Annotated in this window: 56 protein-coding genes and 1 pseudogene (2 of these 57 cut by a window edge); 35 read left to right on the top strand and 22 right to left on the bottom strand. The window is 47.2% G+C overall.

All coding sequences use genetic code 11. The features are described 5' to 3' along the window. Together prlC and rsmJ are read left to right on the top strand one after the other, a co-directional pair. Positions 1-1,454, top strand: partial view of an oligopeptidase A gene (prlC, locus tag EKN56_RS19215; protein ID WP_130593259.1) — the 3' portion only. Its footprint begins 589 nt before the window's first position; the window shows 1,454 of its 2,043 coding nt (coding positions 590-2,043); its start codon lies off the left edge, out of view; it ends in the stop codon at positions 1,452-1,454. A gap of 8 nt (positions 1,455-1,462) precedes the next feature. Beyond that, a complete protein-coding gene (rsmJ, locus tag EKN56_RS19210) occupies positions 1,463-2,209 on the top strand; it encodes a 16S rRNA (guanine(1516)-N(2))-methyltransferase RsmJ (RefSeq protein ID WP_130593258.1) in 747 nt (248 codons plus the stop codon). 152 nt (positions 2,210-2,361) lie between these two features. Here rsmJ and EKN56_RS19205 read toward each other — a convergent pair whose 3' ends face one another. From EKN56_RS19205 to pitA, 4 genes are all read right to left on the bottom strand, one after another. After that, on the bottom strand, positions 2,362-2,763 hold the full coding sequence (locus EKN56_RS19205) for a hypothetical protein (protein ID WP_130593257.1): 402 nt from the start codon (positions 2,761-2,763) through the stop codon (positions 2,362-2,364). A 72-nt stretch (positions 2,764-2,835) separates the two neighbouring features. Continuing rightward, the gene (gdhA, locus tag EKN56_RS19200) at positions 2,836-4,179 is read right to left on the bottom strand and encodes an NADP-specific glutamate dehydrogenase (protein WP_130593256.1); all 1,344 of its coding nucleotides are present in this window, start codon (positions 4,177-4,179) and stop codon (positions 2,836-2,838) included. Positions 4,180-4,666: 487 nt separating this feature from the next. Then, positions 4,667-5,098, bottom strand: coding sequence for a universal stress protein UspA (gene uspA / locus EKN56_RS19195; protein ID WP_130593255.1), 432 nt, complete (start codon positions 5,096-5,098; stop codon positions 4,667-4,669). Between the two features lie 287 nt (positions 5,099-5,385). Then, the gene (gene pitA, locus EKN56_RS19190) at positions 5,386-6,876 is read right to left on the bottom strand and encodes an inorganic phosphate transporter PitA (protein ID WP_130593254.1); all 1,491 of its coding nucleotides are present in this window, start codon (positions 6,874-6,876) and stop codon (positions 5,386-5,388) included. Positions 6,877-7,083: 207 nt separating this feature from the next. Between pitA and EKN56_RS19185 the strand changes: the two genes are divergently transcribed. Further along, a complete protein-coding gene (locus EKN56_RS19185; protein ID WP_246019889.1) occupies positions 7,084-8,352 on the top strand; it encodes a BaiN/RdsA family NAD(P)/FAD-dependent oxidoreductase in 1,269 nt (422 codons plus the stop codon). On the opposite strand, the gene EKN56_RS19180 is transcribed toward EKN56_RS19185, so the two are convergent. Further along, positions 8,353-9,993, bottom strand: a complete 1,641-nt coding sequence (locus tag EKN56_RS19180) for an ABC1 kinase family protein (protein ID WP_130593253.1) — start codon at positions 9,991-9,993, stop codon at positions 8,353-8,355. 448 nt (positions 9,994-10,441) lie between these two features. Between EKN56_RS19180 and EKN56_RS19175 the strand changes: the two genes are divergently transcribed. Continuing rightward, positions 10,442-11,338: a PHP domain-containing protein gene (locus tag EKN56_RS19175; protein ID WP_210405315.1), complete on the top strand. Its 897-nt coding sequence runs from the start codon at positions 10,442-10,444 to the stop codon at positions 11,336-11,338. Between the two features lie 6 nt (positions 11,339-11,344). Here the strand turns inward: EKN56_RS19175 and EKN56_RS19170 are convergent, their stop codons facing one another. After that, complete coding sequence (locus EKN56_RS19170) at positions 11,345-12,253, bottom strand: LysR family transcriptional regulator (RefSeq protein ID WP_130593252.1); 909 nt, start codon at positions 12,251-12,253, stop codon at positions 11,345-11,347. A gap of 210 nt (positions 12,254-12,463) precedes the next feature. Here EKN56_RS19170 and EKN56_RS19165 point away from each other — a divergent pair, with 210 nt between their 5' ends. Next, positions 12,464-13,732: an MFS transporter gene (locus EKN56_RS19165; RefSeq protein WP_130593251.1), complete on the top strand. Its 1,269-nt coding sequence runs from the start codon at positions 12,464-12,466 to the stop codon at positions 13,730-13,732. 18 nt (positions 13,733-13,750) lie between these two features. Here EKN56_RS19165 and EKN56_RS19160 read toward each other — a convergent pair whose 3' ends face one another. After that, on the bottom strand, positions 13,751-14,017 hold the full coding sequence (locus tag EKN56_RS19160) for a DksA/TraR family C4-type zinc finger protein (RefSeq protein WP_130593250.1): 267 nt from the start codon (positions 14,015-14,017) through the stop codon (positions 13,751-13,753). A gap of 541 nt (positions 14,018-14,558) precedes the next feature. On the opposite strand from EKN56_RS19160, the gene EKN56_RS19155 reads away from it, so the two are divergent. The 5 genes from EKN56_RS19155 to EKN56_RS19135 all read left to right on the top strand — a co-directional run bounded on the left by EKN56_RS19155 (position 14,559) and on the right by EKN56_RS19135 (position 20,295). After that, positions 14,559-16,304, top strand: coding sequence for a sensor histidine kinase (locus tag EKN56_RS19155; protein WP_130593249.1), 1,746 nt, complete (start codon positions 14,559-14,561; stop codon positions 16,302-16,304). Between the two features lie 167 nt (positions 16,305-16,471). Further along, entirely contained in the window at positions 16,472-17,005 is a 534-nt protein-coding gene (locus EKN56_RS19150) for a DedA family protein (protein ID WP_130593248.1), read from the top strand. 130 nt (positions 17,006-17,135) lie between these two features. Continuing rightward, on the top strand, positions 17,136-18,641 hold the full coding sequence (gene rmuC, locus EKN56_RS19145) for a DNA recombination protein RmuC (RefSeq protein WP_130593247.1): 1,506 nt from the start codon (positions 17,136-17,138) through the stop codon (positions 18,639-18,641). A gap of 91 nt (positions 18,642-18,732) precedes the next feature. Continuing rightward, a complete protein-coding gene (ubiE, locus tag EKN56_RS19140) occupies positions 18,733-19,488 on the top strand; it encodes a bifunctional demethylmenaquinone methyltransferase/2-methoxy-6-polyprenyl-1,4-benzoquinol methylase UbiE (protein ID WP_130593784.1) in 756 nt (251 codons plus the stop codon). A gap of 240 nt (positions 19,489-19,728) precedes the next feature. After that, entirely contained in the window at positions 19,729-20,295 is a 567-nt protein-coding gene (locus tag EKN56_RS19135; protein ID WP_130593246.1) for a DUF4291 domain-containing protein, read from the top strand. Positions 20,296-20,311: 16 nt separating this feature from the next. Here EKN56_RS19135 and EKN56_RS19130 read toward each other — a convergent pair whose 3' ends face one another. Together EKN56_RS19130 and EKN56_RS19125 are read right to left on the bottom strand one after the other, a co-directional pair. Continuing rightward, complete coding sequence (locus tag EKN56_RS19130; RefSeq protein ID WP_130593245.1) at positions 20,312-20,644, bottom strand: hypothetical protein; 333 nt, start codon at positions 20,642-20,644, stop codon at positions 20,312-20,314. A 75-nt stretch (positions 20,645-20,719) separates the two neighbouring features. After that, positions 20,720-20,911, bottom strand: coding sequence for a hypothetical protein (locus EKN56_RS19125; protein WP_130593244.1), 192 nt, complete (start codon positions 20,909-20,911; stop codon positions 20,720-20,722). Positions 20,912-21,317: 406 nt separating this feature from the next. Here EKN56_RS19125 and EKN56_RS19120 point away from each other — a divergent pair, with 406 nt between their 5' ends. The 8 genes from EKN56_RS19120 to hemB all read left to right on the top strand — a co-directional run bounded on the left by EKN56_RS19120 (position 21,318) and on the right by hemB (position 28,349). Then, positions 21,318-21,638, top strand: a complete 321-nt coding sequence (locus EKN56_RS19120; protein WP_130593243.1) for a DUF7677 family protein — start codon at positions 21,318-21,320, stop codon at positions 21,636-21,638. A gap of 353 nt (positions 21,639-21,991) precedes the next feature. Next, complete coding sequence (ubiJ, locus tag EKN56_RS19115; RefSeq protein ID WP_130593242.1) at positions 21,992-22,600, top strand: ubiquinone biosynthesis protein UbiJ; 609 nt, start codon at positions 21,992-21,994, stop codon at positions 22,598-22,600. Then, positions 22,597-24,228, top strand: a complete 1,632-nt coding sequence (gene ubiB, locus EKN56_RS19110; protein WP_130593241.1) for a ubiquinone biosynthesis regulatory protein kinase UbiB — start codon at positions 22,597-22,599, stop codon at positions 24,226-24,228. Before ubiJ ends, ubiB begins: the two co-directional genes overlap by 4 nt. Before the next feature lie 97 nt (positions 24,229-24,325). Further along, the gene (gene tatA, locus EKN56_RS19105) at positions 24,326-24,607 is read left to right on the top strand and encodes a Sec-independent protein translocase subunit TatA (RefSeq protein ID WP_130593240.1); all 282 of its coding nucleotides are present in this window, start codon (positions 24,326-24,328) and stop codon (positions 24,605-24,607) included. 3 nt (positions 24,608-24,610) lie between these two features. After that, complete coding sequence (tatB, locus tag EKN56_RS19100; RefSeq protein WP_130593239.1) at positions 24,611-25,138, top strand: Sec-independent protein translocase protein TatB; 528 nt, start codon at positions 24,611-24,613, stop codon at positions 25,136-25,138. 3 nt (positions 25,139-25,141) lie between these two features. Continuing rightward, complete coding sequence (tatC, locus tag EKN56_RS19095; protein ID WP_130593238.1) at positions 25,142-25,939, top strand: Sec-independent protein translocase subunit TatC; 798 nt, start codon at positions 25,142-25,144, stop codon at positions 25,937-25,939. Positions 25,940-26,458: 519 nt separating this feature from the next. Then, positions 26,459-27,241, top strand: coding sequence for a 3'-5' ssDNA/RNA exonuclease TatD (gene tatD, locus EKN56_RS19090; protein ID WP_130593237.1), 783 nt, complete (start codon positions 26,459-26,461; stop codon positions 27,239-27,241). A gap of 85 nt (positions 27,242-27,326) precedes the next feature. Continuing rightward, entirely contained in the window at positions 27,327-28,349 is a 1,023-nt protein-coding gene (gene hemB / locus EKN56_RS19085) for a porphobilinogen synthase (protein ID WP_130593236.1), read from the top strand. Between the two features lie 154 nt (positions 28,350-28,503). On the opposite strand, the gene rfaH is transcribed toward hemB, so the two are convergent. Next, on the bottom strand, positions 28,504-28,995 hold the full coding sequence (gene rfaH / locus EKN56_RS19080) for a transcription/translation regulatory transformer protein RfaH (protein ID WP_130593235.1): 492 nt from the start codon (positions 28,993-28,995) through the stop codon (positions 28,504-28,506). A gap of 214 nt (positions 28,996-29,209) precedes the next feature. Here rfaH and pepE point away from each other — a divergent pair, with 214 nt between their 5' ends. The 4 genes from pepE (at position 29,210) to EKN56_RS19060 (ending at position 33,203) form a co-directional block, all read left to right on the top strand. Continuing rightward, positions 29,210-29,935, top strand: coding sequence for a dipeptidase PepE (pepE, locus tag EKN56_RS19075; protein WP_130593234.1), 726 nt, complete (start codon positions 29,210-29,212; stop codon positions 29,933-29,935). A gap of 80 nt (positions 29,936-30,015) precedes the next feature. After that, positions 30,016-31,503, top strand: a complete 1,488-nt coding sequence (gene ubiD / locus EKN56_RS19070) for a 4-hydroxy-3-polyprenylbenzoate decarboxylase (RefSeq protein ID WP_130593233.1) — start codon at positions 30,016-30,018, stop codon at positions 31,501-31,503. 54 nt (positions 31,504-31,557) lie between these two features. Beyond that, on the top strand, positions 31,558-32,259 hold the full coding sequence (gene fre / locus EKN56_RS19065) for an NAD(P)H-flavin reductase (protein WP_130593232.1): 702 nt from the start codon (positions 31,558-31,560) through the stop codon (positions 32,257-32,259). 155 nt (positions 32,260-32,414) lie between these two features. Further along, complete coding sequence (locus tag EKN56_RS19060) at positions 32,415-33,203, top strand: tyrosine-protein phosphatase (protein ID WP_130593231.1); 789 nt, start codon at positions 32,415-32,417, stop codon at positions 33,201-33,203. A gap of 62 nt (positions 33,204-33,265) precedes the next feature. On the opposite strand, the gene asd is transcribed toward EKN56_RS19060, so the two are convergent. From asd to EKN56_RS19045, 3 genes are all read right to left on the bottom strand, one after another. Continuing rightward, on the bottom strand, positions 33,266-34,378 hold the full coding sequence (asd, locus tag EKN56_RS19055) for an aspartate-semialdehyde dehydrogenase (protein WP_130593230.1): 1,113 nt from the start codon (positions 34,376-34,378) through the stop codon (positions 33,266-33,268). A 189-nt stretch (positions 34,379-34,567) separates the two neighbouring features. After that, positions 34,568-35,194, bottom strand: a complete 627-nt coding sequence (gene rhtB / locus EKN56_RS19050; protein WP_130593229.1) for a homoserine/homoserine lactone efflux protein — start codon at positions 35,192-35,194, stop codon at positions 34,568-34,570. Between the two features lie 198 nt (positions 35,195-35,392). Next, positions 35,393-36,190: a HEAT repeat domain-containing protein gene (locus EKN56_RS19045; RefSeq protein WP_130593228.1), complete on the bottom strand. Its 798-nt coding sequence runs from the start codon at positions 36,188-36,190 to the stop codon at positions 35,393-35,395. Positions 36,191-36,337: 147 nt separating this feature from the next. Between EKN56_RS19045 and pldB the strand changes: the two genes are divergently transcribed. Together pldB and yigL are read left to right on the top strand one after the other, a co-directional pair. Further along, a complete protein-coding gene (gene pldB, locus EKN56_RS19040) occupies positions 36,338-37,339 on the top strand; it encodes a lysophospholipase L2 (protein WP_130593227.1) in 1,002 nt (333 codons plus the stop codon). Positions 37,340-37,388: 49 nt separating this feature from the next. Continuing rightward, on the top strand, positions 37,389-38,177 hold the full coding sequence (gene yigL, locus EKN56_RS19035; protein ID WP_130593226.1) for a sugar/pyridoxal phosphate phosphatase YigL: 789 nt from the start codon (positions 37,389-37,391) through the stop codon (positions 38,175-38,177). A 66-nt stretch (positions 38,178-38,243) separates the two neighbouring features. On the opposite strand, the gene EKN56_RS19030 is transcribed toward yigL, so the two are convergent. From EKN56_RS19030 to glpT, 3 genes are all read right to left on the bottom strand, one after another. Continuing rightward, positions 38,244-39,167 carry a hypothetical protein gene (locus tag EKN56_RS19030; protein WP_130593225.1) on the bottom strand — a complete coding sequence of 308 codons (924 nt, stop codon included), beginning with the start codon at positions 39,165-39,167 and terminating at the stop codon, positions 38,244-38,246. Between the two features lie 134 nt (positions 39,168-39,301). Then, positions 39,302-40,393 carry a glycerophosphodiester phosphodiesterase gene (gene glpQ / locus EKN56_RS19025; protein WP_130593224.1) on the bottom strand — a complete coding sequence of 364 codons (1,092 nt, stop codon included), beginning with the start codon at positions 40,391-40,393 and terminating at the stop codon, positions 39,302-39,304. A gap of 234 nt (positions 40,394-40,627) precedes the next feature. Further along, positions 40,628-41,986 (bottom strand): glycerol-3-phosphate transporter, encoded by a 1,359-nt coding sequence (gene glpT, locus EKN56_RS19020; RefSeq protein ID WP_130593223.1) that lies wholly within the window; start codon positions 41,984-41,986, stop codon positions 40,628-40,630. A 376-nt stretch (positions 41,987-42,362) separates the two neighbouring features. Here glpT and glpA point away from each other — a divergent pair, with 376 nt between their 5' ends. From glpA to glpC, 3 genes are read left to right on the top strand one after another with little or no spacing between them, the layout of a single operon-like run. After that, entirely contained in the window at positions 42,363-44,006 is a 1,644-nt protein-coding gene (glpA, locus tag EKN56_RS19015) for an anaerobic glycerol-3-phosphate dehydrogenase subunit A (protein WP_407656500.1), read from the top strand. After that, positions 43,996-45,258 (top strand): glycerol-3-phosphate dehydrogenase subunit GlpB, encoded by a 1,263-nt coding sequence (gene glpB / locus EKN56_RS19010; RefSeq protein WP_130593782.1) that lies wholly within the window; start codon positions 43,996-43,998, stop codon positions 45,256-45,258. Before glpA ends, glpB begins: the two co-directional genes overlap by 11 nt. Beyond that, positions 45,255-46,457, top strand: coding sequence for an anaerobic glycerol-3-phosphate dehydrogenase subunit GlpC (gene glpC / locus EKN56_RS19005; RefSeq protein WP_130593222.1), 1,203 nt, complete (start codon positions 45,255-45,257; stop codon positions 46,455-46,457). The genes glpB and glpC overlap by 4 nt, the downstream gene beginning before the upstream one ends. A 108-nt stretch (positions 46,458-46,565) precedes the next feature. Here glpC and EKN56_RS19000 read toward each other — a convergent pair whose 3' ends face one another. Continuing rightward, a complete protein-coding gene (locus EKN56_RS19000; RefSeq protein WP_130593221.1) occupies positions 46,566-47,123 on the bottom strand; it encodes a DcrB-related protein in 558 nt (185 codons plus the stop codon). A gap of 101 nt (positions 47,124-47,224) precedes the next feature. Next, positions 47,225-47,890, bottom strand: coding sequence for a 7-cyano-7-deazaguanine/7-aminomethyl-7-deazaguanine transporter (locus EKN56_RS18995; RefSeq protein WP_130593220.1), 666 nt, complete (start codon positions 47,888-47,890; stop codon positions 47,225-47,227). A 351-nt stretch (positions 47,891-48,241) separates the two neighbouring features. Between EKN56_RS18995 and tusA the strand changes: the two genes are divergently transcribed. Further along, a complete protein-coding gene (gene tusA, locus EKN56_RS18990) occupies positions 48,242-48,490 on the top strand; it encodes a sulfurtransferase TusA (protein WP_130593219.1) in 249 nt (82 codons plus the stop codon). Positions 48,491-48,520: 30 nt separating this feature from the next. On the opposite strand, the gene EKN56_RS18985 is transcribed toward tusA, so the two are convergent. Beyond that, entirely contained in the window at positions 48,521-49,147 is a 627-nt protein-coding gene (locus EKN56_RS18985) for a lysoplasmalogenase (protein WP_130593218.1), read from the bottom strand. Positions 49,148-49,334: 187 nt separating this feature from the next. Here EKN56_RS18985 and EKN56_RS18980 point away from each other — a divergent pair, with 187 nt between their 5' ends. Next, positions 49,335-49,658, top strand: coding sequence for a DUF1820 family protein (locus EKN56_RS18980; protein ID WP_130593217.1), 324 nt, complete (start codon positions 49,335-49,337; stop codon positions 49,656-49,658). A gap of 19 nt (positions 49,659-49,677) precedes the next feature. Here the strand turns inward: EKN56_RS18980 and EKN56_RS18975 are convergent, their stop codons facing one another. The 3 genes from EKN56_RS18975 to ydeE all read right to left on the bottom strand — a co-directional run bounded on the left by EKN56_RS18975 (position 49,678) and on the right by ydeE (position 51,867). After that, on the bottom strand, positions 49,678-49,956 hold the full coding sequence (locus tag EKN56_RS18975) for a DUF1145 family protein (protein ID WP_130593216.1): 279 nt from the start codon (positions 49,954-49,956) through the stop codon (positions 49,678-49,680). Next, a complete protein-coding gene (rsmD, locus tag EKN56_RS18970) occupies positions 49,953-50,564 on the bottom strand; it encodes a 16S rRNA (guanine(966)-N(2))-methyltransferase (RefSeq protein WP_130593215.1) in 612 nt (203 codons plus the stop codon). The genes EKN56_RS18975 and rsmD overlap by 4 nt, the downstream gene beginning before the upstream one ends. 124 nt (positions 50,565-50,688) lie before the next feature. Beyond that, positions 50,689-51,867 (bottom strand): efflux MFS transporter YdeE, encoded by a 1,179-nt coding sequence (ydeE, locus tag EKN56_RS18965; protein WP_130593781.1) that lies wholly within the window; start codon positions 51,865-51,867, stop codon positions 50,689-50,691. Positions 51,868-52,061: 194 nt separating this feature from the next. On the opposite strand from ydeE, the pseudogene eamA reads away from it, so the two are divergent. The 6 genes and pseudogenes from eamA to glpE all read left to right on the top strand — a co-directional run. Continuing rightward, positions 52,062-52,960, top strand: a pseudogene (gene eamA / locus EKN56_RS18960) (O-acetylserine/cysteine exporter). A gap of 188 nt (positions 52,961-53,148) precedes the next feature. Beyond that, positions 53,149-54,654: a signal recognition particle-docking protein FtsY gene (ftsY, locus tag EKN56_RS18955; protein WP_130593214.1), complete on the top strand. Its 1,506-nt coding sequence runs from the start codon at positions 53,149-53,151 to the stop codon at positions 54,652-54,654. A 4-nt stretch (positions 54,655-54,658) separates the two neighbouring features. Beyond that, positions 54,659-55,333 (top strand): cell division ATP-binding protein FtsE, encoded by a 675-nt coding sequence (gene ftsE, locus EKN56_RS18950; protein ID WP_130593213.1) that lies wholly within the window; start codon positions 54,659-54,661, stop codon positions 55,331-55,333. Then, positions 55,320-56,297: a permease-like cell division protein FtsX gene (gene ftsX / locus EKN56_RS18945; RefSeq protein WP_130593212.1), complete on the top strand. Its 978-nt coding sequence runs from the start codon at positions 55,320-55,322 to the stop codon at positions 56,295-56,297. The genes ftsE and ftsX overlap by 14 nt, the downstream gene beginning before the upstream one ends. A 241-nt stretch (positions 56,298-56,538) precedes the next feature. Further along, positions 56,539-57,396, top strand: a complete 858-nt coding sequence (gene rpoH / locus EKN56_RS18940; protein WP_130593211.1) for an RNA polymerase sigma factor RpoH — start codon at positions 56,539-56,541, stop codon at positions 57,394-57,396. Positions 57,397-57,591: 195 nt separating this feature from the next. Continuing rightward, positions 57,592-57,671, top strand: the start of a protein-coding gene (glpE, locus tag EKN56_RS18935) for a thiosulfate sulfurtransferase GlpE (RefSeq protein WP_130593210.1). The gene runs 244 nt beyond the window's last position; only the first 80 of its 324 coding nucleotides appear in the window; it begins with the start codon at positions 57,592-57,594; the stop codon falls past the right edge of the window.

Here is a 57,671-nt window from a genome sequence, read left to right as displayed (position 1 = left end):
CCGCTCGTGAAATGGCAAAAGCCAAAGAGCAGGACGGCTGGTTGCTGACATTAGATATCCCAAGCTATCTGCCGGTAATGACTTACGGTGATAACCGCGAGTTGCGCCATGAAATGTATCAGGCATTCAGTACACGCGCATCGGATCAGGGTCCAAATGCCGGTAAATGGGATAACACCCAAATTATTGAAGAGCTATTGGCATTGCGTTATGAACTGGCGCAACTGCTGGGCTTTAACAGCTATGCCGATAAATCCCTGGCAACCAAAATGGCAGAGAATCCGCAGCAGGTGTTGGATTTCTTGAATGATTTAGCCAAACGTGCACGTCCACAGGGTGAGAAAGAGCTGGCGGATCTGCGGGCATTTGCTAAAGCGCATTTTGGTAAAACCGAGCTTGAGCCTTGGGACATCAGCTATTACAGCGAAAAACAGAAGCAGCATCTTTACTCCATCAGCGATGAACAACTGAGACCTTACTTCCCGGAAGCGCGGGTCATGCAGGGGCTGTTTGAGGTACTGAAACGCGTATTTGGTATGACGGCGAAAGAGCGTAAAGACGTTGATTTCTGGAGCCCTGAGGTTCGTTTCTTTGATCTGTTTGATGCCAGCGGTGAACTGCGTGGTAGTTTCTATCTGGATCTGTATGCCCGTGAACATAAACGTGGCGGAGCCTGGATGGATGATTGTGTTACCAGCCTGCGTTATGCCGATGGTCATCTGCAAAAACCAGTAGCGTACCTGACCTGTAACTTTAACCGTCCGGTAGGGGATAAGCCGGCTCTGTTTACTCATGATGAAGTGACTACGCTGTTCCATGAGTTTGGTCACGGCATTCACCATATGTTGACGAAGATTGATACCGCCGGCGTTTCTGGTATTAACGGTGTTCCATGGGATGCAGTCGAGTTACCAAGTCAGTTTATGGAAAACTGGTGCTGGCAGCCTGAGGCATTAGCCTTTATCTCCGGTCATTATCAAACCGGCGAACCTTTGCCGCAGGAAATGTTAGATAAGATGCTGGCAGCGAAAAACTATCAGGCTGCGCTGTTTATTCTGCGTCAGTTAGAGTTTGGGCTGTTTGATTTCCGTCTGCATTATGAGTATCAACCGCAGAAGGGTGCCCAAATTATGGAAACGCTGGCGGAAGTGAAAAAGCTGGTGGCGGTAATGCCTTCACCAAGCTGGGGCCGTTTCCCGCATGCGTTTAGTCATATCTTTGCCGGTGGTTATGCCGCAGGTTATTACAGTTATTTGTGGGCTGAAGTGTTATCTGCGGATGCCTTCTCCCGTTTTGAAGAAGAAGGTATCTTCAACGCTACAACCGGTCAGTCTTTCCTGGATAACATTCTGTCTCAGGGCGGTTCTGATGAGCCAATGACGTTGTTCAAAAATTTCCGTGGTCGTGCGCCAGAGCTTGATGCCATGCTGCGCCACTATGGCATTAAGGGATAACGACTCTCGTGTCAGTGTGTTTAATCTGTGAAGCAGGCGCCGATTCCGGCGCCTTATCACTTTTAGCCGAACGTTGGGCGTTGGTATCCGACGAACAGGCCATTATGGCGCTGGTGTTAACGCCAGATCGCCTTGAATTACGTAAGCGTGATGAACCTAAACTGGGTGCTATTTACGTTGATTTTGTTGCCGGAGCGATGGCCCATCGACGTAAATTCGGCGGTGGTCGTGGCGAGGCGGTCGCAAAAGCGGTTGGTATCAAAGGTGATTATCTGCCTGACGTGGTGGATGCCACCGCAGGTTTAGGTCGTGATGCCTTCGTATTAGCCTCTGTAGGCTGCAAGGTGCGAATGCTGGAACGTAATCCGGTCGTGGCGGCACTGTTGGACGATGGTTTACAACGGGCCTATGCAGACGCTGAAATTGGTGGTTGGTTACAACAACGCCTGACGCTGCTGCACGCTTCCAGTCTGACTGCGTTATCCTCGATTCAGCCTGCTCCTGATGTGGTTTATCTTGACCCGATGTTTCCTCACCGGCAAAAAAGCGCATTGGTAAAAAAAGAAATGAGAGTGTTCCAGTCGCTGGTGGGTGAAGATTTAGATGCCGACGGTCTGCTGGAACCCGCCTGTCAACTGGCCAAAAAACGCGTGGTGGTAAAACGCCCGGATTATGCTCCGCCATTGGCAAACGTTAAGCCGCAGGCGTCGATTAATACCAAGAGCCATCGGTTTGATATGTATGTGACGTTATAGCTCATGAGTGGATTGTTGTAGATTTAAAATTGGCATTTGAGGGTATTCCGGCCGTAATAACAATGTGTGTATATAACTATTGTGCTCGGCCGGAAGGGCCGATGCTCTCTTGACTCAATTGCCGATACGAAAACCACCACTAAAACAAAAACTCAGTCCTCATCCGGTTCCAAAAATATCAACTCCTCCATATCCTCCCAATAAACAAAGGCTCCGCCGTTAAAATAGTGGGGAAAACTTTCAATCATTAACTTACGGTGTTCTTCGCTTTGTTGCTCAAACGGCAGGGTAATATCGATATCAGGATGGTCTGTTTTGAGTTTTTTCAGGCGGGATTGCAGTTCTTCCTGCACTTTCATCTGGGTTAAGGTTTTTTCTCTGGCAGCTGCAGCTTTCAGCAAAGAGAAGTGATCGGCAGGGGTATCCGTGGTTTGTGCAACCAATTGTTCAGCAGTAAAATGTCTTGTTTGAATGGGTTCCCGTTGAGCGGAGGGAGGATTATTGCGGGTGTTATCAACAACAAGTCTTAAATGGTTACGCCTGGCTTTAGTCATCAGCATTTCCTCTTGTAGTACTGCGATAACAGTACGGCGACCACGCGGGTGCGTAGCCGCCTCAGAGTATTGTTATAACACGCCTTGTCCTAACATGGCATCAGCCACTTTCACAAAACCGGCAATATTTGCGCCACTGACGTAGTCAGTTTGGGCTTTTTCGCCGCCATAATTAACACAGGCTTCATGAATATCGTGCATGATGTGCTGCAGACGTAAATCAACTTTCTCTGCTCTCCAACTGACGCGACCGGCGTTTTGCGCCATTTCCAGACCAGATGTGGCGACGCCACCTGCGTTGGCCGCTTTGCCTGGAGCAAACAGCACGTTAGCGGCCATCAGCGCCTCTGTGGCATCAATGGTGGTTGGCATGTTGGCGCCTTCAGCAACGGCCTTCACCCCGTTTTGGATCAACAGTTTGGCATCAGCCAGTTCCAGCTCGTTCTGAGTAGCGCATGGCAGAGCGATATCTACCGGAACGCCCCAAGGGCGCTGGCCTTCCAGATAGGTTAATCCGCGCTCGTTAGCATAGTCTTTGATACGGCCATAGCGGCTATTTTTGATATCAATCAGGTGAGCCAGTTTATCGGTAGTGAAGCCTTCTTCATCCACAATAGAGCCAGCAGAATCTGATGCGGTAATCACTCGGGCACCCAGTTCCATTGCTTTCTCAATGGTGTACTGCGCCACATTACCAGAACCTGAAACAGAAACGCGCTGGCCTTCAAAACCAGAGCCGTGGCGTTTTAGCATGGCCTGAGTAAAATAAACTAACCCATAGCCAGTGGCTTCAGGACGGATCAGACTGCCGCCAAATGAAAGGCCTTTACCGGTAAACACGCAAGCGGTGTTATTCGACAGCTTTTTCATCATACCGGCCATATAGCCAACTTCACGACCGCCCACGCCGATGTCACCAGCAGGAACGTCAGTGTCAGAACCCAGATGACGATAAAGCTCGGTCATCAGCGCCTGGCAGAAACGCATGATTTCAGCGTTGCTTTTACCTTTTGGATCGAAGTCTGAACCGCCTTTACCGCCGCCCATCGGCAGAGTCGTCAGCGCATTTTTAAAAGTTTGTTCAAAACCTAAGAACTTCAGAATAGACAGGTTAACCGACGGGTGAAAACGCATGCCGCCTTTAAATGGCCCAATGGCAGAGCTGAACTGCACTCGCCATGCACGGTTAACCTGAACTTCACCTTTGTCATTTACCCATGAAACGCGAAACTGAATTACGCGTTCTGGCTCAACTAAACGTTCCAGCAAACCTTGCTCGGTATAGCGCGGGTTTTCTTTTAAAAAAGGCCAGAGAGAAGTGAATACCTCGCGAACCGCCTGCAGAAATTCTGGTTGGTGGCCATCGCGTTTTTGGAGCATGACGAGAAAATCGTCCACAGTGGAGTAATGATTCATTGATGCTATTTCCTATGTCTTTTTTATTTTTTCCACGAAAAAACGCTATTCAGAAAGTGAATATTGCGGGCTTCATGATGTGATGTATGTTCTTTCCGAATATAACACTAACCAATAGTGATAAGGCAAGCCGTTTTTTAAGGGGGATTAATATTATTTATATTTATGATAAAAATTATTAGAGCCAATAATTACGTAAATTCAATAAGTAACAAAACTAATCTCAATATATTGAAAACATGATAATTGCATGATTTTAAAGGGGGTTATAAATTCAATGATAGGGGAATACTCTATTAAAGCAGTTATCTGAAGTAACATAATTCAAAAGGACAGTATATTTATCTGCAAGTGAAAAAGTGGTCTTGATGAAAGGATAAATATGCTTATTTATAAGATAAGTTTTATTGCGTACGAGCTAATTATTAAATCATTCGAATAAAGAAACGCCCGCATGGGGCGGGCGTTGAGTTGTTTATGTGATGCGTTATTCTTCTTCCCGTAAAGGAACAATCAGCATATCAATATGGACGGTATTAATTAGCTGACGAGCAGAAGACATCAACTTGCTCCAGAAATCCTGATGGTGCCCACACAGTACGAGATCCATATCATACTTTTTAATCGCATCAACCAGTACCTGACCCAGATCGCCACTGCCGCTGAGGGTTTCAGTGATAGGGTAACCGGCATTGTTTGCCAGCTCGGTTAGCGCGTTATGAGTTTCTTCAGAGATGCGTTTTTGCATATCACCCATATTGACGTCGATCAGTCCGGTATACAGATCGGAGTAATTGACATCTACGTGAATCAGAGAAACTTTCGCGTTGTATGGCTTAGCCATAGAGACCGCTTTTTCAACCAGTACGCTGCTTTCCGGAGATAGGTCAACTGCAATCAGAATGTGTTTATATGACATAGGATGACTCCTTCTGTAAGATCCGTTAACTTGAATTAATAATAGCTCAATATACCTATCTAAAGTGGTATACCGATCACATGATGCACGCTTTTATCGCCGAATAGTCTTGATATCGATTCCTACGGAGAATCATCATCTTATTGACTATAAAATAACGATTGGCGCTTGGCTACTGTCGATTTCGCTGAAAGCTTCATAATGTGAGGTCGTGAAGGTCTCAGATAATAAAAAACCCCGCGGTGTTTATCACACAACGGGGTTTTTTATTCATGATTCCGGCCCTGTTAAATCAGTTTCAGAGCAATCCAGTAGAGGCTACCGGAAAGAAGAACTGCAACAGGAAGGGTCAGAGCCCAGGCCAGGAAAATACTTTTAACGGTCTTACTCTGCACGCCGCCGCCATCAACCAGCATAGTACCGGCTACGGCAGAAGAGAGAACCTGTGTGGTAGAAACCGGCATTCCGGTGTAGCTGGCAACGCCGATAGAGAGCGCGGCAGTCAGCTGTGCAGAAACGCCCTGAGCGTAGGTCATGCCCTTCTTACCGATCTTCTCACCGATAGTCACGGCAACGCGTCTCCAACCCACCATGGTACCCAGTGCCAGCGCTAATGCGACAGAAACGATAATCCAGATAGGTGCATACTCAACGGTCACCAGCACGTCTTCACGCAGTTCTTTAATGTAACGCTTATCCTGAGAGGTCGTTTCAGGCAGCTTGTTCACTTTAGCCGCAGTATCAGCAACGCATAGCAACAGGCGACGCAGTTGACCACGCTGTTCTGGTGCCAGCTGTTCGTAATTATCCAGACCGCTTAACATCTGCTGTGAATGACCAATTGCAATCAACGCCCGGGAGTTATCACAGTGATATTCTGTGGTGGTGCTCATGGCGGGTAGTGGATCGGCGCTGTTCTGGCCTACGATGTGAGGAATGGCATCACGGTGATTCTGATAGTACTGCTCAAGGTGGCCTAAGGCATCACGGGTACGGGAAATCTCATAGCCGTTAGCACTCATATCCACCACGAATCCTGCCGGCGCTACACCAATCAGTACCAGCATCAGCAGACCAATGCCTTTCTGACCATCGTTAGCACCATGGGAGAAGCTTACCCCAATGGCTGACAGGATCAGCATGATACGGGTCCAGAACGGCGGCTTACGTTTACCGTCTTTCTTTTCACGTTCTGCCGGTGTTAAGTGAATACGTTGGCGTTTCTTGCTGCCGCTCCAGAAGCGACGCAGAACAAAGATCATGGCACCAGCCAGAATCAAACCAACCAGTGGTGACAGAATCAGTGACAGGAAAATCTGAATCATCTTAGGCAGATTTAAGGCGTCAACGATAGAGGAGTCTGTCACGATGGCATTGGTTAAACCAACACCAATAATGGAACCGATAAGCGTATGTGAACTGGAGGCCGGAATACCAAAATACCAGGTTCCCAGGTTCCAGATAATGGCTGCTAATAGCACCGAGAACATCATGGCAAGGCCATGAGTTGAACTGATGTTAAGCAGTAAATCCGTAGGAAGCAGGTGCACAATGGCGTAAGCAACGCTCAATCCGCCAAGCACAACACCAAGAAAGTTGAAAACACCCGCCATCACAACAGCAAGCTGTTCGCGCATGGCGCGGGTATAAATAACGGTGGCTACTGCGTTTGCTGTATCGTGAAAGCCATTGATAGCTTCATAAAACAGAACAAACAGTAATGCGAGACCCAGCATTAGGGCAGTATGAATTTCTAGTCCAGCAAATATGTTTAGCATAAACCTTACTGTCAGTAATGGAGGTAGACCGGCGCATTATCAGCACAATTAGCTTATCGGCAAAGAAAAAATTAACTTTTTTTTCGATTCTGCGCACCCGTTTACATGTGTTTACAAATGTAACCAATTGTTATTGTTAAGATAAGCATGAAACTAAAATATTTTTTACCTCGTTAACAAAATCTATTCTGCTGGCTAGAACCATGGATGATGAATACAATTCTGGCACAAAATAGGAAGTCGTGCGGTCAGCTGACCGAAATTTCAGAGGTTTTTGTGGTTGAACAAGCGGACGTAGTGATTATTGGTGCCGGGGCCGCCGGGCTGTTTTGTGCGGCACAGGCTGGACAGCTGGGGCTTAATGTCCTGTTGGTGGATAACGGTAAAAAACCGGGGCGAAAAATATTGATGTCCGGTGGAGGCCGCTGCAACTTTACCAATATGTATGCTGACCATACGGATTACCTTTCCCATAATCCACATTTCTGTAAATCAGCGCTGGCGCGCTATACCCAATGGGATTTTATCGAACTGGTATCGCGTCATGGCATCGCTTACCACGAGAAAACGTTGGGGCAGCTGTTTTGCGATGACTCCGCCGAAGATATTGTTAACCTGCTGGTAAAAGAGTGCGAGCAGGGCAAGGTCGATTTACGTATGCGTAGTGAAGTACTTAGCGTTGAACGTAATGAGCAGGGATTTCTGGTTAAATTGTCCACGGGAAATATTCAGGCTAAATCTTTGGTTATTGCCAGCGGTGGTTTGTCTATGCCCGGACTGGGGGCAACGCCTTTTGGCTATAAGATAGCGGAGCAGTTTGGCATTAATCTGTTACCCACCCGTGCAGGGCTGGTTCCCGTGACGTTGCATAAACCGTTGCTGGAAGTGCTGCAAACCTTGTCCGGTGTTGCCGTACCGGTAAGCGTAACGGCAGAAAACGGTGTCAGTTTTAAAGAGAGTTTGCTGTTTACTCATCGCGGCCTTTCTGGTCCGGCAATATTGCAAATCTCCAGCTACTGGCAGCCAGGAGAGTCAATCACCATCAATTTACTGCCGGATTTAGATCTGGATGCTTTCCTGAATACGGAACGCGCAGAGCATCCAAATCAGAGCCTGAAAAACACCCTGGCACGTCATCTGCCTAAACGTCTGGTAGAAAGTTTGCAAACCCTAAATAAAGTGCCTGACGTGACGCTGAAGCAGCTTTCTGTTTCTCAACAGCAGCAACTGACTGATGCATTGCAGCAATGGCAAATTCAGCCCAATGGTACCGAAGGTTATCGTACCGCCGAAGTCACCTTGGGCGGTGTCGATACCAAAGCACTGTCATCCAAAACCATGGAGTCAGCTCAGGTGCCCGGACTCTACTTTATCGGTGAAGTAGTGGATGTCACCGGTTGGCTGGGCGGATATAACTTCCAGTGGGCGTGGAGCTCGGCCTGGGCTTGCGCGCAGGCGTTGACTAAAACCGAATAGCTAAACGCGCCACATCCGCCATGCCAACCAGACAATACCACCTAATACCAGCAGGGCACTCAGCGTAGGGAAAACGGGAATACCGAAAATAGAAAATGTCTGGCTGAGTAGCCATGGCGCGATACCTAATGCAAATGCAGCGGTCACGATAGCGATGGCCAGCGTCAGAGCACTACGCTCCAGCGAACCGCCCAAACTGCTGAGATTTTTCATGTCGATATCGACATGCGCTTTACCCTGTCGGATACGGCGAACCAGTAAATTCAGAACTTGTGGCAGCTCCTCGCTGGCCTCAAGCATTTCAATTCCCATACGATGAGTTCGTTGTCGGGTAGCTCGCAGGCTATAGCGTTTTATCACTGCATCACGAAGGAAGGGCTGCAGAGTCTTGATAATATCGAACTCAGGATCGATGCGGTGCAATACGCCATCCGCAGTGATCAGCGCTTTAAATAGTAGAACCAGATCGGGTGGCAGAGAGAGCTGATACTCACGGGCAATGGATAACATGGTCATCAAGGCCACGCCCATCTTTAATTCGCCATACCCTAAGCGCTCGAGAAAGTCTTGTGCAGCCTGTTCCAGTACGCCAACCTCGGCGATGCTATCGGAGCTCCATTTGATCAGTACGCTCACTAACCCCTCGCAATCACGATTAGCCAACGCCTGCATCAGTGACAACAGCTGATTGCGTCGCCGAATCGAGAGCTGGCCTACCATACCAAAATCAATAAACGCAACGCGATCGCCCGGCAGGGCCATCAGGTTACCGGCATGAGGGTCGGCATGGTACAGTCGATCTTCAAATACCATCTGCATAAATGCCAGTGCACCGCGGGCAGCAAGGGTTGGACCATGAAAACCCGCCAGTGCCAGTTGTTCAGTGTTCTGTGGCTTGGTGCCGGGAATAAACTCTTGTACCAGCAAACGGGTTGATGAATATTGTGGCCAAATACGGGGAATGGCGATATCCGGGCGATTGTGGAAATTGCGCTCAAAATGCTGGGTATTGGCCGCTTCGTGGCATAAGTCGAGTTCATGATTTAAGGCCGTAGCCAGCTGGCGCACCAATAAGCCAGGGGAAAAGCGCGCCAGTTGTGGACTTTGCTGTTCAATAAATTCCGCCAGCCAGGCCAACAGGCGCAAATCGGCGTGAATGGTTTTGGCTAAATCAGGACGCAAGACTTTAACTACGACATCTTCACCGCTGTGCAGGCGTGCACGATAGACTTGCGCCATTGAGGCAGCGGCCAGTGGGGTGGTATTGAATTCGGCGAATACTTCCTCAACAGGAGTGCCCAGTGAAGCGGTAATCTGCTCATGCATACTCTCCCATGGCAGGGTTGTTACATTGCTGTGCAGCTTTTCTAGCTCTTTGGTCCACTCATCACTTAATAAGTCGGAACGGGTTGCCAATATCTGACCCAGTTTGACAAAGGTTGGACCTAATGCTTCCAGCGCCTGACGCAGCCGCTGTGGCTGATTTTCTGACGGTTCTGCGCTACGGGAATAACGGCCAAATAATGAACTCAGCCCCAGCATATGCACTAAATCCTGCAAACCGTAGTTTATCAGCACTTGTCCAATAGCCCGCAGGCGAACCCGATCCCGAGTGGTAACAAAAACCGTTTTTAATAACATGATCCATCCTGTAGCTGGAGGAAAACCCGAATATTTCAGCAACCGTCGCTTTCATCACAAGAAGAGCATCGACGGTTTTGATTCGATTAAGAGAATATCTTATAGGGATATGCTGAACTTACTATGAAAAATATCTTCTTTGATTTCAATAACAAATAAATAGGGAATTTCTACTTAATTACTGGGATAAATTGAGTGTTTTTAACGTCTCAATAGGTGCCAATTTATGTCGGGTTGAAGACGCTATCTGCAGCAGTTATTTTGCGAACTAAACCAGGTGAAGAAAATAATGGTAACCGCAGAAAACACCGCTGGTGTTTAATCTATCTACCGGCTCGTACTCTCTGCTTTTCATTTCATATTGATATGTTATTTTCCAGAATAACATTTAGCCGGTTATAGGGCGCGGGTCATACCCCGTTCCGGCGTTATTCGGGAGTTATTATTCATGATGGAAAGTCTGGAAAAGATCGATCTTCATATGCATTCAAACTACAGCGACGATGCAGATTTGCCGGTAGCAGAACTGATATCCCGCTGTAAGGCGCATGGTATTACTACACTGGCGGTAACTGACCATAACTCTGCCAACTCTGTTGCAGAGGCCAGCGCTTTAGCGGATAACACTTTGCGAACCATATCCGGTATTGAGATTGACTGTACTTTTGACGAGCGAAATTATCATTTGCTGGGATATGGTTTTACACCCAGCGATGATTTCTCGCAGATACACCGCAATTTTAGTGAGTTACAGCGAAAGCTGATGCCGAAAAAGATAGAAGCACTACGCCATTACGGCTTTATTGTTGATGAGGATGCACTGACCGAACTTGCCGGCGAGCGGATCCCACAGGAAGAGCAGATGGCGGAAGTGATTCTGGCGGACGATGGCAATAAAAATAATCCATTGTTGCTTCCATACCGCTCTGGTGGCTCACGTTCGGATATGCCATTAATCAATTTCTTCTGGGACTTTTTTGGTGCAGGCCGTCCCTGTTATATCCCGGTGAGCTATCCGGCGATGGAACAGATGGTGGATGTGATTAGTAGCAACGGAGGTACGCCGGTTATCGCTCACATCGGTGCCAATATTAAGCAGCAGTATCAGGAAGTGCTTACTGGCATGCAGAAGGTGGGCGTAATGGGGATCGAGGTATTCTCCAGCTATCACTCACCGGAACTGGAAGCATGGTTGTATGATTTTGCGTTGAACCAAAATCTTCATGTGACCTGTGGCAGTGATTTCCACGGACATAATAAGCCGAAAATTGAAGTGGGACAGTGCTGCTACAACGCCAGCCAACTGACCGCTATCCGCCGTTTTACTGATAGCCTGACGGTATAGCCGCAACTACAAATGAGAGAGAGTCATTAACCGTTGCCATAGCTTTTCCATCATAAAGCTAATAAATGCTTCAGTTTTCAGCGGCATCTCTTTTTGCGGTAGATAGACCATGTGCATAGGGTAAGAGGGAAGAGATAATTCAGGTAACACTCTGACTAATCGACCATTGAGCAGGTCCTGTTCCAGGATAACTTTGGACTGCAACACAATAGTAAAATTCATCAGCGCCGCCTGACGTGCGCCTTCACCTGAGTTGATCACCAGACGAGAGGGGAGTGATTCCCCTTCGTTTGGCGTAATCCCGATGGACTGCCAAAGCTTTTCGCTCTGATGCTGGTTGTACCCCAGACAGTTGTGGTGACGCAGGGCTTCCGGGGTATCCGGAGTACCGTGCTTTTTCAGATACTCTGGCGTGGCGGCCAGTACCATTTCATAATCCGGCAGCGCTTTTGCCACCAATCGTTCATCAATAATCTCACCAATGCGAAAGGCAAAATCGAACCCTTCCTCAATCAGGTTAACTTTACGGTCAGCCAGTTCTATTTCAATATTGATCTCCGGATATAACGCCAAAAACTGACTGATAAGCGGTATCAGAATATGGTTACCAAAGGCATAGGGGGCGGTGATCTTCAGGCGGCCGGTAGGGGTTGTTTTCAGTGAATGAACCAGCGTTTCTACCTTAGCGATATCATCAACAATTCGGCGACTGTGTTGATAATAGAGTTGACCTGCTTCAGTCAAACCCTGACGGCGGGTAGTGCGAATCAAGAGTTTGGTTTTTAATGCATGTTCAAGGGCGGAAATGTGCTTCCCTACCATGGTCGGAGAGATCTTCATGGCCTCTGCCGCAGCAACAAAGCTTCCTTTTTCTACGACAGCAACAAAAACTGACATGCTGGTGAACCGATCCATTATAAACCACCCGTTTTTTCTGCACTGACTAAACGATAGTTTTTAGTCATCCCGAAAGTATGAAACACTTTATGTAACTTTGGCGTAATGGTGAAGCAAAAACGCCAAAACATCGGGCCGAATGTGCCGATATGTTTTGATGGTGAAAATGTGAGAACCATAAGCCGCGTCAAGCCGACGCGAAATAATTAAACGGACTCGGGCAAATTTATGACTTCAACACGACCTGACATCACGCCATCCCATGGGGCCATTCGCGCAAAATATGCCGTGTTTCTGACATTTTTCCTCTGTGGCTTTGTGTTTGCCAGTTGGGCTGCCCGAATTCCTTTGGTGATGAGTATCTTCTCCATTAACTCCACTCAAATGGGACTGTTTTTTCTTTGTGCCGCCGCGGGCTCGTTAACCGCACTGATTATTGCCGGCTGGATTACCAGCCGTTTCAGCAGTGCTTTTACTGTGATGTTATCCGCCCTGGTTTTTTCGTTAGGTATGGGAAGTGTGGCGGTATCTGCCCTGTTGCCCAGCCAGTGGCTTTTAGGTGGAGGGCTGTTCATTTTTGGTTTTGGATTTAGCCTGTGTGATGTGGCAATGAATCTGGAGGGAACTCAGGTTGAGCAGCGATTGGGATATACCATTATGCCAAAACTGCACGCCTGCTTTTCGTTTGGAACTGTCACTGGTGCGGCCTGTGGTGCGTTGTTGGAGTTTTTACAGGTTGGATTTACCCTACCGTTGCTACCGTTGCTACCGTTGCTACCGTTGCTACTGTTGGTGATCGGCGCAGCCGTACTCTTGCTCTGGTGTAGCCGCCGTTATCTTTCGGCGGGTACCCGTTACCATGTTGTGGAACACACGGAAAACCAGCCCCAAAATAATCCTTTTGCCGCCTGGCTGGAATGGCGCACTTTAGCCATTGGTTTTACCGTGCTGGCAACGTCATTATTGGAGGGCGCAGCTTTTGACTGGCTCCCATTGGGTGTCGTTACCGGATTTACTCTTGATGGTGTTGAACCCGCCGGGTGGATGGGGTCCATGACGCTGGCGCTGTTTGTGGCGGCGATGACCAGTATGCGTTGGTTTGGTGGTTTACTGATTGATAAGTATGGACGCGTGGTTGTACTGCGTATATGCACCGTGCTTAGTATCACCGGACTAATGATTTTTGGTTTTTCACCCAATTTATCGATGGCGCTTCCCGGTATCTTATTGTGGGGCGTTGGCTGCGCATTAGGTTTTCCGGTGGGAATGAGTGCCGCCGCTGATGAACCGCGGCATGCTGCATCCCGCATTGCGGTCGTGGTGGTGATTGGTTATTGCTCGCTGTTAACCGGTCCGCCGTTACTGGGCTTTCTGGCGAATGCATTTGGTGTGAAGAATGCGTTATTACTGTTGGTTATCCCTTTGTGCATTAGCCTGTTGCTGGTATCCAAACTACGCGTAGTTGCTCCAGTTAAGGAAGCGACAGAAAAAGGATAATGTGGCAGGCCGCCGCAGCTATCTTAGCTGGCTGTCTTTACTTCCCCGGCGGTTATAGCCAGCCTGATGCAGATTTTTTTTATCCAGCTCGGTCTGGCAGGCCAGACAGTATTGAACGCCCGGAAGGGCATCTCTTCTGGCCTGTGGAATAGGATCGCCACACTCCAGACAGTGAGTTGCACTTTCACCGTTATGTAATTGAGAACGTGCTTTAGCGACAGCATCTGAAATGGTGCTGTCAATTTGATCCTGTACGGCGCCGTCTGCCGCCCATCCGCTTGCCATGACAGAACTCCTTATCAGCAGATTTAATTCAATATCAATTACTCTATTTTAGCAGTTGTAAAATGAAAGTGGCTAAATAATGTACTGATGAAATTTAAAATGTGGCAGCTATGTCGAATATTGAATTAACCATAAATCAAATAATTGGTGGGATTTTAACCGTTTCCTCAGAGATAGTAGGGATAATATGCCAATCTATCATTTTGAAATATAATAATATTTAAATATAAATGAGAAATATTCTCATTTTAATAAAAAAGAGCTTTACAGAGTCTATTGATAATGATTATTATTTACATGTTTTCAAGGGGCGGTCATTCATGCTCACCTCGGGAAAGCACGACATTGCTCACATTGCTTCCAGTGTTTATTTTAGCCAGCCCCGTGCTGGCTTTTTTTTATCCATTTTCGCCAAACGGGTCCTTTATTAGACCAGGGCCTATCGCAAGATTACGCGATCGTGTAAAAATACGGGGATAATTAACAACTGATGTTAGAATAGCCAGCGAACCACTGTTGATCACGCAGAGAAAGACACCCCATGGAAATTAGTCAGATTGACCTCATTTTATCTTTATTACAGCAAATGTGCGTTTATCTGGTTATTGCCTATCTGCTGAGTAAAACGCCGCTGTTTATTCCGTTAATGCAGGTCACTATTCGCCTTCCCCATAAGTTGCTGTGTTATTTCACCTTTTCTATGTTCTGCATTATGGGAACCTATTTTGGTTTGCAGATTGATGATTCTATTGCTAATACGCGAGCCATGGGGGCCGTTTTAGGCGGCGTACTCGGGGGACCATCTGTTGGTTTCTTTGTGGGATTAACCGGTGGTTTGCATCGTTACTCTATGGGCGGTATGACGGCAACGGCCTGTATGTTATCGACGATTGTGGAAGGTTTAGTGGGAGGCTTATTGCACCGCTATTTGGTTCGCCACAATCGTATGGACCTGCTTTTTCAACCGCTCACCGTTGCGGCAATTACGCTGTTTGCTGAAGCACTGCAAATGCTGATCATACTGCTGATCGCCCGACCGTTCTCGCAGGCAGTGCATCTGGTAAACGATATTGCATTGCCGATGATGATTGCCAACTCGGTAGGTGCTGCAATGTTTATGCGTATCCTGTTGGACCGCCGGGCAATTTTTGAAAAGTACACCACCGCATTCTCAGCCAAAGCCTTGAAAATAGCAGCCCGATCGGAAGGGGTTCTGCGGCAAGGTTTTAACCAGAAAAACAGTATGCGGGTTGCTCAGATTTTGTATGAGGAACTCGGTGTTGGTGCCGTGGCGATTACCGACCGGGAAAAGCTGCTGGCATTTATTGGTATTGGTGACGATCACCATATTCCCGGCACGTTAATTACCTCTCACCATACCCATAAAGCCATTGAGAATAATCAGGTGGTGTATGCGGACGGTAACGAAGTTCACTATGCCTGTTCGATTACACCTAACTGTAAACTGGGTTCAACGCTGGTGATTCCGCTGCGAGGGGCAGAAAGGACCGTTATCGGGACCATTAAACTGTATGAGCCGAAAAGCCGATTATTCTCCTCTATTAACCGAACGTTAGGGGAAGGGATCGCTCATTTATTATCGGCGCAAATCCTGACGGGAACACTGGAACAGCAGAGGCAGTTACTGGCGCAATCGGAGATTAAGCTACTCCATGCGCAGGTTAATCCTCATTTTCTGTTTAATGCGTTAAATACGCTGTCAGCGGTAATACGTAAAGATCCCGGTCATGCCCGTCGTCTGGTGCTATCGCTCTCCACTTTCTTCCGTAAGAACTTAAAGCGCAGTAACGATGAAGTTAGCCTGAGCGATGAGTTAGAGCATATCAATGCCTATCTGGAAATAGAAAAGGCGCGTTTTGCCGATCGGCTAACGGTCGATATCGATATACCGGATGCGCTATTACCTCTTTCTTTACCTGCATTCTCCCTGCAACCTATTGTGGAAAATGCCATTAAGCACGGCACCTCTCAAATGTTGACGGAAGGTCATATCAGCATTAAGGGCTATTTTGATACCACCGATCTTCACCATCCGGCACTGGTTCTATTGGTAGAGGATAATGCGGGTAATTACTACCCAAGGCCAAACGGCGACGGTTTGGGTATGAATCTGGTGGATCGCCGCATTAAAGCGCGTCATGGTTACGACTATGGGGTGACGGTGGAAAGCCAGTCGGAAGTTTATACGCGAGTCACTATTCGTGTTCCGGCTATTGGTGGTGAGGATTTGCTTAGTATGGCGTCAGAGGCTAAGCCTGCGGCTTAATGGTCTGGCGCTATTGATATGAAGAGAAACCGGGGATTCGCCCGGTTTTTTTATGTCACTTATCGGGTAAACATAAGCATGTTGTATAATGTATAAAAATCAAAAGAATATTGCTTTTTACTGTCGATATCTTGCTAAATGTGGATGTAAAAAACGGGAGTAGCTGCGTGACCCTTGACGATATCATCACATCAATCATGAATTTTGTCCGCGACCATCAGGCGTGGGGCGCTCCTATTGTTTTTTTTCTGGCGTTTGGCGAATCTATCGCCTTCCTCTCTTTGCTCATTCCTGCCACGGTTATTCTGATAGGTATTGGTGCGATTATTGGTGAGAGCGGTATTGCTTTCTGGCCCATATGGATTGCCGCCTCTCTCGGTGCTTTTTTTGGCGACTGGATATCTTACTGGTTAGGCTGGCGCTATAAAGAGCGCATTGCGCATATCTGGCCCTTATCGCGTAACCCACAAATGCTGGTTCGCGGTCAGCACTTTTTTGATCGTTGGGGAACCATTGGCGTCTTCGTTGGCCGGTTTTTTGGTCCTTTTCGCGCCACCGTACCGTTGGTGGCCGGGATTTGCGAGATGCCGCTAAAATCTTTTCAGGTCGTTAATCTGACTTCCGCCATGTTGTGGGGCTTTTTGATTCTGGCTCCCGGCGCCTTTGGTATTCAATGGATTGCTCACTATCTGCGCTTTTAGCCATTCCGTTTATAGATAATGGGAACAATTACGCATAATCAGCCAAAACAATCTGGACATTTATACAGTATTCTCTTACTTTTAACGCTTATTAATTTGTGATGCTTGCATATCAAAAGCCGGAGGCGCGGTGGATAACAGCTTGATGATGATTTTTGCTGCTGCGCTGGCAGGGTTATTACTGGGTGGACTGGTAATGGCAATTTATAACCAGCGCCATCATCTGCAGCAGGAAAACCAAATCGCATTGCTGACTGCACAGTTGGATCAGGCGGATTCAGACAATCAACAGTTACAATCAGAACGTAAAATTCAGCAGCAGGAATTGCAAAAAGGTCAGTTGGATCTGCGCGATCTGTATGCGCGTCTGGCAGCGCTACAGGAGAAAGCCCAACAGCAGGCGCTCTGGCATGAGGAGTGCGAACGGCTGAATCAGGAATTGCGTAGTCTTCAGGGCATTAATAATTCGCTGGAGGTAGAGCTGCGGGAGATGTCCACTCGTCTGGAGGAGACGCGCTTTGCTTCCGAAGAGAAGCAGCGTCTGTTAATCAGCAGCGAACAGCGATTAACGGTGCAGTTTGAGAACTTAGCCAATCGTATTTTTGAGCAGAGCGGGCGTAAGGTGGATGAACAAAATCGCCAGAGCCTGGATCGGCTATTACTTCCGCTGTATGAACAGTTAGACGGATTTCGCCGTCAGGTTCAGGACAGTTATGGGCAGGAAGCTCGGGAACGCCACACACTGACCCATGAGATCCGCAATTTACAGCAATTAAACGCCCAGATGGCCCGTGAAGCGCTTAACCTGACCAAAGCCCTGAAAGGGGATAATAAAACTCAGGGGAACTGGGGTGAAGTGGTGCTAAGTCGGGTGCTGGAAGCCTCGGGTTTACGTGAAGGCCATGAGTATCAAACTCAGGTTAATATGAAGGGTGAAGAGGGTAATCGTCAGCAGCCGGACGTAATCGTTCATCTTCCGCAGGGGAAAGATGTTGTTATTGATGCTAAGATGTCGCTGGTAAGCTATGAGCGCTATTTTAACAGTGATGATGAGCAAGAACGCAGTCAGGCGCTGCATGAACATATTGCTTCCATCAAGTCGCATATCCGCTTGCTTAGCCGTAAAGATTACCACCAGCTTCCGGGATTACGCTCTTTAGATTATGTGCTGATGTTTATTCCGGTAGAGCCTGCTTTCTTATTAGCCATCGACAGGCAACCAGAGTTAATCAGTGAAGCATTGCAGAACAATATTATGCTGGTTAGTCCAACGACATTGCTGGTGGCATTAAGAACCATCGGTAATTTATGGCGCTATGAGCATCAAAGCCAGAATGCCCAACAGATCGCCGATCGGGCCGCGCGCCTGTATGATAAACTTCGGCTGTTTGTTGACGATATGACATCGCTGGGCATGAGCCTTGATAAAGCGCAGGATAACTACCGACAGGCGATGAATAAGCTGTCTCAGGGGCGAGGTAATGTCATTGGGCAGGTAGAAAGTTTTCGATCGTTGGGGGTTGAAGTCAAACGCCCGATGAATACTGCGGTATCGGAACAGGCTTTAGCTGAATCGATATCAAAAATACCGGATAACACCACTGAATCAGCGAATTCTTCTGATATCACCGAATGATAGTAAAAAAGAGTTATTGGTGAGTATGTTTCAGATTGTTTCTGGTAGACTAAATTTATTCATATGACTTATTAAATCAGGTTGAATCATGATGAACGAAACGCAGGAAACTACGACGCACTTTGGTTTCCGCACGATAGAAAAAGATCAAAAAGTCGCAATGGTTGCTGAGGTTTTCCATTCTGTAGCTTCAAAATATGACTTGATGAACGACTTAATGTCATTCGGGATTCACCGGGTTTGGAAACGATTCACTATTGATTGTAGTGCGGTTCGTGAAGGGCAGAAAGTGCTCGACCTGGCAGGTGGAACCGGTGATTTAACGGCAAAGTTTTCTCGTCTGGTTGGCGAAAAGGGAGAAGTCGTTTTAGCCGATATTAATGACTCCATGCTGAAAATGGGCCGCTCTAAGCTGCGTGACATGGGCATCATCGGTAACGTCAACTATGTACAAGCTAATGCAGAAGCGTTGCCCTTTCCGGACGATTACTTCGACTGTATTACTATTTCTTTCGGGTTGCGTAACGTCACCGATAAAGATAAGGCGCTGCGCTCAATGTTCCGCGTGCTGAAGCCGGGTGGTCGTTTACTGGTGTTGGAGTTCTCCAAGCCGGTAGTGAAATTACTCAATACGGCTTATGACGCTTATTCATTCCATGTTTTACCAAAGATCGGTGAGATGGTTACAAGCGACGCCGACAGCTATCGCTATTTAGCGGAATCCATCCGTATGCATCCCGATCAGGAAACCCTGAAAGGCATGATGGAAGAAGCCGGGTTTGACGGCGTTGGCTACTTTAACCTGACGGGCGGGATTGTTGCGCTGCATCGGGGCTTTAAGTACTAATCAGAAAAGCAGGCGTATTGCGTCTGCATATACTGACGGTTTGGTAGATATGGTTTTCTGCTAAGGGAGTTAGCAGAGATAAAGGGAGGCGCGTTGCCAGTGGTAACGTGCGTGTATACCGCCATATTTACCTTACAATTATCGGAATTCTAATTGATATTTCACCAAACCTCTTCCCGTATTATGATTTTCTCCTACTGACATAGTTCTTCATCATCAGGTAATAAAAGGATTTCCGATATGATGCCATCACCCCCTCACCGTCAAATTCGGGCGCTGTTTGACGATAATACCATTCGAGTTTATCAGGCCTATTCCAACCAAATTGCCGATTCGGCACTGGCTCAGGGTACGTTTGTTTCCCCTCCGTTTAAGATGGTACGTATGACCTGGATAAAGCCGTCATTTCTCTGGATGATGTATCGTGCTGGATGGGGCTATAAAGATGCCGGTCAGGCGCGCATTCTGGCTATGGATATCACCCGCGAAGGCTTTGAATGGGCTCTGGAACATAGCTGTGGCAGCCATGCGGAACCATCAATGAGCAAGGAACAATGGGAGCAGGTTAAACGCGATTCTCCGGTTCGTATTCAGTGGGACCCTGAACGTAACCTGTTGCTTCATCCCCTTGAATATCGTTCTATCCAGATTGGTTTAGGGGAAGAGGCGGTAGATCGTTATGTAAACCAGTGGATATGTCGGATCACTGACGTGACGCCATTGGCCCATGAAATTCGGGCATTGGTGGTGAAAGGCGAGATGGAGAAGGCTGAGGCGTTGTTGCCGCTGGAGAGGGTTTACCGGTAGTTTACGGCCCAGTGCTTTAGAAATAGAAGAAGATTCCGGTGTTGTGTTTTAGCGCGCTATTGACCAGAGTGAGTAGTTTTTGCAGGATTTCACAATTGGTTGAGACCAGTTTAGATTCAATAATCTGTTGCGCATGAAGAAGGCGCTCGTTGCTCAAGAGTTTCTCATCTTCAAAATCATCAATCATGATGTTCAGGGCTTTGTTTATCTGTTCGATAACACCAGTCTTCCAGAGCACCTTGTATGCTTCTTCACTGAGATAAAACTCAATTAAGTCTCCAGCAATGCAAGCGTCGAGATCCAAACGAGCCATAGCTGCTTTGCTGATGGGGACGGAGATGTGTTTCATTATTATTTCCTTGGCTAACAAATATAGACGCCATACCGACGTCTATAAATTTCAATAACAGTAGCAGGCTTTGGATTACCCGTTACTGGCATAAAGCACCGAAAATAACGCTGCCATTTTCTCGTACAAGATAAACTGTAGCGACTCTTTTACCGGGGCGTCTTCCAGCTTAACCACCACGCTAATCAGGGCCAGACACTGTTCCGCCAGTTCCAGTGGATCGCTTGGAGCCAGTTTGTTTGGCGCAATATCCGTTGAATTAAGCATGGGAATTTACCCCGCTTAATTTACAGCTGGCTATAGCAGAAGATCGTTTATTGGATCCGGATCGGAAATAAGATCTGACGAGTATAAATTTAGAGTGAGTTTGGGTATGCTCTTTAACAGCCATGATGTTACCTCGTATAACGTTGTGGTCAGAAACCCCGTTAGTGTGTCGAGCACTGCGGGGTTTTGCTTTTTGGCGGCGAAATATTCACCGGCATGATTACGGTATATTTATCCAGCAAATGGGTCAATTGGTGAGGCGCTGTTTTCATTGGGGAATTTGGGATTTTGGGGATGTATCGCAAAAAGCGGTTTTATTGGGTGGGCAGGTGTTAGGCGCAGTGGATTGTATTGAATTAAACACTATAAAATAGAAAATTCATTTTATCTGATGGGATGAAATCACTTGAAACTGAGTAACAGCCTTAGTGGAACAATAAGAACATTCGCATATTTTATGTCGAGCGGAAGTCATTATATGCTGAAGGGTATCAATTACCTTGAGTTGTATGGAACAGACCCCAGTGCTATTGAACAGGTTTATGCCATCTTTATTAATGTTCTGGAAGTGGATAACGAAGGTACGGTACTGAATGCTCATTATGCACAGAGAAGAGCGACAGATTACTTAAAAGCCTATTGTGACCCCAATTTTAAGGTTCAACCTGCTTATGAAGATTGGGAAGTGGAATTATATGGTCCTCCACCATTAAAAGATTTAATTTAAGTTACGGGCTCAAATTATTTTATGGTTTGATGCGCCGGGGATATTGTTATGACAATCAGCTAATATAGCCGAAGTATGAATGAATACTTTCTGTTAAGTTTTAAGTGATAATCAGTTTTTTTCATTGTTACAATGCGTTAGAACTGTAGTGGCACGAAAAATCGCCAATAGATGAGCAACCAGATTTTTAACCGCCGATGATTTCAATTAGCGTTTGCTAACAATAATGTTATCGTCTCAAAACAGATATTTTATTCCGCCATTTTGGCTTATCTCCTCATTCAGTCATTGCCTTCATGGTTGAATATCATCAATATACCCGTGTTGTATTTCAGTTCTTACAAAGGATCGCTATGTTGTTTGTTCCCTTGATTGCCGGCATTATTGAAACCTCTCTGAACAGTTTGCTTTTTCGCGATCGCAGTATGCAGTCGATGAGCCATCGACTGGCGGGTAAGACGCTAAAGCTGAGCCTGCAAGAGCTGTCCACTTCTCTGACGTTAGTCTTCAGTGTTAATCATATTGATGTGGTGAGCCAGTGGGAGCAGCCAGCAAACTGCACTCTGATAACCAAACTGCCAACCCTGTTTTCTTTGCGCGATCGCCAACGCCTGTCTACGTTGATGCGTGATGGTGATGTTGTTGTTGAAGGGGATATGCAGGTAATACAGCAATTTGTCACCTTAATCGATCTGGCTGAGTGGGATCCTGCTGAATGGCTCTCTCCTTATATCGGCGATGTAGCGGCAGAAACCCTGAGTCAGGGCGCACAGAATGGCGCTAAAAAGATGAAGCAATGGGTCGAACATCAACAAAATTATCTGGCACAGGCGGTGACGGAGGAGTGGCGTTTGGCCCCCGGACGCCTGGAAGTGCTGCATTTTAGCGATGAAACTGAAATTTTGAGTCAGCAGGTTGATGCTCTGGCGAAAAGAATAGAGAAGCTGGAGAGCACCCGATGACCCCATCTGAGTTTTTGCGTTTATATGTAATCGTCCGCGTTTTTCTGACTCATGGGTTGGATGAGTTGATCCCGAAAATGCGTCTTACCTGGCCGCTGAGAATGTGGTGTCGTTCGCTGTTCTGGATGAGAAATAAATATCCGGATAAAGCACTGGGAGAGCGATTACGTTTAGCATTGCAAACCTTAGGGCCGGTGTGGATTAAATTCGGTCAGATGATGTCAACCCGTCGGGATTTATTCCCACCGGTTATCGCTGACCAGCTGGCGCTGTTGCAGGATCAGGTTGAATCTTTTGACGGTGAATTGGCCCGTCGGTACATTGAAGCTTCTATGGGCGGCAAGCTGGAACAGTGGTTTGATGATTTCGACCCTCAGGCACTGGCATCGGCTTCTATTGCTCAGGTTCATACTGCGGTGCTGAAAAGCAACGGTCAGGAAGTGGTACTGAAAGTTATTCGACCGGATATTAAACCGATTATTGAAGCGGATATCCGCCTGATGTATCGCATTGCCGGTTGGGTGCCAAAACTACTGCCGGATGGTCGCCGTCTGCGGCCGCGCGAGGTGGTTCGTGAATATGAAAAAACCTTGTTGGATGAGTTAAACCTGTTGCGCGAAGCGGCGAATACTATTCAACTGCGCCGTAACTTTGATAACAGCCCGATGATGTATGTGCCTGAAGTTTTCAGCGATTATTGTCATGAAAATGTGCTGGTAATGGAACGTATCTACGGTATTTCCATTGCTGATATTGATGCACTGGAAGCTAATGGTACCAACATGAAAGTGCTGGCGGAGCGCGGGGTTCAGATCTTCTTTACTCAGGTGTTTCGCGACAGTTTTTTCCACGCGGATATGCATCCGGGGAATATCTTTGTCAGCTATGCTACGCCAGAAAATCCACAATATATCGGCATTGACTGCGGTATTGTAGGTTCACTGAGCAAAGGGGATAAACGCTATCTGGCGGAAAACTTTATCGCCTTTTTTAACCGGGATTACCGGAAAGTGGCTGAGTTGCACGTGGACTCTGGCTGGGTGCCGCCAGATACCAATGTAGAAGAGTTCGAGTTTGCCATTCGTACCGTTTGTGAACCGATTTTTGAAAAGCCGCTGTCCGAAATCTCATTCGGTCATGTGTTGATGAATCTGTTTAATACTGCTCGTCGCTTCAATATGGAAGTGCAGCCACAACTGGTATTATTACAAAAAACCTTGCTGTATATCGAAGGATTAGGCCGACAACTCTATCCACAGCTGGATCTATGGACTACCGCCAAGCCCTTCCTGGAAACCTGGATGCGCGATCAGGTAGGGATCCCAGCACTGGTTCGCACCCTGAAGGAAAAAGCGCCATACTGGATAGAGAAATTACCTGAATTACCGGAATTGTTTTACGACAGTTTGCGGCAGCACAAAGAATTGCAAAATAGTATTGATAAACTCAACGCTCAAATTGGTCATCGTCAGGAGAAACAGAACCAGTCACGCTACCTCTTTGGGGTAGGTGCTACTTTACTGATTGGTGCTACAATCCTGTTCGCAAATCATATTCCCGTCTGGCCAGTTTGTCTGGCGGGTGCCGGAGCGGTTGTCTGGCTGATTGGATGGCGAAAGGCAGCTTAACTATTTATTACCAGATTTTATTACTACAGCTTGCTGAAACTACCGTATACTGGTCAGCAATCTCAAAATCAACCCGCGATTAATAGAGGCATATAACATGGGTGGAATTAGCATTTGGCAACTACTGATAATCGTTGCGATTGTCGTATTGTTGTTCGGAACAAAGAAACTGCGTACTTTAGGTTCTGACCTTGGCGCATCAGTAAAAGGCTTTAAAAAAGCCATGAGCGATGAAGAGACGACTTCTAACCAGGCAACCACTGCCAACAAAGAAGAAGCCCAGAACGACGCTGATTTTGATGTAAAGTCTATTCAAGAACAGCAACAACCTTCGGTTAAAACCGAAGAGCAAAAGAGCCAGAATAAAGAGCAGGTATAATCCGTGTTCGATATAGGATTTGGTGAAATTGTACTGGTACTGATCATTGGTCTGATTGTGCTTGGCCCTGAGCGGTTACCGGTTGCAGTTAAAACAGTCACGGGCTGGATTAGAGCGATGCGTTCTCTGGCTTCATCCGTGCAAAATGAGCTGACTCAGGAACTGAAGCTGCAAGAGCTGAAAGAGAGCCTGAAGAAAGCGGAACAGGCGGGTCTGCAGAATTTATCTCCGGAGCTGAAAGCTTCTATGGATGAATTAAAAGAGATGGCGACCGGGATGAAGCGTACCATCCAGAGCGATCTCAATAATGCGGCTGAGTCTTTTAATACTTCACCAACTTCTGCTGCTGATGCCGATAAACCTTCGGTATCAGCCACTGAATCTGCCGCAAAAGCAGCAGAGGAAGCAGCAGCGAACAAGAGTAAAGTACCTCCCGTCGAGTCTGTTGCAGAGCCGGTTGTTGCTGAAACGGCAACAGAAACTGTTCAGCCAGAGCCGGTATCCATCAATAAACCTGATAGCGAAAAATAATCCATGTCCGTAGAAGATACCCAGCCGCTTATCAGCCATTTGATTGAATTACGCTCTCGTCTGTTACGGTCGATGGTTTGTATTCTGTTGATATTTCTGGCGTTAGTCTATTTTTCAAACGACATCTATCATATGGTGTCCGCACCATTGATGACTCAACTGCCTCATGGTGCCAGCATGATTGCAACGGACGTGGCTTCGCCATTCCTGACGCCAATCAAGTTGACCCTGATCGTTTCGGTGTTTATTTCAGCGCCTTATATTCTTTATCAGGTGTGGTCATTTATTGCCCCTGCACTGTATAAGCATGAACGTCGTTTAATGATGCCGTTGCTGTTCTCCAGTACCGCGCTATTTTATCTGGGTATGGCGTTTGCTTACTTCGTGGTATTCCCGCTGGCGTTTGGCTTCTTTGTTAAAACCGCACCTGAAGGCATATTGATATCTACCGATATCAATAACTACCTGAACTTCGTTATGGCGCTGTTTTTTGCTTTTGGCGTATCGTTTGAAGTACCGGTTGCCATCATCCTGCTGTGCTGGAGTGGTGTCACCACGCCAGACGATCTGAAAAAGAAACGCCCTTACATCATTGTGGGTGCATTCGTGGTGGGTATGTTAATGACACCCCCCGATGTGTTCTCGCAAACGCTGTTGGCCATCCCCATGTGTATCCTGTTTGAAATCGGCGTTTTCTTCGCCCGTTTCTATGTAGGAAAAGGCCGTAAAAAAGCAGATGAACAAGACGAAGAGGATTGCGCAGACGAGCAGTCCGACGACAGCGAAAAACCATCGGCGTAAGATTAATATTATTGCATTTGAAGCCGCCTTATAGGCGGCTTCAGACTGCTGACAAAGTCAGATGATTCAGTTTTATGTTTTAGCATAGTTAATCGGAGGGAGAGGGTGCCGTGGGGGTCGACTTGGCGCAAGCCAACGAAGTGCCCGTAGGCAGCCTAGGCCCGACGCGCTCTGTAGCTGAGTACAGATTGTTTACCGACCATTATCGGTGCCGATATAAGCACAGTGTTTTTGCGGTCGGAATATCCGTAGGTGATGATTTATTAAGTTTGTCAATAGTTTAAAGCCGCCTTATGGGCGGCTTTAAACTATTAGCGAGAGCAATCGGAGGAAGAGATTCCCGTTGGGGTCGACTTGGCGCAAGCGCTAAGCTCAGATGGTCTTCCGGCCGAGCACGAAAATAATATTGGCATGTTGCTTTTACGGCCGGAATATTCACGGAAGTTAATATAAATGGCTTATCAACATGTGGATGGTTTTTATTTAAAGCCGTGGTAACCGTTATCAGGAGAAAAATCAATGTTCGATATCGGCGTCAACCTGACCAATCGCCAGTTTGCTCAGGATCGGCATGAAGTAGTGGAGAGAGCTAAGCAGGCCGGTGTTAACGGCATGCTGGTTACCGGTACTTCGTTGAAAGAGAGCATTGCTGCCCATCAGCTATCCAACCACTATCCTGATTATTGCTGGAGTACCGCCGGAGTTCACCCTCATGACGCTTCTGGCTGGTCAGCCTCCTGTGAGCAGCAAATATATCAATTGGCAGCAGAGTCAAACGTAGTGGCTATAGGTGAATGCGGACTGGATTTTAACCGTAACTTCTCAACGCCACAGGAACAGGAACATGCCTTTAGTGCACAGCTGGCGATAGCGGCAGAGCTTGAAATGCCGCTGTTTTTGCACTGCCGTGATGCCCATCATCGCTTTATTGAGTTACTGAAACCCTGGCTGAGCAAAGTACCTGCGGCGGTAGTGCACTGCTTTACCGGCAACCGTCAGGAATTGGAAGAATATCTGTCACTGGGGCTCTATGTTGGCATTACCGGTTGGATATGTGATGAGCGTCGGGGGCAAGAGCTACGCGAACTGGTGCCGTTAATACCTGCGGATAAGCTATTGCTGGAGACCGATGCCCCTTATTTGCTGCCGCGAGATCTTACCCCCAAGCCAGCCTCACGGCGCAATGAACCCGCACTTTTAGCCCATATATTGCAGCAAGTTGCCCTACTGCGTGGCGAAGACGCCGTTTGGTTAGGGGAAATAACCCAGCAAAATGCTAACCGTTTATTGAGATTAGGTTGAGTCACTGCGAGAGCAGCGTATGATAAATAATGAAAAACTGGTGGGTGTTGATTCCCCGCAGAGTTAAGAATTGAGGAGAACTTTTGTGAGCTATATTATTCCGAGTGCTTTCCCTGAGCGTCGACTGCGTCGCGTGCGTAGCCATGACTTTAGCCGCCGTCTGGTGTCTGAAAATCAGTTAACGGTTAACGATTTGATCTATCCGGTATTTATTATGGAAGGGGAGAACCAGCGTCAGGAAGTTCCTTCTATGCCGGGCGTTAGCCGCATGACGGTTGATTTACTGGTGAAAGAAGCTGAAGAGCTGGCTAAATTGGGTATTCCGGTGCTTTCCCTTTTCCCGGTGATTGAACCAAACCTGAAAAGCCTGTTTGCAGAAGAAGCCTACAACTCACAAGGTCTGGTTCCTCGTGCGATACGTGCGTTAAAGCAGGCGGTACCTGAACTGGGTATCCTGACGGATGTGGCCCTTGATCCTTATACGGTTCATGGTCAGGATGGCATCATTGATGATAATGGTTATGTGATTAATGACATTACTAAAGAGATTCTGATCCGTCAGGCAATGTGTCATGCCGAAGCCGGGGCTGATATCGTTGCTCCAAGTGACATGATGGATGGCCGCATTGGCGCTATTCGTCATCAGTTGGAAGTTCAGAGCTTTGTTAATACGCAGATCATGGCGTATTCCGCCAAGTATGCTTCATGTTATTACGGCCCATTCCGTGATGCAGTGGGTTCCAGCGGCAACCTGAAAGGTGGCGATAAGAAAACCTATCAGATGGATCCGGCTAACAGCAATGAAGCTTTACAGGAAGTGGCTCAGGATCTGCAAGAAGGCGCGGATATGGTAATGGTAAAACCAGGCATGCCATATCTGGACGTAGTTCGTCGGGTTAAAGACACCTTTGGTGTACCGACGTTTGCCTATCAGGTGTCTGGCGAATATGCCATGCATATGGCCGCATTCCAGAATGGTTGGTTACAGGAAAAACCGGCGGTAATGGAATCATTACTGTGCTTTAAACGTGCGGGGGCGGATGGTGTTTTAACCTACTTCGCGAAACGTGTCGCTCAATGGTTACATGACGACGCGATGCAACGCTAGAAACAATCGGTAGACCGTCGGGCCATTGGCCCGACGGTCTCAGATATCAGAGACAAGCCATTGTCCGGCTGGGTACAAAGGTAATATGAGCAAATGGTTTTTACGGCCGGAATGTTCACCGCCGCTGATTAAAATGGCGATAAAAAATTAAATATCAATCCCGTTTCTCAAATTGCGAATTACTAATCTTATGTTCAACCTTTTGGTTAATCAGATTTAATAAAAGTATCGAGCGGGCTTCACCATCCGGTTCAGCATAAATAGCTTCTAATCCTTCAAATATTCCTTCAGTAATGACGACTTTATCACCGCTTTTAGGCCGTGTTGGATCGCTTAGCTGTGGCTTAGGCTGCATCATCAGGTTTTTTATCAGGCTAAAAGGTACCGTCACCGGAAACTTGCCGAAACGAATAAAGTGGCTAACGCCCCGGGTTGCGCTGATAGTGGTAGTGTGAACTCTTTCCGGATCCAGCTCAATAAACAGATAGTTTGGGAACAGCGGTTCATCCACTAATGTTTTTTTACCCCGAACAATTTTTTCTATCTGATACATAGGGCTAAAGCTGGGCACCTGTTGCCTTTCAAGATGCTCTTGTGCGCGTGTTAGTTGACCACGCTTACAATAAAGTAAATACCATGATTCCATGAACTAATTCACCAAAGAAAAACACCGTTTAAGCATAGCAAAATAGTAGAATAATAGACATCAGGTTCAGTCTGATGGTCGATTAATCCAACGATAAATACTATGCTGGGCTAATACATTGAGACAGTTTCGAGCTAAATGGAAAACGATCACAGTAAAGGCGTGTGTTTTCCTGTATAAATAGAGAGTTAATAACTAAACAGAGGTGCTTTATATGGAACTGATATTGTTAAGTAATGGTAAGACATCCGGCGACCAAGAGTTACTGGGTTACGCTAAAAAGCAGATTTTAGCGGTGTTAGAACGTCGGAAAGTCGCCAAAGCAATATTAATTCCTTATGCCCTGATTCGTAGTGATTATGATGCGCGTGCTCGTGATCTGGAAAGCAGCTTAGGTATTTCCGTCACCAGCATTCACCACTTTGATAAGCCGGCTGAAGCTATCGCTCAGGCGGAATGCATTATCGTTAGCGGTGGTAACACATGGATGTTGAATCAGATGTTGCATGAGAAAGATTTGATTGTGCCAATTCAACGTGCAGTTCGTGAACGTGAAGTTCCTTATATTGGCTGGAGCGCCGGTTGTAACGTGGCTTGCCCATCCATCAGAACCACGAACGATATGCCAGTACGCAGCAGCGTAGTGTTACCATCATTAGGGCTGTTCCCGGTGCAAATTAACCCGCACTATATTGATGCTCATCTGAGTGGACATATGGGCGAAACCCGCGATGAACGTATTGCTGAGTTTTGTGCGGTAAACCAAACTGAATCCGTAGTGGCATTGCGTGAAGGCAGCCTGCTGCAGATTTCTGGTACTAAACTTCGCTATTACAGCGCTAAAGATCAGGGCTTCAAAATTTTCCGTCATGGTCAGGAAACCACGGAACATGTTGATACCGCTGCGCTTAGCGAGCTGGTACCGTTTACCTGCTGTTAATAGCTAAAAGTAAGTATAATGGCAGCAAAGTGAGGGAAACCTTTCTATAATGACATCTTAACTGACCTGTAAATAAAACTATGAAATACCGAGATCTGCGCGAGTTCCTAGATTTGCTGGAGAAGCAAGGGGAATTAAAACGTATTACACAACCGATTGACCCCTATCTTGAGATGACAGAGATTGCCGATCGCACCCTGCGTGCCGGTGGTCCTGCACTGCTGTTTGAAAATCCGAAAGGATATCAGACCCCTGTGTTGTGCAACCTGTTTGGCACACCCAAGCGGGTGGCGATGGGGATGGGACAGGAGGATGTGAGTGCGCTGCGCGAGGTTGGTAAACTGTTGGCCTTCCTGAAGGAACCGGAACCACCAAAAGGGTTTCGTGACCTGATGGATAAACTGCCGCAGTTTAAACAGGTTTTGAATATGCCGACCAAACGGCTGGCCTCTGCACCTTGTCAGGAACAAATCTGGCAGGGTGATGATGTTGACCTGAGCAAGCTGCCCATTATGCATTGCTGGCCAGAAGATGCTGCTCCGCTCATTACCTGGGGGCTAACGGTCACCCGTGGCCCTCACAAAGAGCGACAGAATCTGGGCATTTATCGCCAGCAGGTGCTGGGTAAAAACAAAGTGATTATGCGCTGGCTCTCTCATCGGGGCGGTGCCTTAGATTATCAGGAATGGTGCCAGCAGCATCCCGGTGAGCGCTTTCCGGTTGCAGTGGCATTAGGTGCCGATCCTGCCACTATCCTGGCGGCGGTAACGCCGGTGCCGGATACGCTTTCTGAATATGCCTTCGCCGGGTTACTGCGCGGTTATAAAACCGATGTGGTGAAGTGTGTATCCAACGACTTAGAAGTACCTGCCAGTGCTGAAATCGTGCTGGAAGGTTATATCGAGCCAGGGGAAATGGCGCCAGAAGGACCATATGGCGATCATACCGGTTATTACAACGAAGTGGATAGTTTCCCGGTGTTTACCGTAACCCATATTACTCGTCGGGCGGATGCTATCTATCATTCAACTTATACCGGTCGTCCACCGGATGAACCGGCGGTGATGGGGCTGGCACTCAATGAAGTTTTTGTGCCGATTCTGCAAAAGCAGTTCCCGGAAATTGTTGATTTCTACCTGCCTCCTGAAGGTTGCTCCTATCGAATGGCCGTGGTTACGATGAAGAAGCAGTACGCCGGTCATGCTAAGCGCGTGATGATGGGCGTTTGGTCCTTCCTGCGGCAATTTATGTATACCAAGTTTGTCATTGTCTGTGACGATGATATTAATGCCAGAGACTGGAATGATGTGATCTGGGCAATTACCACCAGAATGGACCCGGCGCGCGATACCGTATTAATGGAAAACACGCCAATCGACTATCTGGATTTTGCCTCACCGGTTTCAGGATTAGGCTCCAAGATGGGTATGGATGCCACCAATAAGTGGCCTGGTGAGACACAGCGCGAATGGGGAAGACCAATCACAATGGACCCTGCCGTGCGTTCTCGTGTTGATGCCATCTGGGATGAGCTGGCAATATTTGAAGATGGCAAAACGCCTCGTTAACTATCGCATTAACTTAGCGATAGCTGGAATTTAATGACTCTGTAGAGGGAGTACATGGCTATATTGAATTGTAAGGTTGCCTCAGTGGAGTCCATCACTGATACGGTATTTCGCGTGCGTTTAGTCCCCGATTTACCGGTTTCATTTCAGGCTGGTCAGTATTTGATGGTGGTGATGGATGAGCGCGATAAGCGCCCGTTCTCAATGGCGTCGACCCCCATGGAGAGCGAATCTATTGAGTTGCATATCGGCGCTTCCGAACTCAATCTGTATGCTATGGCAGTGATGGACCGTTTGTTGAAGGAAGAGACAATTTCTGTTGATATTCCTCACGGTGAGGCGTGGCTACGTACTGACTCGCAGCGTCCAATTCTGCTGATTGCCGGTGGTACCGGATTCTCTTATGTGAACTCTATCTTAATGACCGTACTGGCCCAACAGCCGGAACGTCAGATATCGCTGTACTGGGGCGGGCGTGAAGAGGCGCATTTATATGACCTTGGTCGTCTTGAAGCGGTGACCGTCCAGTATCCTAACCTGAGCGTTATCTCTGTGGTAGAACAACCAGAACCTGAATGGCGTGGGCGTAGCGGAACCGTACTTACCGCCGTATTGGCCGATTTTGGTTCATTGGCTGAGCATGATATTTATATCGCCGGGCGCTTTGAAATGGTCAAGATTGCCAGGGAAAGGTTCTGTAATGAGCGTGGTGCGGATGAAACCCGTATGTTTGGTGATGCCTTCTCGTTTATCTGAGAATCTGTTTACTTATCAGGCTATGACGTATCGGATATAGATAAAAGCGATCGCGCCATAGCCACCAACTTCACTCCTCAGCCATTTTTTTGGTGCTAATCTGAGCATCGAAACCGATAATTAATACTACTGATAGCCGAATTGAAGAGGGATCCATGACTACTATCAATATTTTGCATTCATCACTGCTACCGCTACAGGGCGGCATTAATTTTCGCGATCAGGGCGGAAACCAGGTCAAAGACGGACGTAAAGTGAAATCTGGTTTGTTGCTGCGTGCGGGCTCTCTGGACCGACTAACCGTGGATGACTGCCACTATCTTAGCCAAATGCCACTGACCCAGATTATTGACTACCGTGATGCTGATGAAGTGCAAACCCGTCCCGATGTGCTGTGGCAGGGCGTTGATTATGAAAATATTCCGGCTAATCCTTTATCCGATGATGTCAATGCTAACTTTGGCAAGCTGACGGATGAATCACTGGCATCGTTTAATGCGGTTGATTTTATGACCCGACTGTATAACCAACTGCCTTTTAATAATCGGGCTTACCGTTATCTGACTCAGGTGATGCAGCAACCAGGTTCTGGTGCTTTAGTACAGCATTGTGCGGTGGGTAAAGATCGCACCGGTATTGGTTCAGCTATTGTGTTGCTGACGCTGGGCGCAGATCGCAATACGGTTATTGAAGACTATATGCTGACGGAAACGACGCTGGCGCCTTATCGCAGAGAGATTTTAAGCCACATGACCGAACATCTGAACGAACAGCATGGTATTGATAGCCTGAGTTATGTGATGTCGGCCAAAGAGAGCTTTATTGGCACCGCGCTGCAGGCCATTGACCAACGTTATGGCAATACCGATAACTGGCTGGAGCAGGAATTTGGCTTAACGCCAGAAGTTCGGGCGAAAGTTCAGGATAAGTATTTAGAAGCATAACTGCAGGTGGAATGAATGTGTCTTTCCCTTCCGGCAACAGCCGGAAGGGAAAGACGGCAGGATTAAGCCTGTTGCAGTAAAATACGCAGCATACGGCGCAGCGGTTCCGCCGCACCCCACAGCAGCTGATCACCTACGGTGAAGGCTGACAGATACTCAGGCCCCATATTCAACTTACGCAGACGACCTACCGGAGTAGAAAGCGTACCGGTAACCGCAGCCGGAGTCAGCTCACGCATAGAAAGCTCCCGGTCGTTTGGTACCACTTTCACCCATTGGTTATGTTCTGCCAGCATGCTTTCAATATCCGCCAGAGGAACATCTTTTTTCATCTTCAGGGTAAATGCCTGGCTGTGACAACGCAGTGCGCCAATACGAACGCACAGACCATCTACCGGAATGACGGAGCCAGTGTTCAGAATCTTGTTGGTTTCAGCCTGACCTTTCCACTCTTCACGGCTCTGGCCGTTTTCTAATTGCTTGTCAATCCAAGGGATTAAGCTACCGGCCAATGGCACACCGAAGTTATCGACAGGTAATACGCCGTTGCGCATTTCTGCCGTCACTTTACGTTCGATATCCAGAATGGCAGACGCCGGATCCTGTAGCTCTTTGGCAACGGTCGCGTGCAGCATACCCATTTGGGTTAATAGTTCACGCATATGACGGGCGCCGCCGCCGGAAGCTGCCTGATAGGTGGCAACCGAAGCCCACTCCACCAGATTGTTAGCAAACAGCCCACCCAGCGCCATTAACATCAGACTAACGGTACAGTTACCGCCAACAAAGGTTTTGATGCCTTGATTCAAGCCCTGATGGATCACCTGATGGTTCACCGGATCGAGAATAATGATGGCATCATCTTTCATGCGCAGGGTTGAAGCCGCGTCAATCCAGTAACCGTTCCAACCGGTAGCGCGCAGCTTAGGATAAATGTCACTGGTATAGTCACCACCCTGACAGGTGATAATAATATCCAGTGCGCGTAACGCGTCGATATCATTGGCATCCTGCAGCGTACCGCTTTGACCGGTGAAGGTGGGTGCTGCCTGACCAGTTTGTGACGTAGAGAAAAATACCGGGCGGATAGCATCAAAATCACGTTCTTCTATCATGCGTTGCATCAGAACGGAACCGACCATGCCGCGCCAGCCAACAAAACCGACGTTTTTCATATTAGCAATCCTAACTTTGCAGTAATCAATGTGAGTGTGTCTTTGCCGCGTTACTTTTTACTGAATTATCGTGAGCGGACCCCTTCAACCTTACAAAATGTATCGGAGCGCGCAAGTAAAATAATTCGATATAGAAAAATTATTCAGCAGTAAAACTTATAATCCAATAATAATGGTGCCTGTAACCCTTTAACTATTACTTCTGCGGGCGAATAGTAACAGGGCACCAACCATCATAAACAGCGTACCAAACAGGCGGTTAAGCAACTTCATCTGATGAGGCTGGCGTAACCATTTGGCTACGTGAGTGGCCAGCGTGGCGTAACCTGCCATGACGACCACATCGACAGCGATGCTGGTCACACCCAGAATCAGGTACTGCATGCCCTGTGGCTGGTGTGGAATAATAAATTGTGGGAACAGGGCCGCTAAAAATACGATGCTCTTAGGGTTGGTCAAATTGACCAATACCGCACGTTTAAAAAGCCCACTGCTCGGTAGTGCTTTAGACACCGCATTTAAATCGATGGCTCCGGCGGTACGCCATTGTTGAATTCCCAGCCAGATAAGATAACCGGCACCCAACCATTTCAACAGCTCAAAGGCTACTGCCGATTGAGACAGCAGCGTCCCCAGACCGATACCTACCAGCACGATATGTACCGCTAACCCAACCTGTAAACCGGCAATGGCGGGAATGGTGCCGCGAAATCCATAGGTGGTTCCGGTACTCATGGTATTAATCGCCCCGGGGCCCGGAGAAAGGCTGAGGATAATGGTTGTTATCAGATAAGTTAGCCACCACTCGAAAGTCACAATAGATCACCATCAGTGCACTGTCGCACAAGAAAAATACAGGGATCAGATAGTTTTATCTGATGTTTTGCCATAAGTCACTAGGGGAGTGGAATTTTATCGCTATCTCTGAAGGGCTGGCCGTCATTTTTTATGAGTATCAGGCGAGGGCCGAAAATCAGTCTGGAAGGAGCCAGATAAATAAAAATTACGGGTCAGTTACTGTTTGCTTAAAAAGCGAATGGCAGAAGCTTTTGCTTTAAGTATTTTCTGTTCATCGCCTTTCTCAACGCTGGAAGCACTTACCCACTTTTTATTCCACAGTATCTGGGCCGATTCAATCATACAGCCGAGGGTAAACAGCGCTGTTTCTGCTTCGATAGCGGCAATAAAATCCTCTCGTGACCGACGGGTAATACTCTTTACCGTAACGCCATGAAATGACATTTGCATTAACGATGATGCAGACCATGCCCGACAAAGGCTATCCTCATCGTTTCTCATATGCTGGCAAAGTAACTGAATATCAGAAGTGGAGCCAATCCATCCCAACGCAATAATGATATTTCGCCTCTGCTCATTATCTTGGGTATCAGTAAATTGTATTAAGTAAGGGATGAGCTTTTTGCGGCGATCGCAATAGAAATCTCTGTGGGTATATTTAGTCAGGCAAGAGGCAATCAGATGGGCTATTCGGCAGTGATATTTTTCCTGTGTATCCGTTAGTTTGTCAAATAGAAAGTCAATTCCATCAATATCATGCCGATAAAACGAATGGGATAACTCTGTGTATTTTATGGGGGAGCTATCCCACTGTTGGCAGATAAGCGAGAAATGGTAATCCAACAGGTTACTTCTACCAAGATCGGTAGCATAGCTGAGCATATCTATTTTGGTGCTGTCCCCAGCCAGCAACTCGCGGTAGCGCGTGACCATTTGATCTTCAGTAAGGGCCTGTTTCTCCCGCTTCTCTTTTTCTAACTCAGCTAAAATGTCATCAGTTGTTCGGGAGCCCATACATGTTCCTTGTTAATCAAAGTGATATCGCCTATTTATCTTTGATTCACACACCTTTTCCATATCGTGCTCTATTTTATATTATTCTATTGATAATTTCTGCCGCATGGGTGATAAACAGCTATCAACACAGGATATGTGAAACCAATGACAGTCGATTTTTCATCGTTCAAAAGTGAGTGGCTAAGCCGTGAGAACCGCTTTTCGTCGTTTGTTGCCGGGCCGTTATTGAGCTTCTGGCAGCAGAGGGAAGAGTGTAGCTTTAACGGTGCCGATGGCGTGCCAATTAAATACGTGAAATTCACCGCAGAAGAGAATCAGCGCGCTATTGTGGTGGCGACTGGCCGTACCGAGGGCTATATCAAGTATCAGGAATTGGCCTATGATCTGTTTCGCTGCGGTTATGACGTCTGGATTTTAGATCATCGTGGTCAGGGGTTTTCCGGGCGTTTGCTGGATGATGGGCAGCGTGGGCACGTTGAAAAGTTTGATGACTATGTCGATGATTTTGAATTCTTTTGGCGCACTATTTTTGAAGCCGAGAATCATAAACCGGCGTTCCTGTTGGCTCACTCTATGGGAGGCGCGATTGCTGCGCTATTTTTAGCCCGACATCCAAACTCTGTCAGGGCAGCGGCGCTCTGTTCTCCAATGTTAGGCATTGCTCTGCCAATGCCGTCCTGGTTGGCGAAAAAAATTACAGACCTGACGGAGCGCTGGCAGGGGGCCAGAGAGTATTATGCCATGGGTACCGGGCGCTGGTTGCCTATGCCCTATGCGGTGAATTTATTAACCCACAGTAAAGATCGCTATCGTCTGTTTTCCCGCCACTATGCAGACCGTCCGGAACTGCGAATTGGAGGCCCAACCTATCGCTGGGTGCGGGAGTCGATGATGGCGGGTGAACGCGCCATCGAACTGGCACCAGAAATTACTACGCCGCTGATTATTTTGCAGGCAAGTCAGGAGCGTTTAGTGGATAATGATGCCCATGTTGCCTTTTGTCAGGCTTTGGCTGATGCAGGTCATCCTTGTGAAGGTGGTTCACCCAGGGTGATTGAAGGAGCTCGCCATGAAATTTTGTTTGAACATGACGAACTGCGCACTGAGGCATTGATGGAAATATTAGGTTTTTTCGATCGGTATTGATCTTCAAACCAGTCAATATAATTTTTTAGTCAGAGGCTAGTCATTCTATATGTATCAAATCGTTGCATCGGATCTGGATGGTACTTTACTGCAATCAGATCACACGTTGTCCCCTTTTGCTAAAGAGACACTGAAGTTAATTTCTCAACATGGTGTGAATTTTATTTTTGCTACCGGTCGCCACCACGTAGACGTTGGACAAATTCGTGATGGGTTGGGGATCGACTCCTACATGATCACGTCTAACGGTGCGCGGGTGCATAACGGCCAGGGCGAGCTGCTTTTCAGCCATAATCTGGATGAAGAGATAGCCTATGAACTTTTCCGTATTGTGAATGACAGCGCAGAGATTGAAACTCACGTTTATCGCAATGATGACTGGCTAACTAATCGTGAAAGTGAAGATCTGAAAAACTTTCATAAAGAGTCAGACTTTAGCTATCAACTGTTTGAACCCAATTCGATGGCCACTGACGGTATATGCAAAGTATTTTATACCTGTACTAATCATGAAACCTTGCTGCGTCTGGAAGAGAAGATTAACAGCCGCTGGCACGGTCAGATTAACGCCAGCTTCTCTCTGGATTACTGTCTGGAAATCATGGGCGCAGGGGTGTCGAAAGGCCATGCGTTGCAAGACGTCTCCGGCATTCTCGGTTATGAGCTAAAAGACTGTATTACTTTCGGTGATGGCATGAATGATAAAGAGATGCTGGCGATGGCAGGCAAAGGCTGCATTATGAAAAATGCTTCTCCGCGCTTAAAGCAGACACTGCCTCAACTGGAAGTGATTGGTAGTAATGCGGTGATGCACTATTTGCGTAAACTGTATTTATAATTGCTTCGGCGTGTAATTTGTTAAATTCCGACCAGCGTAACTGCTGGTCGGGTTGTTTTTGTCAGCCTATTTTGTTTTGCAAACCGGCTCCATACCGTAGACATAAACTTCACTGATCTCTCGGTCATATCCCGGATAGAAGCCTTTTGGCATCCCCAGGACAATTTGTTTTCCCCGGTTGGAGTGCACCAGCAGTTCATGAGTTTGTGGATTAATGGCGACACCTTCAATTTCACCGTAGTCTTTAAAATCGGTGAAAGCTCTTTCCAACACTACCGATGCATTACTCTTATTGTTATCAATTTTAACCCGGTAAAGGTTATCCACTTCTTTGTCATCGGCGGTACCATCATCGGCAGTCAGGTAAATATCCCCCTGATAGGCAACAATTCCCTGAATCCATTGAGGTACTGGCTGTAAGTGTACTTTTCGTTTGTACTGACCGTTGGCAAGATCGTATTCATACAAATAACGACCGCTTTCTTCCCCAACCCAGGACGCCATCCAAATACTGTTATTCACTTTATCAACGGTGATAGCAGAAACTTCCTGCTGGCCCGAATCCGGATTAAATGGGAAGGTTCTCTTTAGCTTTAGCTTTAGCGTATCTGCATCATGCACTGCGATTTGAATATCTTTACCGACGCCATCCATAAACCATTCAGAAGAAACATAGATTTCATTGTTATACACATCAATATCACCAATATGGTTAGCTGGAATTTTATAGCCTTCAAATGGTGTTTTATTGGTGCTGATCAGATTGCCCTGCAAATCGTATTTCGACAGGGTAGTACTGCCAGAAACATAGTAAAACTTACCGTCGGTAGTGATGCCCTGACGTCCATCCACTTCAAAGGTTTTTTTGAGTTGATATTCATATTTAGGAATTGCATCACGATAGCTGGAATCACAAAGGTTGGTTGCTGCCAGAGCAGGAAATGAGAACGTGGCAAGTGCGAGGCTTAATGCAAGATATTGATGTTTCATATACTGGTTTCCGCAATTATCTGATGAAATATGCCATGCCAGTGTGCATGACGGTTAAACGATCGTGGATAAACAAATATCAGTAATGAGATAACAAATGAGGCATAGCGCAAAGCGACTATGCCCCATGGTAATTACTTATGCTGTCCCTCTTTTTGCAGGAACTGCACTGCCATATCAGGGAAGTCGGTGAACAAGCCTTCCACTTTTGCCTGGTTGTACATCACGTCCAGCAGTTGATTCATGCTGGTAGCGTATTTAGGTAAGGCATCGGCACGTAGGGTGTAAGGGTGGATCACCATACCGCTGTCGTGGGCTTCTTTTGCCATGGTAGACAGTTTTACATGCTCAGGTTTGGAAGCTTCTACATCCAGCAACATCGGATACTGTGGACCAATACCATCGGCGTATTTAGCGATTTCTTGCATACCGCCCGGCTTGAACATCCAGTCATAGCTATAGTTAACCAGTTTGCCTTCGGCATTTGGCTCAAAGGTCTCTTCCCAGTCGGTGAAAGCGATAAGCTGGACCAGCTTCAAATCAACGCCGGCTTTTGGCATTAACTCAGTTTTAATACGTTTAAGCTCATTGAAATCAAAACATTGCAGATAAACGTTATCGCTTTTTTGGCTGTAACCATACTTCTTCAGCACTTCCAGCGTTTTCACTGAAATATCTTTACCTTCACTGCGGTGGAACCATGGGGCTTTAATTTCTGGGTAGATACCAATGTTTTTGCCGGTTGAGTGGTTCAGGCCCTGAATAAACTCAATCTCTTCTTCAAAGGTATGAATACGGAAGTCAGATTTACCCATTGGGAAGCGGCCTGGATAAGACTGTACTTTTTTGCCGTCTTTAATATCAAACCCTTCGGTGAACTTTAATGATTTGATTTCGTCCAGAGTGAAGTCGATGGCGTAATAGCGGCCATCTTTACGTGCCCGGTCAGGGAAGCGCTCGGCAACATCGGTTACCCGGTCCAGATAGTGGTCATGCAGCACCACCAGACGATCGTCTTTGGTCATCACCAGATCTTGTTCAAGAAAGTCAGCACCTTGCTGATAGGCCATCGCTTTGGAAGGGAGTGTGTGTTCTGGCAGATAACCACTGGCTCCGCGGTGAGCAATAACGATTTTGTCATTTTTATCGGTGGCAGCATCAGCGACAGAAGCCATAGACATGCTGAGTACAAGACCCGTAAGTAACGTTTTAAAACCTATTTTCATAAGTTTCCTTCTCCATCTTTTGGTGTAGGTAATAACGTACGCAGAGGGGAAGAGCGTCTGGAAACCCCACTGCGGGTGCGGTGCGTTTTTCAGAGTGTGTCTTATCTTTCTTATTGTGTATCAGTTGGATAACTGCGGGCGATGATACCCGCGGAACATGACATCTTTGTGACTTCCGCGGGTATTATTTTGAACTGCCGACGATTTGTTTCGACGACAGTATTTAACTAATGATTATTCTGCTGCTTGTTTAGCCAGCATTTCAGCTTTATGTTTGTTTTCGCTGATCATGGTTAATACCAGCAGCACAACTGCCAGGCAGCTACCGCCGATCATCACCATAAAGCCACCGTCCCAACCGAAGAAGTCAACGGTGTAACCAACAATGGCGCTGGCCGCTACAGAACCACCCAGATAACCGAACAGACCGGTAAAGCCTGCTGCGGTACCCGCAGCTTTCTTCGGAGCTAATTCCAGAGCGTGCAGACCGATTAACATAACCGGACCATAGATCAGGAAGCCGATAACCGTCATACAAGCCATATCGATGCCTGGGTTGCCCGGAGGGTTCATCCAGTAAACCACAGTGGCGATAGTAACCAGCACCATGAAGAATACGCCGGTTGCACCACGATTGCCTTTAAAGACCTTATCTGACATCCAGCCGCACAGTAAGGTGCCCGGAATACCCGCATACTCGTAGAAGAAGTAAGCCCAGGATGATTTATCCAGCGCAAAGTGTTTCACTTCTTTCAGGTAAGTTGGTGACCAGTCCAGAATGCCGTAACGCAGTAAATAAACGAAAACGTTAGCAATGGCGATATACCACAGCAGTTTGTTAGGGAACACATAACGCATGAAGATCTCTTTTGCAGTCAGTTCTTCTTCTGCTTCATGAGAGTAGTCAGGCGGATAGTCATTTTTGTACTCTTCAATCGGTGGTAAACCACAAGATTGCGGAGTATCACGCATCAGAGCAAAAGCAATAATAGCGATAACGATGGCTGCCATAGCAGGCATATAGAATGCGGCTTTCCAGTCGTTAAACCATGCCATACCTAACAGGAATAACAGAGGAGGAATACCGCCACCCACGTTATGCGCACAGTTCCAGATTGAAACGATACCGCCACGTTCTTTTTGTGACCACCAGTGAACCATGGTACGGCCACATGGAGGCCAACCCATACCCTGGAACCAACCACAGACGAACAGTAAAACGAACATGACCATGATGCTGGAGGTTGCCCATGGCACGAAGCCCATAAGCAGCATCACTAATGAAGCCAGTATCAAACCGGCAGGTAAGAATACGCGTGGGTTTGAACGGTCAGAAACGGAACCCATAATAAATTTGGAGAATCCGTAAGCAATAGAGATACCGGAAAGAGCGAAGCCCAGATCTCCGCGGCTAAAGCCTTGCTCAACTAAGTAAGGCATAGCCAGAGCAAAGTTTTTACGAACTAAATAATAGGCTGCATAGCCAAAGAAAATCCCCATAAAGATCTGCCACCGCAACTTGCGGTAGGTCGGATCTATCTGATCCTTTGGTAAGCGCGCAATATGTTGCGCGGGTTTAAACATACTTAACATAGTGCCTCCACTGGCGATGATTCATCTCTGTAATGGTCGTATGAGTATTGTTATTAGGGTGAGTCATGATTTATATGCTCACATTATTTTCTTTATCGCTCACTATATTACTCATTTATTATCAAATGATATGTGACACAAGGCGAATTATATGACTGTTGTCTTATTCGGCGCGAAATGTATCATTTTTTTAACACAAATTGTGTTTAATTTATGAGTTTGTTGTGACTGTTATCACATAAATGTTCTTTTATGAGCGTTTATGCTTTTATTTGTGTTCGAATTTGCTCCTTATCAAACAATTTTGTTTGAGATTATGCGTAAATAGCAGTATGAGAAATTCTTTATATAAGCAATACAGGACCGGGAGTAATTGATGATGAGCGGTTTTTCCCCAGCAGAGATGGATGTCATCATTATTGGTGGTGGCGCAACAGGTGCGGGTATTGCCCGTGACTGTTCTCGTCGTGGATTGCGAACTATTTTGTTGGAGCGTCATGATATTGCCACTGGCGCCACAGGTCGTAACCATGGCTTATTACATAGCGGAGCCCGGTACGCGGTAACCGATGCGGAATCGGCTCGCGAATGTATCGAAGAGAACATGATCCTGAAGCGCATTGCCCGTCACTGCGTGGAACCAACAGATGGTCTGTTTTTGACGTTACCGGAAGATGATATTGCGTTTCAGTCTACTTTTATTGAGGCCTGCCAACGGGCTGGAATTAATGCTCAGGCGCTGGATCCAAAAGAAGCGTTAAGACTGGAACCTTCAGCCAACCCAACCATGTTGGGCGCTGTGCGGGTACCGGACGGAACCGTCGATCCTTTTCGCTTAACCGCAGCTAACATGTTGGATGCGCGGGAACATGGCGCACAGGTTTTGACTTATCACGAAGTAATTGGCCTGATTCGCCATAATGACCGGGTGACCGGCGTGAAAGTATTCGACCACTACAAAAAAGAGACCAAAGATATTTATGCGTCGATTGTGGTGAATGCGGGTGGTATCTGGGGGCAAAATATTGCGGAATATGCTGATCTGCGTGTGCGTATGTTCCCGGCAAAAGGCGCTTTATTAATTATGGGACACCGTATTAACAATATGGTGATCAACCGCTGCCGTAAGCCTGCCGATGCTGATATTTTGGTGCCGGGAGACACTATCTCGTTAATTGGTACGACTTCAACCCGTATTCCTTACGACCAGATAGATAACATGATTGTCACCCCAGAAGAGGTGGACGTTCTGATTCGTGAAGGGACCAAACTCTCCCCTAAAATGGCACAAACGCGCATTTTGCGAGCGTATGCCGGTGTTCGTCCGCTGGTTGCCAGTGATGATGACCCTTCAGGTCGTAATGTGAGTCGCGGCATTGTTTTATTGGATCACGCGGTACGCGACGGACTGGAAGGCTTTATTACTATTACCGGCGGTAAGTTGATGACTTATCGTCTGATGGCGGAATGGGCAACAGATAAAGTCTGTGAAAAATTAGGTCATAGCGCCAAATGTACTACCGCTGAAGAGGCGCTGCCGGGTTCGCGCAATTCCGCAGAAGAAACATTACGTAAAGTGATCTCTTTACCATCAACCATTCGTGGATCTGCAGTTTATCGTCATGGGGATAGAGCCACTCAACTTATTGCTAACGGTCGTTTAGATAATAGTCTGGTGTGCGAATGTGAAGCGGTGACGGCGGGAGAGGTGCGTTATGCCGTGGATTCATTAACGGTAAACAATCTGATCGACCTGCGCCGTCGTACTCGTGTGGGAATGGGTACCTGTCAGGGAGAGCTGTGCGCCTGCCGGGCTGCTGGTCTGTTGAACCGTTTTAAAGTCTCTTCTCCACAACAGTCGTTGACGCAATTATCGACTTTCCTGAACGAACGGTGGAAAGGCGTCCGGCCTATTGCGTGGGGAGATGCGCTACGGGAAAGCGAGTTTACCAACTGGGTTTATATGGGGCTGTGCGGTTTAGACGCTCCGTCCGGGGTGGAGAAGAATGATGAAATTTGATGTGGCAATTATTGGCGGCGGTCTGGCTGGGCTAACTTGCGGTATCAGGCTGGCAGAACAGGGCAAGCGCTGTGCGATTATCAGTGCCGGGCAGAGTGCGTTGCATTTCTCCTCGGGCTCGCTGGATTTTCTTAGCTATCGGGAAGACGGTTCGGCAATAAGCCATCCTCTGGCTGAGTTGGCAACGCTATCACCGGAACATCCCTATTCTCTACTGGGAGCAGAATGCGTCAGCCGAATGGCGGCAGAGGCCCGGCGTTTGCTGAACGACTGCGGTTTACGGTTTTATGGTGATATTGAACAGAACCATCTGCGCGTCACGCCGTTAGGTACGTTACGGGCGACCTGGTTAAGCCCGACGGAAGTACCGGTTGCTGAACTGGAACAGCCGTTGCCGTGGAAGAAAATAGCCATAGTGGGTATTGAGGGTTTTCTGGACTTCCAACCTCAACTGGCGGCAGGTTCTTTGAGCGATAAAGGCATCGAGGTTATTACTGATTATCTGCATGTTCCCGCGCTGGATCGTTTACGTAACAACCCGAGCGAGTTCCGAGCGATCAATATAGCCAGAGTGCTTGATTTGCCAGAAAACACCGAATTACTGGCGGAAGAACTGATTCGTTTATCGGGTGATGTGGAAGCGCTGATTCTGCCAGCCTGTATTGGTCTGGAAAATCCGGATGCAGTTACTCTGTTACGCCAGAGAGTGGGTAAGCCAGTTATGCTGGTGCCAACTTTGCCGCCATCCTTATTAGGCATGCGTATGCATATGGCGTTACGCCGCCGTTTCCAACAATTGGGCGGTCAGTTTATGCCGGGCGATGCGGTGCTGCGAGCTGAAACCGAAGGTCAAAATGTCACGCGTATTTATACCCGTAACCATACCGATATTCCGGTAGTTGCCCAGCAAGTGGTCTTAGCCAGCGGTAGTTTCTTTAGTAATGGTTTAATTGCTGAGTTTGATCGTATTTATGAGCCGGTGTTTGGCCTGGATGTCCATGATGCCGCACAACGCGCTGACTGGACGCAGGAAAGCATGTTCTCTGCTCAACCCTATTTGCGCTTTGGCGTTAAAACCGATAGCCAACTGCACGGCACGGTAGCAGGTCAGTCATTAAATAATCTTTATATCATTGGCGCGGTATTGGGTGGTTATGATCCGATATCGCAAGGCTGTGGGGCTGGCGTTTCTCTGGTGACTGCACAATATGCCGCAGAACAGATCCTTGCCCTGTCGGAGGTGGCAGCATGAGCCTGACAACGGATAACAGTTTTGAGAACTGTATTAAATGTACCGCCTGTACTACTTATTGCCCGGTGGCAAAAGTGAATCCTAACTATCCGGGGCCCAAACAAGCGGGGCCTGACGGTGAGCGTTTACGCTTAAAAGACCCATCACTGTTTGATGAAGCCCTGAAATACTGTACCAACTGTAAACGCTGTGAAGTCGCCTGCCCGTCAGATGTGAAGATTGGCGATATTATTCAGCGTGCGCGGATTAACTACAGCAAGCCTAAGTTCAAGCTGCGTGATGCCATCCTTAGCAATACCGACTTAATGGGGACCCTTTCTACCCCGTTTGCTCCTATCGTGAATGCCACTGTGGGGTTGAAACCGGTTAAACAATTGCTGGATAGTGCACTGAAAATTGACCATCGTCGTCAGTTACCGAAGTACTCTTTTGGTACTTTCCGCCACTGGTATCGCAAGCAGGCGGCAGAGCAGCAAAAATTTGATGAACAGATTGCATTTTTCCACGGCTGTTTCGTTAACTATAACCATCCGCAGTTGGGTAAAGATCTGGTGCGGGTGTTTAACGCCATGGGTATTGGGGTGCAATTACTCAAAAGAGAGAAGTGCTGTGGTGTTCCGTTGATTGCCAACGGATTTATCGATCAGGCGAAAAAGCAGGCTAAAGTGAATGCTGAATCGCTGGTTGATGCAGTGATTGGCAAAGGTATTCCTGTTGTCGCAACCTCTTCCACCTGTACGTTTACCCTACGGGATGAGTACCCGCATTTACTGGGAATTGATACCTCACCGGTGCGTGAACAGGTTGAGCTGGCAACGCGTTATCTCTATCGCCTGCTGTCTGAAGGGCGGGAGCTTAAGCTGAAACATACTCCGATACGTATTGCCTACCATACGCCATGTCATATGGAGAAGATGGGATGGACGGCATATACCCTGGCGTTGTTGGAGCGTATTCCCGGCGTTGAGTTAATCGTGCTGGAGTCTCAGTGTTGTGGCATAGCCGGGACTTATGGCTTTAAGAAAGAGAACTATGAAACGTCGCAAGGGATAGGTGCATCGCTGTTCCGTCAGATTGAAGAGAGCGGCGTTGATTTTGTAGTGTCGGATTGTGAAACCTGTAAGTGGCAAATTGAGATGTCCACCAGTAAGAAGTGTGAACACCCAATAACCTTACTGGCTCAGGCATTAGCAGAATAAACGAAGATTATAATAGTGATATTAGATAACGGGACATTGTAGGGATGGCGTTGTTATCAGGGGCAGCCAATCGGGTGCCCCTTTTTTATTGCGCTGAAACTGGCAATATTATGGTTTGATTTTCAGTGAGCTGATGAACTGATTAATTGCTTTTTCAGCATCTTCTTGCTGTTCAATTGGGTAGGTTAACTGCATGGTCAGCAGTTGCTTATCGATCTGACCCAGCAGCGTTGATGAGTAGTTTTTCTTACCGTCGATGCGAATAGCGGTATCAAGGCGCTGAAGTTTTTGGCCATCGGCAGTCACTTCTTCTTTTTTAACTACCACCAGTTCAGCATCGCGCATTTTTTGTTGCGCTTCCATACGGGTAATCAGATTTTCTAAGGTGTCATCTGGCATTGAGCTGCTGATAACAATCAGCATTTTCTGCGCTGCATTATCGGCATATACCGCCATATTGGTTGCCTGAGAGCCGCTCTTACCGCTCTGATCCTGTAGGCCATCCGGAACGGTGAAGTTGACCTTACCGCCTAATACGCTGGTCTGGCCGGATTGTTCTGCTGAAGTACCACTTCCGGTTGCTGCCGGTTGGTCTTTACTGCCGTCACAAGCCATCAGGCTGGCGGCAAACAAACAGACTCCTACAATTTTGACTAACTTTTGCATGGTACTTCCTTAACATTGATAAGCAAATGCTTTCGCGGATTCAGTTAACAGGACATAAAAATATCATCTCTACCGCGTTTTCGCCAAATTTTATCCCGCGCTTAGCTATGCTGAAGCTGCTGTGGGGTATTTATTTGAACCAGCCGTTTTAGTAATACATTTAATAAAATGCCGTACATAGGCAGGAAAAACAGGGCGCAGATAATCAGCTTAAAGGCATAATCCACCAGCGCAATTTCTACCCAATTTTCCGCCATAAAGGCATTGCTGCTCTTATAAAACGCAATAGAGAAGAAGGCGATAGTATCACTCAAATTACCGAAAACGGCAGAGACGCTGGGAGCGACCCACCAGGTTTTTAACTGACGCAGGCGGTTAAATACGTAGATATCCAGAATCTGCCCCAGCACGTAGGCCATAAAGCTGGCGATAGCAATTCTGGCAACCACCATGTTAAAGCTGTAAATCGCCTGATAGCCTTGCCATGTACCATCATAGAACAGGGTAGAAAGCAGATAGGAGATGGCCAGTGCCGGTATCATGACCACCAGAATAATTTTGCGTGCTAATGGCGCGCCAAATACCCGAACGGTAAGGTCGGTGGTCAGAAAGATAAACGGGAAAGTAAATGCGCCCCAGGTGGTATGAAAACCGAAAATGTTAATCGGTAATTGCACCAGATAATTGCTGGAGGCAATGATCAGAATATGGAAGAACGATAGCCATAACAGCGCTTTAAGCCGCTGCTGCGGAGAAAAATCAAACATGATATTAGCCTTTTTAAATGAGTATCAACACTCTGTTGGGGTGAGGGAACCCAACCTATGCATTAAATAAAATAGTGAATAAATTATACGCGGTATATCGCGAGGTGGAGATGATACTCAGTTGAAGGGGGAATGCAATGGTTGTTTTGGTGGTGAAGATAATTATAAATGAGCCGTAGTAGGTATTCCGGCCATCTTTCCCTCCGATTACGCAAGTTAGAAATAGCCTGCTCATGCTTAGTGTTTATCTCCCAGCGTAATAGATTTTTACTCAGTGGATTTGCACTGGGGGTTTATCGTATTAAACTAGCCGGGTTATTGGATGTATTAATAAAGTGACTTGAGAGCTTAATGACTGATTTATTTGCCAATCCGGATAAAACCCTTGATGCGTTAGGGCTGCGTTGTCCTGAACCTGTGATGATGGTGCGTAAAGCCGTTCGTCATATGGATGCCGGTCAAACGCTGCTGATCGTTGCTGATGACCCGGCGACCACCCGTGATATTCCCGGTTTCTGTCGGTTTATGGATCATGAACTGTTGGAGTCTTCTACTGATGAACTGCCGTATCGCTATCTGATCCGCAAGGGGAATGAGTAACCTTTCTTCTGTCTTACTCGCCTGGCTCAGTTAAATATGCAGGGCGCGCACCACCATAAAATGTCCCAGAAAATAGCAGACGGCAATAACCGCATTGGCCGCCTGGAAAGGCGTGCGGTAACGGTTGGTTAGCCAAATAATACTGGCGATCAACAGTAATATACTGCCAATAAGTTGACTAAAGCTCATATCGTTAGTTTGAGTGAGGTAACCTTCAGTGGCGGTCCATACCATCAGTAGTGTGATGAACAGATAAGTCACTACTGGCCAGCGCATATCTTCCAGCCGGTTCCACAGTAGTAAAACCACCCCAGCCCCAATCGCCAGTAAAATAACAATGGGCAGCCAGTAAAAGCTTGGGGCTAATGGATTAATAAAGTAGAGGGTATACAACAGGCGGGAGATAAATAAAGCGCCGATGGAGTAGAGCATTCTGTCTTGAGGAACCATCTGGAGAATATCTGCAAGCAGGCTGGCCAGCAGACCGAACAAAATCAGGTAGCTGAAGGTCGTTATCTCTGGTGCCTGCCAGGCCCAAAATAGCATCAGCAGCATAGTCACCGGTTTGAACACCCAGCGCTGCCATGATGGCCCACGGTAAGCGGCGTCAATATAGATCCAGCCGGAGAAGATCACTGCTAAAAATGGCCAACTCATCGCTTATCCTTCGGTTATTCTTCTGTCAGAATGCATTGGTCGCATTCTTTTTTAGGTTATGTTAGCTTTCAGTCTGTTACATGACCGAAAAGAACACAGCACTTTTTATTGTAGTCGATAAACGTTACCTCACGATTGTTAATGCCCTTCAGGCGGTATAACGATTGTTCGGGAGATAAATGAGTCTATGAATAATAATGAGCAACCGCTGTACCGGATCCAGTTCATGAATAACGGTAAGAATTATCAGCTTTACGTTCGTGAACTAAATCAAAGTGCGATTTTTGGCTTTATTGAGGTTGGCGATTTTGTCTTTGATAGCCAGAGTTCACTACTAGTTGACCCCAGCGAAGAGAAGTTAAAAACTGAATTCAACGGTGTAACCCGCAGCTATATCCCTATGCACGCGGTGATCCGTATTGACTCGGTACTCACTCAGGGAAGTGCGCGCATTTCTGAGCTGGGCAATAATGTAATGACTTTCCCCTACTTCCCCGATCGAAAAGGCTGACGATGGATGGCATCAGAAGCTACTTCTTGTTGTTCTTCTGTTGCCAGGCCAGCAATTCAAATACGCCAAACACGAAAATAGTGAATTCCTGCCAACCCGTGAGTTTTGGGCCATCTTTTGGCAGCGTAGATTTCAGCATCATCAGTTGTAAACCGTGCATAAAGAACATGAATACCATCGCGACATGCATAAAGTATTTCAACGGACTAGGGAACGGATGAAACAGGTTTAACAGCAGAATTCCCCATACCCCAAGCATTAACAGGCGTCCCAGATTGATAAATAGTTGTTTAATCATTCTTCATTTCCTGCGGTTTGATTGAGGGAGGGAGCGCGTCGAATATATAGTCGGTAGGCCACCTGTCCGGCCGTTTTTTCACGATGCAGATGCCAGTTAGCCGGCGCATCACTAACCGCATGTTCCGTTTCAGCCTCGACATAAATCCAGGCTTCGTCTGCCAGCCAGCCCTGTTGTTCCAGTAGCGTGAAGGTTTCAGTTAGTAAATTACGGCGAAATGGCGGGTCGAGAAATACCACGTCGAACGGCGTACCGGTCTGGGATAACCACTGTAGAGCATTGGTGTGGACCACCTGACCTTTATCAGAATTCAGTCGTTGCAGGTTTTGTTGTAGCTGCTGGGCAATCGATCTTTCCGACTCCAGCAGCACCGTTTTTCCTGCATAGCGCGACAGCGCTTCAAATCCCAGTGCGCCACTGCCAGCAAAACAGTCAAGGCATCGGGCTTCATTCAGTACCGGAGCCAGCCAGTTAAACAGCGTTTCACGAACCCGATCGGTAGTAGGACGTAATCCGGGACTATCAGGCACTGGTAGTTTTCTGCCTCGCCATTGTCCTCCGATGATTCGTATTTGTCCTGTTTTTTGCGGCTGTGGTTTCTTACTCATACGCTCTGCTATTGGCTGACGGTGACGGATTATTCTGCGGCTATTATAGCGATAGCCTGCGATATTTAGAAATGCACATTATTTTTCGTCAGTTTTGCACAGATTGATGTCTATCATCGGGTTGTCAGACACGATTCCACGGTTTGACCTGCATTCCTCGCAACATCGCCAGCCAGGCAAGTACAATCCCGGCGCTCAGAATAATAAATAACGACCAGTGTGGCAGGGTAGTGAGGATAACACCGGTTGCCAGTGGATTGGCCGCCGCCCCCAGCCAGGCCAGAGCCTGAGCAGAAAAATAGCTGGCTTTCATTCCTGGTGGGGCGATATTGTCGACCAGCATATATTCCCCCGGGGCATAAATGAGTTCCCCAAAGGTAAAGATTGCTGCTGCAAGCCCCCAGAGGAACAGATTATTGCCCGAGTACATAAAGCCCAACAGGCCAAGAACAAAGCAAAAGGTACCGAACGTCATTAAGGGACGAATGTTCGACTCAGACAGTCGTCGGCCTATTATATATTGCAGGGACACCACGACGATGGCGTTCACCGGCAGTACAACGGCTACCACCTTTTCAGCAAAATCACTGTCGGCTACCACCAGAGCATATTGAGAAATGCAGGCGGCAAAGGAACGGCTGACAAACGCCGCCAGTATTCCTGAAAGCGTAAACCAAAGCAGCGCTCTGTCGCGCCATAATACTGAGGGAGACCAGGCAACGCTGTTCTCTGAGCCCATATCGATGCGAACCCGGTCGACATAACGCTGTATAAAAACAAGTGGAAATGCGGCACAGCAGGCTGCCAGCCAGAATGGCATATTGATGCTGTACATCACCAACAACGTACCCAACGGCGGGCCGACGGTCCAACCGATATTCAAAAAGGTGTAGTTGAGCGAAAAGATTTTGGCTTTTTCACCGGGCCTAAGTACATCAGAAAAGTAGGCCTTTAATACGGTAGAAAAAACCGAGTAGGCGCAGTTGATGAGGGCGAAGTAAAAGACCACCAGCTCTACCTGGTCAACCAGCGGAATTGCGATAAATCCGCCGATAAACGCCAGAATAGACAGCAACATATAGTTCTTTTTATCAAACTTATCGGCCAGAATGCCGAATCCGAGGCTGAATATTACGCCAACGGTGAGTGCAATGGTCATCGCCAGACCAATTTCGTCAACCGACATGGCAAAACGCCGTGTCAGATAGATGGTCATAAACGGTAAGGTTGCACCACGACCAATGGTTAAAAGCAATGATGATGCTAATAATGCAGCGGTTGATCGGGTAGTGGTTGAGAGCATTTTCCTGCCAGACATATCGTTTATTATCTGTTTTATTAATGAGTCAGAGATATCACGCTATTGTCGGGTTGTATAGCGGGCTGGATATCATAGTGTGCTTTTCACTTCCTATGTGAATGAATGCCCTTTCCCACAGGGGATTTTTTGGTTAACGTGGTTTCTTTATAAAAATAGAATAGTTCATGGGGAAGGGTATGACACGCAAAGACGGACTGCTGGCGCTGTTAGTTGTGGTGGTGTGGGGCTTTAACTTCGTAGTGATTAAAATGGGTCTCCACAATATGCCTCCGCTGTTGCTGGCAGGGTTACGTTTTATGCTGGTAGCCTTTCCCGCTCTGCTATTTGTAGCGCGTCCCCAAATACCGTTTCGGTTACTGCTGGGCTATGGCATTACCATCAGCTTTGGTCAATTTGCCTTTTTGTTTAGCGCTATCAAGTTTGGTATGCCTGCCGGTCTGGCTTCATTAGTGCTGCAATCTCAGGCATTTTTTACCATCATTATTGCGGCATCAGTGTTTAGTGAGCGCCTGCAGGCCAAACAGTTTGCCGGTATTGCCCTGGCGGTGGTTGGCGTGCTGGTATTGGTAGAAGCAAGCCTCAATGGTCAGGATGTGACCATGCTAGGTTTTATGCTCACGCTGGCTGCTGCTTTTTGTTGGGCCAGCGGCAATATTTTTAATAAGCTGATTATGCAGCATGAAGCGCGCCCTGCGGTGATGTCGCTGGTCGTGTGGAGTGCGCTTATCCCGATTATTCCTTTTTTACTGGCGTCAGCACTGCTCGAAGGGCCAGAGTTAATGTTAAAGAGCCTGATTGAGATTGATACTGTCACCATTCTATCACTGGTCTATCTGGCATTTGTGGCGACCATTATTGGTTATGGCATTTGGGGCGCTTTGCTGGGTCGTTACGAAACCTGGCGAGTGGCACCGCTTTCCCTTCTGGTACCGGTAGTGGGAATGACAAGCTCCGCGCTGTTTTTGGGTGAAACGCTAACGTTATTACAGCTGTTGGGGTCCTGTTGATTATGGCGGGGTTGTATATCAACGTATTTGGTTTGCGCGTTTGGCGAAGAAAGTTGATCAAGGGATAAAATCTGACCATTGCCGGGTTGTCCGGAATACGGATTAAATGATTTTGTCTGATGGAATGTTAAAATGCGCCGCTATTGCAACAGCAGGTAAATCCGATAGTGAATTGATATCTATCGTTACCTGATGAGTGTTAAACTTAATTTAATTGCAGCGTGCGTAATACTAGGGTGGAGGTTGTTTTTACAACATGGCAAAAGATAAAAAGCGCGGTTTATTTTCCTGGTTAGGCTTTAATCGTCAGGGCGAAGAGTCTAAGCAAGATGATGAATTACAACAAGATACAGAACAGCATGATTCACAAGATGTGGATGCCGCTAACCCACTCGATGATTCATCGGTCATGGTTGATGAAATTAACCACGCGGATGAACTGAAGCATGAGCCATCCTCAGAGGTAACGCCGGATCTGGATCTGTCACAAACCGCAGAGTCTGATGCAACACCACCGGTTTATGATGATGCGCTAACCCCCCTTGTGGAACCTCAGGAAGCGTCGTTTCAGGTTATCGATGAATCTGTCAGTGAAACGTCATTCACCGCAACAGATGATGAAGTCGAACAAGCACATACGGCTAATGCTGTAGAAGAATTTGAAGATACCGACGTTGTCGATGAACCAGCGCTTTCTCACGCTGAGTTAGATGAAGAAATTGAACAGGTGCTACTGGCGGAATCCGATCGAATCGATAGTGAAGACCCGGAACAAATTCTGGAGCAGTTGGAAGAGGAAGAACAACAAGAACAGCTTCAGCAAGAGCAGGAAAGGCCAACCAAAGAGGGCTTTTTCGCTCGTCTGAAACGTAGTCTGTTAAAAACTAAACAAAATCTGGGTTCCGGCTTTATCAGTCTGTTCCGCGGTAAACGCATTGATGATGAACTGTTCGAAGAGCTGGAAGAACAACTGCTGATTGCCGATGTGGGTGTCACCACCACCAGTAAAATTATTAACTCTTTGACTGAGCACGCCAGCCATCGCGATCTGAAAGATGCCGAAGCACTGTACGGCAAGCTGAAAGAGGAAATGGCCGATATCCTGAAAAATGTAGAGCAGCCGCTGGACGTTACCGCTCATAAGCCATTTGTCATTCTGATGGTGGGCGTTAATGGCGTCGGGAAAACGACCACGATTGGTAAGTTAGCTCGCCAGTTCCAGGATCAGGGCAAATCCGTAATGTTAGCCGCAGGTGATACTTTCCGTGCTGCTGCCGTTGAACAGCTTCAGGTGTGGGGTACTCGTAATAAGATTCCGGTCGTGGCGCAACATACAGGCGCAGATTCCGCATCGGTGATTTTTGACGCTATTCAGGCCGCACAATCACGAGGTGTGGATGTGCTGATTGCCGATACTGCCGGACGTCTGCAAAATAAATCTCACCTGATGGAAGAGTTGAAAAAGATTGTGCGGGTGATGAAGAAGCTGGATGAAAATGCCCCTCATGAAATTATGCTGACCATTGATGCCAGCACCGGTCAGAACGCCATCAGCCAGACAAAGCTGTTTGATGAAGCTATTGGCCTGACGGGTATCACCCTGACCAAGCTGGATGGAACGGCAAAAGGGGGCGTGATTTTCTCAGTGGCTGACCAATTTGGTATTCCTATTCGCTATATCGGCGTAGGGGAAGGTATTGAAGATTTACGGCCCTTCCAGGCCAATGATTTTATAGAGGCGCTTTTCGCCCGAGAGGATTAAAACGATGATTCGTTTTGAGCAGGTCAGCAAAGCCTATTTAGGCGGACAACAGGCGTTACAGGGAGTGAATTTCCATCTGCAGCAGGCCGAAATGGCTTTTTTAACCGGTCATTCCGGCGCAGGGAAGAGTACGCTGCTCAAACTGATTTGTGGTATTGAACGACCAAGTGCAGGGCACATCTGGTTCTCAGGTCATGATGTTAGCCGATTAAAGTCTTCAGAGGTGCCTTTTTTGCGTCGTCAGATTGGCATGATCTTTCAGGATCATAATCTGTTGGCGGACCGCACGGTATACGACAATGTCGCGCTTCCGTTGATTATCTGTGGCAGCAGTCCGGAAGAGATCCGCCGCCGTGCCTCTGCCGCACTGGATAAAGTCGGTTTGTTAGATAAGGCGAAGTGTTTTCCGATACAGCTTTCCGGCGGTGAACAGCAGCGTGTCGGTATTGCCCGTGCGGTGGTGAATAAACCCGCGGTATTACTGGCCGATGAACCAACGGGAAATCTGGATGATGAACTATCGGCAGGTATCTTGCGCCTGTTTGAAGAGTTTAACCGCGCTGGTGTGACGGTACTGATGGCGACCCACGATACCGGGCTGATTTCCAGCCGCTCCTATCGAACATTAACGCTGAGTCATGGGCGTCTGAGTGGAGGAGATAGCTATGCGGGGGAATAAGACAGCGGTTAAAAAAGCCAAACCTGCGGCTAAAGCGCCAACTCGCAGTGCCGGAGGATGGCGTGAACAGTGGCGCTATGCCTGGAATAACACCTTTGTTGATATGCTGCGCCAGCCGTTAGCGACGTTTATGACGGTGATGGTCATTGCCATTTCGCTTACGCTGCCTAGCCTGTGTTATCTGGTGTGGAAAAACGTAAACTACGCAGCGTCCCAGTGGTATCCAACACCGCAGATTACGGTGTATCTGGACAAGAAACTGAATGATAAAGCCGCAGATGACATCAGTAGCCAAATTAAGGTACTGGATGGCGTTGAGAGCATTAACTATGTATCACGGGATAACGCACTGAGTGAGTTTCGCGAATGGTCCGGGTTTGGTTCTGCGCTGGATATGCTGAGTGATAACCCGTTACCGGCGTTGGTGATTGTTTCTCCAAAAACGGATTTTCTTGGTTCAGACGCACTGGTTAAGCTGCGGGATAATATAGGCCAGATTCCGGGTGTCACCGAGGTGAAAACTGATGATAGCTGGTTCTCTCGCTTGTCAGCCCTGACACATTTGGTGGGAAATATTTCCGGTACTATTGCCATATTGATGATTGTGGCGGTGTTCCTGGTGATTGGTAACAGCGTTCGCCTTAATATTTTCAGCCGCCGGGATACCATTAGTATCATGAAGCTGATTGGTGCAACTGACGGGTTTATTCTGCGGCCATTTTTGAATGGCGGTATGTTATTGGGACTGTTTGGCGCGGCACTTTCGCTGATTATGTCTCAGGCACTGGTTTGGTCGTTGGATGCGTCGGTAGCCGAAACCGCAAAAGTTTTCGGAACACTCTTCTCAATCAATGGGTTAAGCTGGGATGAAAGCCTGTTGTTACTGGTCGTTGCCGCCATGATTGGTTGGGTGGCGGCCTGGTTGGCGACGGTAAGACATTTACGCCAATTTACACCAAGGTAGTGAATTTTTGGTATACTAAAAGACGTTTGGTTCATTAATTGAACATGTTGAAGGCACTGTGTTTGGTTTTGTGTTATCAACCATAGAGTTAAAGATTTCTCTTCTGGTTGTGAACTTATGACTGAGATATTAGTCTAATTACCGAATAAGCAATTGGTTGACCTTTATGCATCGATCGGATAGATCTTTCGCGATGCAGTTCAAAAGTACCAATAATAAGTTTCTCTATGAGAGGGTTTGAATGACTAAAGAAATGCAAACTTTGGCCCTGGTTCCCCAAGGTAGTTTGGAGGCCTATATCAGGGCTGCCAATACCTATCCGATGTTAACAGCGGATGAAGAGCGTGAACTGGCTGAACGGCTGCATTACGACGGCGATCTGGCAGCTGCTAAAAAGCTGATTCTGTCCCATTTACGTTTCGTTGTTCACGTCGCTCGTAACTATTCAGGCTATGGCTTACCTCAGGCTGATTTAATTCAGGAAGGTAACATTGGTCTGATGAAAGCGGTTCGCCGTTTTAATCCTGAAGTGGGTGTCCGTCTGGTTTCTTTTGCGGTCCACTGGATTAAGGCTGAAATTCACGAATACGTTCTGCGTAACTGGCGTATTGTGAAAGTCGCAACTACGAAAGCACAGCGTAAGCTGTTCTTTAACCTGCGTAAGTCTAAGCAACGTTTAGGCTGGTTTAATCAGGATGAAGTGGAACTGGTTGCCCGTGAGTTAGGGGTTTCAAGTAAAGATGTGCTTGAAATGGAATCCCGCATGGCGGCTCAGGACATGGCTTTTGATATCTCTCCTGATGACGAGAATGAAAACAGCGTCGTTGCACCAGCGATGTTCCTGGAAGACAAAACGTCAGACTTTGCTGAAAGCATCGAAGACGAAAACTGGGATAATGACGCCGCTGATAAACTGGCTTTGGCGCTGGACGGTTTAGATGAGCGCAGTCAGCATATTATCCGTGCCCGTTGGCTCAATAATGATGAGACCAAGGCAACGCTGCAGGAACTGGCCGATCGTTACGGTGTTTCTGCCGAACGTGTGCGTCAGCTTGAAAAGAACGCGATGAAAAAGCTTCGCGTTGCAATTGAAGCCTGATTAGGGGCACCAGAAAATTGAAAAAAGGTGGCTTTTAGCCACCTTTTTTATTGCTTTGATTTTATCGATTTCTATGGCTGTTATTGTGAGTGTGGTCTGACTAATAAAAATCATAATTTTTGTCAGCTACAGGGTGACGATAATCAGAAAACCTCGTTATAATAGTTGAGTGTTTTACTATGGTATAGCGAGATTATGGAACAGTTCAGTATTATCAGTGTGAGTGATGCTTTTTTACGTTTGCAGCAGGGTGAAGCGACGCTGGTCGATATTCG

The organism is Limnobaculum zhutongyuii (assembly GCF_004295645.1).
GTDB classification, from domain to species: Bacteria; Pseudomonadota; Gammaproteobacteria; order Enterobacterales; family Enterobacteriaceae; genus Limnobaculum; species Limnobaculum zhutongyuii.
This window is presented reverse-complemented; position numbering and strand designations above follow the sequence as displayed.

Excerpts from the sequence above, each read along its gene's own strand:
- EKN56_RS19205 (WP_130593257.1), bottom strand. The coding sequence starts at position 2,763 with ATGACTAAAGCCAGGCGTAACCATTTAAGACTTGTTGTTGATAACACC.
- gdhA (WP_130593256.1), bottom strand. The coding sequence starts at position 4,179 with ATGAATCATTACTCCACTGTGGACGATTTTCTCGTCATGCTCCAAAAA.
- uspA (WP_130593255.1), bottom strand. The coding sequence starts at position 5,098 with ATGTCATATAAACACATTCTGATTGCAGTTGACCTATCTCCGGAAAGC.
- pitA (WP_130593254.1), bottom strand. The coding sequence starts at position 6,876 with ATGCTAAACATATTTGCTGGACTAGAAATTCATACTGCCCTAATGCTG.
- EKN56_RS19185 (WP_246019889.1), top strand. The coding sequence starts at position 7,084 with ATGATGAATACAATTCTGGCACAAAATAGGAAGTCGTGCGGTCAGCTG.
- EKN56_RS19180 (WP_130593253.1), bottom strand. The coding sequence starts at position 9,993 with ATGTTATTAAAAACGGTTTTTGTTACCACTCGGGATCGGGTTCGCCTG.
- EKN56_RS19175 (WP_210405315.1), top strand. The coding sequence starts at position 10,442 with ATGATGGAAAGTCTGGAAAAGATCGATCTTCATATGCATTCAAACTAC.
- EKN56_RS19170 (WP_130593252.1), bottom strand. The coding sequence starts at position 12,253 with ATGGATCGGTTCACCAGCATGTCAGTTTTTGTTGCTGTCGTAGAAAAA.
- EKN56_RS19165 (WP_130593251.1), top strand. The coding sequence starts at position 12,464 with ATGACTTCAACACGACCTGACATCACGCCATCCCATGGGGCCATTCGC.
- EKN56_RS19160 (WP_130593250.1), bottom strand. The coding sequence starts at position 14,017 with ATGGCAAGCGGATGGGCGGCAGACGGCGCCGTACAGGATCAAATTGAC.
- EKN56_RS19155 (WP_130593249.1), top strand. The coding sequence starts at position 14,559 with ATGGAAATTAGTCAGATTGACCTCATTTTATCTTTATTACAGCAAATG.
- ubiE (WP_130593784.1), top strand. The coding sequence starts at position 18,733 with ATGAACGAAACGCAGGAAACTACGACGCACTTTGGTTTCCGCACGATA.
- EKN56_RS19135 (WP_130593246.1), top strand. The coding sequence starts at position 19,729 with ATGATGCCATCACCCCCTCACCGTCAAATTCGGGCGCTGTTTGACGAT.
- EKN56_RS19130 (WP_130593245.1), bottom strand. The coding sequence starts at position 20,644 with ATGAAACACATCTCCGTCCCCATCAGCAAAGCAGCTATGGCTCGTTTG.
- EKN56_RS19125 (WP_130593244.1), bottom strand. The coding sequence starts at position 20,911 with ATGCTTAATTCAACGGATATTGCGCCAAACAAACTGGCTCCAAGCGAT.
- ubiJ (WP_130593242.1), top strand. The coding sequence starts at position 21,992 with ATGTTGTTTGTTCCCTTGATTGCCGGCATTATTGAAACCTCTCTGAAC.
- ubiB (WP_130593241.1), top strand. The coding sequence starts at position 22,597 with ATGACCCCATCTGAGTTTTTGCGTTTATATGTAATCGTCCGCGTTTTT.
- tatA (WP_130593240.1), top strand. The coding sequence starts at position 24,326 with ATGGGTGGAATTAGCATTTGGCAACTACTGATAATCGTTGCGATTGTC.
- tatC (WP_130593238.1), top strand. The coding sequence starts at position 25,142 with ATGTCCGTAGAAGATACCCAGCCGCTTATCAGCCATTTGATTGAATTA.
- tatD (WP_130593237.1), top strand. The coding sequence starts at position 26,459 with ATGTTCGATATCGGCGTCAACCTGACCAATCGCCAGTTTGCTCAGGAT.
- rfaH (WP_130593235.1), bottom strand. The coding sequence starts at position 28,995 with ATGGAATCATGGTATTTACTTTATTGTAAGCGTGGTCAACTAACACGC.
- pepE (WP_130593234.1), top strand. The coding sequence starts at position 29,210 with ATGGAACTGATATTGTTAAGTAATGGTAAGACATCCGGCGACCAAGAG.
- ubiD (WP_130593233.1), top strand. The coding sequence starts at position 30,016 with ATGAAATACCGAGATCTGCGCGAGTTCCTAGATTTGCTGGAGAAGCAA.
- fre (WP_130593232.1), top strand. The coding sequence starts at position 31,558 with ATGGCTATATTGAATTGTAAGGTTGCCTCAGTGGAGTCCATCACTGAT.
- EKN56_RS19060 (WP_130593231.1), top strand. The coding sequence starts at position 32,415 with ATGACTACTATCAATATTTTGCATTCATCACTGCTACCGCTACAGGGC.
- asd (WP_130593230.1), bottom strand. The coding sequence starts at position 34,378 with ATGAAAAACGTCGGTTTTGTTGGCTGGCGCGGCATGGTCGGTTCCGTT.
- EKN56_RS19045 (WP_130593228.1), bottom strand. The coding sequence starts at position 36,190 with ATGGGCTCCCGAACAACTGATGACATTTTAGCTGAGTTAGAAAAAGAG.
- pldB (WP_130593227.1), top strand. The coding sequence starts at position 36,338 with ATGACAGTCGATTTTTCATCGTTCAAAAGTGAGTGGCTAAGCCGTGAG.
- yigL (WP_130593226.1), top strand. The coding sequence starts at position 37,389 with ATGTATCAAATCGTTGCATCGGATCTGGATGGTACTTTACTGCAATCA.
- EKN56_RS19030 (WP_130593225.1), bottom strand. The coding sequence starts at position 39,167 with ATGAAACATCAATATCTTGCATTAAGCCTCGCACTTGCCACGTTCTCA.
- glpQ (WP_130593224.1), bottom strand. The coding sequence starts at position 40,393 with ATGAAAATAGGTTTTAAAACGTTACTTACGGGTCTTGTACTCAGCATG.
- glpT (WP_130593223.1), bottom strand. The coding sequence starts at position 41,986 with ATGTTAAGTATGTTTAAACCCGCGCAACATATTGCGCGCTTACCAAAG.
- glpA (WP_407656500.1), top strand. The coding sequence starts at position 42,363 with ATGATGAGCGGTTTTTCCCCAGCAGAGATGGATGTCATCATTATTGGT.
- glpB (WP_130593782.1), top strand. The coding sequence starts at position 43,996 with ATGAAATTTGATGTGGCAATTATTGGCGGCGGTCTGGCTGGGCTAACT.
- glpC (WP_130593222.1), top strand. The coding sequence starts at position 45,255 with ATGAGCCTGACAACGGATAACAGTTTTGAGAACTGTATTAAATGTACC.
- EKN56_RS19000 (WP_130593221.1), bottom strand. The coding sequence starts at position 47,123 with ATGCAAAAGTTAGTCAAAATTGTAGGAGTCTGTTTGTTTGCCGCCAGC.
- EKN56_RS18995 (WP_130593220.1), bottom strand. The coding sequence starts at position 47,890 with ATGTTTGATTTTTCTCCGCAGCAGCGGCTTAAAGCGCTGTTATGGCTA.
- tusA (WP_130593219.1), top strand. The coding sequence starts at position 48,242 with ATGACTGATTTATTTGCCAATCCGGATAAAACCCTTGATGCGTTAGGG.
- EKN56_RS18985 (WP_130593218.1), bottom strand. The coding sequence starts at position 49,147 with ATGAGTTGGCCATTTTTAGCAGTGATCTTCTCCGGCTGGATCTATATT.
- EKN56_RS18980 (WP_130593217.1), top strand. The coding sequence starts at position 49,335 with ATGAATAATAATGAGCAACCGCTGTACCGGATCCAGTTCATGAATAAC.
- EKN56_RS18975 (WP_130593216.1), bottom strand. The coding sequence starts at position 49,956 with ATGATTAAACAACTATTTATCAATCTGGGACGCCTGTTAATGCTTGGG.
- rsmD (WP_130593215.1), bottom strand. The coding sequence starts at position 50,564 with ATGAGTAAGAAACCACAGCCGCAAAAAACAGGACAAATACGAATCATC.
- ydeE (WP_130593781.1), bottom strand. The coding sequence starts at position 51,867 with ATGCTCTCAACCACTACCCGATCAACCGCTGCATTATTAGCATCATCA.
- ftsY (WP_130593214.1), top strand. The coding sequence starts at position 53,149 with ATGGCAAAAGATAAAAAGCGCGGTTTATTTTCCTGGTTAGGCTTTAAT.
- ftsE (WP_130593213.1), top strand. The coding sequence starts at position 54,659 with ATGATTCGTTTTGAGCAGGTCAGCAAAGCCTATTTAGGCGGACAACAG.
- ftsX (WP_130593212.1), top strand. The coding sequence starts at position 55,320 with ATGCGGGGGAATAAGACAGCGGTTAAAAAAGCCAAACCTGCGGCTAAA.
- rpoH (WP_130593211.1), top strand. The coding sequence starts at position 56,539 with ATGACTAAAGAAATGCAAACTTTGGCCCTGGTTCCCCAAGGTAGTTTG.